Here is a 41,985-nt window from a genome sequence, read left to right on the forward strand (position 1 = left end):
GAATTTGCCGTTGATCACCGCGGTGTGGCACGACGCCAGGCGCGGGGCCACGCCCAGGCGCTGCTTGACTTCGCTCATGTTGCTTTCGACGTGGTCGTTGACCTTGAAGCCGTTGGCTTGCAGGTGCTCGATCCATTTCTTGCAGCAGCCGCAATTGGCGTCGCGGTGCACATCGATCGGGATCAGGTCGGCGGCCTGGGCCAGGGAGCCGACGAGCAGGGCAGACAGGGCTGCCAGGCGCAGAGTGTTGTGCATAGGAAGTCTCTTGATCATCAGGGCGCCTTGGGGCGCGGTGTTGGGCCGACAGGGTGGCGTATTTTGCTACTTTTCTCGAGCGCGGCGCGGCGCTTGTGTTTCAACGTTATACCGAGCGCTGGCCATTCAGGTTGTCTGGTACTGCGCGTTGTCGTTCATCGCGGGCAAGCCTCGCTCCTACAGAAGCGCGCCCGTGATAGGTGTTCATTCGGGAACCGGGCTCAGGATGCCGAGCATGGCCACCAGGCCTAGGATCAACAGGGCTGCCGCCAGTTCCAGGACCATGCTGCGACGCAAGGCGGGCAGGGCTGCCTGGGGCGAGGCCTGGTGCAGCGCCTGTTCCAGCTGCGGAACCAGATGGAAGCGGTTCAATGCGGCGAACACCAGCATGCTGGCGAACACCGCCACCTTCAGGCTGAGGAGCAGGCCATAGGTGCTGGCGCTCAACGTTGCCAGGTCCGGGCCGACGATCAGCAGGTAGTTGAGCACGCCGCTGATGGTCAGGACGACCACGATCAGCATGCCCAGGCTGGCAAACCCCTTCAGGGCATCGAGCAGGTGGCCTGCCTGCGGTTCGTCTTCGCAGGCGCCACGGCGCAGCAGCAGGGCGAAAGCCGCCAATGCCCCCAACCAGGCGCCGGCGCCCAGTAAATGCAGGATGTCGCTGCCCAGGTGCAGGTAATGCCGGCCACCTTCGCTCATCGCCCCGTGGCCGCCCCAGGCCAGGGTGGCCAGGGCTGCCGCCGTGCACAGAATCAGGCCGTAGAGGGTGAACCTCGGCCAGCCACTGCTGAACAGAAGCAGCCCCCCCGCCAGCAGCAACGCCGCCAGGCGCAGCAGCCAGCTTTGGCCGACAGCGGTTTCCAGCATGAGCGCAGACAGCAGCGCCGGGTCCAGTTCGGCCAGGCGGGTTGCGCCACTCATCGACAGCGCCAGCTGCAGCAGCGCGGCGCCCGACAGCAGCGCGCCCAGCACCAGGGCGGTCGCCAGAGGCCGGCGAAAACGCCATTGGCTCTGCGCGCCACGCAGCCCGTAAAGGCTGAACAGCGCCAGGCCAAACAGCAGCGTCAGATCGAGGTACAGGGCAAAACGCAGGGCGAGGTTGATGAGTTCGCCCATGGCTCAGTTGACTTCGAAGGTCAGGTTGCCGGTGATCGGATGGGTGTCGGCGGACACCGCCCGCCATTCGACTTTGTAGCTGCCCTTCGCGAGCGGGGCGGCGGGGCTGATGATCATGCTTTTCGGATCGCTGCCGCCGGCCACGCTGGCCTTGACCGGCATCGGCGCGTGGCTCATCCCGGGCATGCCGGTCATCAGCAGCCGAGCCCCGGAGAACTGGGTGGTGAGGGGTTCCGAGAATTGCAGTTCGATCTTCGCCGGTGCCGCGCCCTTGGCGCCTTGGGCCGGGGTCGAGGCCAGCAGCTTGGGGTGCGCCTGGGCGACGCCGGTGAGTAACAGGCCGGCACCGAAAGTGGCGGCGATGATGAGATGCTTGAGGTGGGACATGCAAGGCTCCAGGCGGCATTGGCCGCGTGATGTTTTTAGTTATCTATTGAAGGGAAGTCAGAACCACAGGCGCACACCGAGCACCAGACGGGCTTCGCTGTTGTCTTCGCCTTCTTCACGGGCGTAGTCCGCGGTCTTGCCGTAGCTGCGGCTCCAGGTCACGCCGACGTAGGGCGCGAACTGGCGGTGCAGCTCGTAGCGCAGGCGCAGGCCGGCCTCCAGCGAGGAGAGCCCCGAGCCGACGCCCCGTTGCGGGTCGTTCTTGCCGTACAGGCTGACCTCTGCGTTGGGTTGCAGGATCAGGCGGTTGGTCAGCAGGATGTCGTATTCGGCCTGGAGCCCCAGGGCACTCTGGCCGCCTTCGCCGAGGTAGGCGGTGGCCTGGCTTTCGAAGTTGTACAGGGCCATGCCTTGCAGCCCGAGGGCGGCCCAGGTCTGCGGCGCGCCGGGCTTGAAGTCCTGGCGCACGCCGCTGACCACATCCCACCAGGGGCCGATGGCATGGCCCCAGAGCGCCTCGACCTGGGCGTTTTCGGCCCGGCCGTTAGTGCGCTCGCCCTCGCTGCGCAGCCACAGCCGGTCGATGTCGCCGCCGATCCAGCCGTTCATTTCCCAGGCCAGGGCACTGCCGTCATCGGCGTCCTGGTACTCCAGGCGATCGACCAGCCACAGCGAGTTGATCGCCTTGTCGTGCACGCCGTGGCCGGACACCGGCGGGAAGGCGGCGCGGCGGTCGGCGTCGGTGAGTGCCGGGATTGGCGTGCGGCTGCGGGTGGGCGCCGCGGGTTCCATGGTCTGCAGCGGTTCGCCGTCCATGCCGGTCATCTGGCTGTGGTCCATGCCGGGCATCGGGTTGCCTTGCATCGCGGAAGCCGGCATGGACGAATGATCCATGCTGGAGTGATCCATGCTTTCGGCGGCCTGCAAGGTGGCGGCGCCGAGGCCGAGCAGGGTGGTGAACAGGGTCAAGACGTTTTTCGGCATCATGCGGCGCTCCCGGCTTCGTCCACTCGTACTTCGCGAAACATGCCCATCTCCATGTGGAACAGCAGGTGGCAGTGATAGGCCCAGCGCCCCAGGGCATCGGCGGTCACCCGGTAGCTGCGTTTGCTGCCCGGTGGCATGTCGATCGTGTGCTTGCGCACCAGGAAGCGCCCCTGTTCGTCTTCCAGGTCGCTCCACATGCCGTGCAGGTGGATGGGGTGGGTCATCATGGTGTCGTTGACCAGGGTGATGCGCACCCGCTCGCCATAGATCAGGCGCAGGGGCTCGGCGTCGCTGAACTTGATGCCGTCGAACGACCAGGCGAATTTTTCCATGTGCCCGGTTAGGTGCAGCTCAAGGGTGCGGCTCGGTTCGCGCCCGTCGGGGTCCTCGAAGGTGCTGCGCAGGTCGGCGTAGGTCAGTACCCGACGGCCGTTGTCGCGCAGGCCGATACCCGGGTCGGCGAGTTTCGGCGTCGGGCTCATGGTCTGCATGTCCACCAGCGGGTTGCCGTCTTCCGAGGCCGGGTGGCTTTGCATGGCGCCGCCCATGGTGCCGTGGTCCATGCCCGACATGCCGGCCATGTTGCTGGAATCCATCCCCTGCATCTGGCTGTGGTCCATGCCCTGCATCTGGCCATGATCCATGCCGGGCATGGCGCCCATGCCAGCCATGCTGCCGTGGTCCATGCCCATGTCGGCCATGCTGATCAGCGGCCGCGGGTCCAGGGGCGGCACGGGCGCGCTCAGCCCCGGACGCTGGCTCAGGGTGCCGCGGGCATAGCCGCTGCGGTCCATGGCCTGGGCGAACAGGGTGTAGGCCTCCTGCGAGCCGGGCTCGACCAGCACGTCGTAGGTTTCCGCCACGGCGATGCGCAGTTCATCGACGCTGACCGGCTGCACATACTGGCCGTCGGCAGCGACCACGGTCATCTTCAGGCCGGGAATGCGCAGGTCGAAGTAGCTCATGGCCGAGCCGTTGATCAGGCGCAGGCGCAGCTTCTCGCCGGGCTTGAACAGCCCGGTCCAGTTACCGCCCGGGCTCTGGCCGTTGATCAGGTAGGTGTAGGTATGGCCGCTGACGTCCGCCAGGTCGGTGGGGGTCATTTTCATCTGCGCCCACATCTTGCGATCGGCGAGGGTGGCCGCCCAGCCGTCGCGGCTGACGTCCTCGATAAAGTCGCCGACCGTGCGTTTGTGGAAGTTGTAGTAGCCGGGCTGCTTTTTCAGGATGTGCATCAGGCGCTCGGGCGCCTCGTCGCTCCAGTCGCTGAGCATCACCACGTAGTCGCGGTCGTACTGGAAGGGTTCCGGCTCGCGGGCCTCGATCACCAGTGGCCCGTAGACCCCGGCCTGCTCCTGCAACCCCGAGTGGCTGTGGTACCAGTAGGTGCCGTTCTGCCGGACCTTGAAGCGGTATTCGTAGAGGCCGCCGGGGGCTATGCCGTGGAAGCTCAGGCCCGGCACGCCGTCCATGTTGGCCGGCAGGATCAGGCCGTGCCAGTGGATCGAGGTGTCCTCCTGGAGGCGGTTGCGCACCCGGATGGTCACGGTGTCGCCCTCGCGCCAGCGCAGCAGCGGGCCGGGCAGGCCGCCGTTGATGGTCATCGCGGTGCGCGACGTGCCGCTGTAGTTGACCTGGGATTCACCGATGAACAGGTCGAACTGCTGGCCGCTGAGGGCGGGCAGCTGGCCGTCTTCGCTGCGTGCCCAGAGCGGCTGTTGCCACAGCCCGGTGCCGGCCAGTACGCCGCCGGCGGCCAGGCCCTTGATAAAACTGCGTCGTGTGGGTTTTACATGCATGCCCCAAGGCTCCCTCGATCCTGCTGGTCAGGTATGGGGCGACCTTAAGTGGCGCGGCCTGTCAGAAAACTGAGGTGAAGATTACAGATTTGTCAGCCAGTGGGGCGCCACCCGTTGCCGGATCAGTGGGCGATCTGTTCCAGGTTGCGCTTGAGGTTGGCCAGCGCCAGTTGGGACAAGTGCTCGATACGCGGGCGCAGGCTGAGCAGGTTGAGGTCGGAGCAGTAGTGCAGGGTGCGCTTGAACAGGGTTCCGTCCCCGTATTTGCACAACTGATAGTGGATCGAGCCGTCTGCCGGCGCAGAACTGAAGACGATCTTGAACTCCTTGGGAAATACCGCGACCAGTACCCGGCAGCTCAGGTGGATCTGCAGGCCGAGCAGGTCGATGGTTTTACCGAAGCGATGCCCCGCTGGCAACGAGCCGGCCAGGCCGGTGTCGGCGCGCAGGGACGCGGGATGCCACTCGGGCCAGCGATCCGGCTGAGTCACGTAGTAGTAGACGGTATCGATCGGCGCGTGGATGTAGAGCTCATGGCGGATGAGCTCGTCCAAAAGGTGCTGCTGACGTTGTTCCATGATGCACCTCCTTGCAGTAGGAGCATCAAATATAGTTGCCCGCGCGCCTGCCATGGAGGAGCGAAAATCGGCCGTTCAGCGGACTTCGAGGTGGCTTATCAAGAGGGCGGTGCGAGCCTTTCCCGTTGTAAAGGGAAGGGCAACATGCACAGTTGGGCCGCCACGCGGCAATCTTGTGGAAGATCCCCGCAAGATGGCGTCATGAATGCTTGGAAGATCAGCTGATCGCAACTAACCATTTGGTACATTAATGGCCGTAAGTTGCCGTTTAGTTGTCACGGGGTCGATTGTTAAATAATTGTTTCAGCTAGCAAAAACGTGGCTTCCAGACATTTGTATCGAGAATGTACGAAAATTGTAAATTCCCGAAATATTTATTGGAGCAACCTTCTGCCGCGCCGATACTTCGAACATCTCTTCCCTTCAATCAGGCTTTCCAGACGGCCCTTAGTTGTACTTGCGCGATCTTCCCGTTGGCCGTGCAAGAGGGGTAAAAGTCGCGGGAAGCCCGCACGCAGGAGTTTTTATGACAATCGGAAATGTCGGCGGCTGGACCAGCAAGGCCGGCCTGCTGGTGCAGGACACCGGCACCCGGGGCAAGCCGGTCAGCCAGAGCACCAAGGTCAAGCAGATGCTCGCCCTGGTCGGCCAGAACCCGCTGGCGCTGAACGTGTTCAAGATGGACGAAATGAAGCTGCACAAGCAGATCAAGGGTTTCGATCCGGAGAATGTCAGCGCCAAGCAGCTGGGCAACATGAGCACCTTCCTCAAGCAGAAGGGCCTGATCAGCGACGTGACGGCGATGACCCTGCTCAACGCCGGCGACAAGTTCGACCGCTTCGGCGTGCAGGCCGACCCGGATGCCAAGTTCAATGCCCTGGAGTACTTCGCGATCCAGCTGGACAACATCCAGACCAACAACCTCAAGGGCAACAAGTACGCCAGCTACCTGATCCCCGAGTACAAGAAAGCCATCTACGTGCTGCAGAACCTGCAAAGCTACGGCAAGGGCAACGGCACCACGGTGACCGACAAGAATCGCTCCACCAAGGCGTGAGGCGACAAACAAAGGCCCTCGACCGATAAACCGGTCGAGGGCCTTTTTTGTGGCTGGCTGTTTACCGGTCGAGCAAGGCCATCACCGCTTGCGGGTAACGCTCGCCGGCAGTGGCGTCGGGGGTGAAGATCCGTTCCAGGGCCTGCAGTTCGTCAGCGCCAAGGCGGACCTGCAGCGCGGCGACATTCTCCTCCAGGTACTTGCGTTGCTTGGTGCCCGGAATCGGGATCAGGTAATCGCCCTGCGCCAGCACCCAGGCCAGGGCCAGTTGCCCGGCGGTGATGCCCTTGGCCGCCGCGAGTTGCTTGACCTGTTCCACCAGCAGCAGGTTCCTGGTGAAGTTCTCACCCTGGAAGCGCGGGCTGAAACGCCGGTAGTCGTCGTCGGCGAAATCCTCCGGGCTCTTCAGGGCGCCAGTGAGAAAACCTCGCCCCAGCGGGCTGTAGGGCACAAAGGCGATGCCCAGGCGCTGGCAGGCCGCCAGGCAGCCGTTGTCTTCCTGGTCGCGGCTCCACAACGAATATTCGCTTTGCAGGGCGCTGATCGGATGCACCTTGTGGGCCCGCTCCAGCGTTGCCGCCGAGGCTTCGCTGAGCCCCAGGTAGCGGACCTTGCCGGCCCGCACCAGCTCGGCCATGGCGCCGACGGTTTCCTCGATGGCCACGTCCGGGTCGATGCGGTGCTGGTAATACAGGTCCAGGGTGTCCACGCCCAGGCGCTGCAGGGTGCCGTCGATCGCCTGGCGAATGTACTCGGGGCGGCCGTTCACTCCGCGCGCCGCCGGGTCGCCGGGGTTGCGGACGATACCGAACTTGCTGGCCAGGAACACCTGGTCGCGTTTGCCGCGGATCGCCTGGCCGATCAGGATTTCGTTGCTGTGGGGGCCGTACATGTCGGCGGTGTCCAGCAGGTTGATCCCCAGTTCCAGGGCGCGATGCAAGGTGGCGGTGGCTTCCCGGGTATCGGTGCCGGTGGTGTAGAAATCGGTCATGCCCATGCAGCCAAGGCCGATGGCTGACACTTGCGGGCCGTTCTTGCCCAGTTGACGGGTTTGCATAGGAGAAGCTCCGGTGGATGGGGTGGCGGCCATTGTTCTCCTCGACAAAAACAAGATAAACCGGCTAAAAGCGCTATCACTATTCGTAATTTCTAAATAATTCGCGACAGGCCAAGCCAATGGACCGTTTTAATGCCATGCGTGTGTTCACCCGCATCGTCGACCTCGGCGGTTTCGCCAAGGCCGCCGACAGCCTGCAGATGCCCCGGGCCTCGGTGACGGTGCTGATCAAACAGTTGGAGGCGCATTTGGGCGTGCAGCTGCTGTTGCGTACCACCCGCCAGGTCACGCCGACCCTGGACGGCACCGCCTATTACCAGCGTTGCGTGCGGCTGCTGGCGGACCTTGAGGAAACCGAAGCGGTGTTTTCCGCCGCGCGCCACAACCCGCGCGGCACCTTGCGCATCGACATGCCAGCGGGGATCGGGCGGTTGGTGGTGATCCCGGCGTTGCCGGCGTTCTCCGAGCGCTACCCGCTGGTCGACCTGGAAATCGGCCTCAACGACCGGCCGGTGGACCTGATCCGCGAAGGGGTGGACTGCGTGTTGCGCGGCGGCCTGTGCCTCGACGACTCGCTGGTGGCCCGGCCGTTGCTGGCGCTGGAGCAGGTGACTTGCGCCAGTCCCGCCTACCTGCGCCAGCGCGGTGTGCCGCAGAGCCTGGACGAGCTGGCCGGGCATCAGATGATCGAGTATTTCTCCAGCGTCAGCGGCAAGCGTTATGGCCTGGAGTTCGAGGTGCAGGGCCAGGTGCTGTTGCCGGAGTTGCCCAAGCAGGTGTCGGTCAACAGCGCCGATGGCTACCTGGCTGCCTGCGAGGCCGGCTATGGGTTGGTGCAGACGCCTTACTATCACGTCGCCCAGCAGCTGGCCGAAGGTCGCCTGAGCGAAGTGCTCCGGCACATCCCGCCACCCAGGATGCCGTTGAGCGCGCTGTACCCGCCGCACCGGCACCTGTCGACGCGGGTCCGGGTGTTCGTCGACTGGCTGGTGGAGCTGTTCGCCCAGCCGGGGATTCACAACACCCGGCTGGCGTAGCTCGACAGTAAAGACAGACGCCCGCGGCGAGGCGGGCGTCGGGCAATTTCGTGGTGGGTTACAAGGGGGAAATACTGGCGCTCTGGATGACTTAGCGGTGGTAGTAGTAGCCGGGGCCGCCGTCGTAATGGCGGTGATGCCAGCCGTCGTGAGGGAAGATGATGCAGCCGGACAGGGCCAGCATCGCCAGCAGGGGAATCAGCCGGGTGATTCGACGGAACATTGCGCAGTCCTCAAAGGGCTCTGGGGTTAAAACCGCCGCGATGCAGCGAAAACTCTTCGGCGGCTGTAACATGAGACCCCGTTCGCCCGCGCCCATCCCCGATTCTCGGTAGGCGTTTGGCATCTGTTTCGATACAGAGTCGATACATTTACATGCGGCATTTTCAGGCCGCACCTTTACAGGTTCAGGAACCCGCAATGACCCAGAAGCAACGCTTGATCTATTCGATTGTGATTTCCCTGGTGGTACTGGGAATCATGCTTGGCCTTTCTTACCTGCAGAACGCTGGAATGATCACCGAGAAAATGTTCCAGTACATCGCCATTGGCGTGGCGGTGACCGTGGTCGTGATCAATGGCGTGATGCGGCGCAAGGTCAAGCCTTGAGAGACACCCCAGGCGGCCTCAGTCGCGGCCGTCGAGTATGGCTTCAGCCTGTTGATGCAGGCTGAAGCTCTTGTCCGCATTGAGGGTAATCACGCCTTCGCTGCACAGCCGCTTCAACACCTCGCGCACGCTGAGGAACGACAGCGGGATATCCAGCTCCAGCAAATGACTGTGAATGCCTCGCACCCCCAGGGCGCGCTGGCTTTCGGCTGCCTGCAGCAAGGCATCGATGACTTTCAGGCGAATCAGGCTGGTGCGCAGGCCGAAGCTCTTGAGCAGGTGCCTGATGCGTTCGTTGCGGTTGCGCTCGGCTTGCTTGCCGAAGACACCGGCGCCGGCGTTCAGGGAGGACGCGGGTTGTGCGGTGTGGCCATCCGTTGGCAGTTGCGGGTCGTACATGCAAAAACTCCTTTTCAGAGCCTGATCAGGAAAATGACGGGTGCTCTCACATAACTAGACGAACGAGCCGCGCAAATCATGAGGAATCAGTTGTAGAAAATTTGTGAGGGCTTTGTCGTCGTCAGGTTGGCGGGCGATCGGCGCCTGACGCGAGGGCGCTAAATTTTCCGTGGCGGTTTCGTCTGTAAGGGCAGGCGGGCTTTGGCTGATGCCGGGTCGCGCCGTCCTTTACCGGGCTGGAATCCGTATCCCCTGTGTGCTCATCGGCATGCCGCGCCAGCCTGGGTTGTGCATCTTCTTTCGATCAGGAGTCGGCGTGATTATTTCCAGCCAGTTGCCCAGGTTTTGCCTTGCGGGTTTGTTTCTCGGGCTGAGCCTTGCGGCTCAGGGACGCGAGGTCCAGAGCGGCGAGGCAAGCGCCGATATTCGCCGCACCGGTTTTGGCGTCCCGCATATTCGCGCCGCCGACGAACGCGGGCTGGGTTACGGCATCGGTTACGCCTACGCCCAGGACAACCTGTGCCTATTGGCCAACGAAGTGCTGACGGTCAATGGCGAGCGTTCGAAGTATTTCGGTCCACAGCAGCAGACCGTCGAGCAACGGGAAAACCTCACCAGCGACCTGTTCTTCAACTGGCTGAACACGCCCCAGGCGGTGTTCGGCTTCTGGCAGGCGCAGACGCCGCAGGTGCGGCAACTGATCGAAGGGTATGTCGCCGGCTATAACCGCTCCCTGGCCGAGCGCCGGGCCCAGGGCCTGCCCGAGCAGTGCCAGGGTGACTGGGTACGGCCGTTGACCGCCCTGGACCTGGTCAAGCTGACTCGCCGGCTGTTGGTGGAGGGCGGTGTCGGCCAGTTCGCCGAAGCCCTGGTGGGCGCGACCCCGCCATCCGTCACGGCGCAGCTGAAGCCATCGGCCCAGGTCTTCGCCCAGGCGGATGCCCGCGGCCAGCGGTTCGCCCTGGACCGTGGCAGCAACGCGGTGGCCGTGGGGCGCGAGCGCTCGTTCAATGGTCGCGGCATGTTGCTGGCCAACCCGCATTTTCCATGGGGCGGCGGCATGCGCTTCTATCAGATGCACCTGACCATTCCCGGCAAGCTGGACGTCATGGGGGCCGCCTTGCCCGGCCTGCCGATGATCAATATCGGTTTCAGCCAGCACCTGGCCTGGACCCACACGGTGGACACCTCCAAGCATTTCACCCTGTACCGCCTGCAACTGGACCCCAAGGACTCGACCCGCTACCTGCTCGACGGCAAGTCCCTGCCGTTGGAGAAACAAACGGTCAGCGTCAAGGTGCAGGGCGAGGACGGCCAGCTCACGACCGTCAGCCACAGTGTCTACAGTTCGCAATTCGGCCCGCTGGTGCAGTGGCCCGGCAAGCTGGACTGGGACAACCGTTTCGCCTACAGCCTGCGCGACGCCAACCTGGAAAACGACCGGGTGCTGCAACAGTGGTACGCGATGAACCAGGCCCGCAGCCTCAAGGAGTTGCAAGCTTCGGTGCATCGACTGCAGGGTATTCCCTGGGTCAATACCCTGGCCGTGGATGACCAGGGTCAGGCGCTGTACATGAACCAGTCGGTGGTGCCCAACGTCAGCGCGGAAAAACTCGCCCACTGCAGCGACCCGCGGATCGGCACCCAGCTGATCATTCTCGACGGTTCCCGCGCGACCTGTGCCTGGGACATCGACCCGGCGGCCGCGCAAAAGGGTATCTACCCGGCCAGCCAGCTGCCGCAACTGCTGCGCAGCGATTATGTACAGAACTCCAACGACTCGGCGTGGATGGTCAACCCGGCCGCGCCGCTGCAAGGCTTCTCGCCGCTGATCAGCCAGCAGGACCTGCCGCTGGGGCAGCGCGCGCGTTTTGCCCTGAATCGCCTGATCGGCACGGGCAAGGGCGAGCCGCTGAGCGCCGCCGACCTCAAGCACATGGTGATGGACGACCAGGTGTACCAGGCCGGGCAGGTGATGCCGGACCTGCTGCAGTTCTGTGCCGCCGACCTGGGCAGCGATGCCCAGGCCCTGGCGCCGCTGTGCGCCAGCCTCAAAGCCTGGGACCGCAGCGCCAACCTGCAAAGCGGGGTGGGCTTGGTGCATTTTCGCAACGTCATGGAACAGCTGGAGGCGGTCGATAATCGCTGGCGCGTGGCCTTCGATGCCCGGGACCCGCAGCACACGCCGCGCGGCCTGGCGATCGACCGGCCGCCGGTGGCCAAGGCGCTGCGCGCGGCGATGCTGGCCTCGGTGCAACAGGTGGCCGAGTCGGGCCTGAAGGCCGACAGCCGTTGGGGCGATATCCAGGTGGTCAGCAGCGGCGGCCGGCAGACGCCGATTCATGGCGGCCCGGCCAGCCTGGGCGTGTACAACGCGATCCAGAGCATCCCGGCGGCCGACGGCAAGCGGGAGGTGGTCAGCGGCACCAGTTACCTGCAAGTGGTGACCTTCGACGAGCAGGGCCCGCATGCCCAGGGCCTGCTGGCGTTTTCCCTGTCCAGCGACCCGGCGTCGCCGCACTCGCGGGACCAGACCGAGGCGTTCTCGAAGAAGCAGTGGAGTGTGTTGCCGTTCACCGAGCAGCAGATCCAGGCGGACCCGCAGTATCGGTTGCAGGTGATTCACGAGGTGGACGATCGGTTGCGCAAGGTCGCGACCCAGTAAGCGCGTTCAATCTGCCGTCAAGCGCAGGCCGCACCCGCGAGGGTAGCGGCCTTCAGCTTTTTGGCGCGGTGCCTGGTAGCGAATTGACGACCGGGTTGCCGTCCTGGTTGCGGGTCAGGTACACCGGCAACACTTTGGGCAGCGTGGTCACCAGGCTCTTGACCGCGGTGACGTCGTAGATGCCGCCGACCCGAATGTTGCCCGTGGCGCTGTCGGCCAGCATCACCGGCTTGCTGAGGTAGCGGTTGATCAGCGGCAGGGCCTCGCCGAGCGCCAGGTTGTCCAGCACCAGCTTGCCCTGGCGCCAGGCCAGCGAGCTGTCGTTGGCAGCGGTCTGGCTGATCAGTGGCTGGTAATCGCCCTGGCGATAACGCGCCTGCATGCCCGGATCGAGAGGCAAGCCAGCGTCGGGGTGGCTGTTGTCGCTGCTCACCAGCACCGAACCTTCGAGCAGGGTGACCCGCACCTGGTCCTCGTACATCCAGACATTGAACTCGGTACCGGTGACCCGGACCTGGCCGCTGGCCGCCTTGACCACGAACGGATGGGCGCTGTTGTGGCTGACCTTGAAGAAGGCTTCGCCTTTTTTCAGGGTGACCCGGCGCTGGTCCTTGTAGTTGCTGTAGGTCAGCTCGGTGCCCAGGTTGAGTTCGACCTGGCTGCCGTCGGCCAGGGTCACCTGGCGCATGCTGCCGTCGGCCTGGAAATGTTCGTAGGAGGAGGGCAGCCAGCCCAGGCTCCAGCCGCTGTAGGCGGCCAGGGGCAGGGCCAGGGCGCTGATCGCCGCGGCCATGCCGTAGGCGCGCCAGGGGTTGCGCGGCGCCGGCAAGGGCAGGACGGTGGTGGCTTGAGGGCGAGGCAGATGGTCGGCGACTTCCCAGATTTCCTGCATCGCTTCGTATTCGAAGGCATGCAGCGGGTGGGCGTCGCGCCATTGCTCGAAGGCCTGGCGTTCGGCGGCCGTACAGTCCGCGGCATGCAGACGCATGCACCACTGCGCGGCGGCATCGGTGATGGCGTCGTATTCGGCTTCTGTGAGGTGCTGTTCGCTCATTGGCTCTTCCTGGTTTCGCGCATTCTACCCTTCGCAGCCAGGCTTGGAGAACCGCCGTCATGGCTAATGCATATCAAAGTTGAGGTTATTTTTGGAGCAAAGCCTCTGAAACACAGGACTTTTGTCAGCAGTATCCACAGCGGGAGTGAAAAAATGATCAAAAACACCCTGGCCGCGGTTATCGCCACTGCCACCTTGCCGAGCTCCGGCGCGCCATCCTCGGCTGACGGCGTGTCGGTGGCGGCTCTGTCTCTTGCTGGCATCGCCGGGTGCCAGGCCATGGCCGAGGTTGACAGGGCGCGCGCAAAGCGTTGTTTAATCGTCGGGCGCACTCACCTGGGTGCCTTCTCATGCGCTGTAGCCCATTCCAATAATTAATCCGGAGCTCCAGATGTCTGTATCGCCCCCGGCTGTTGAAACACCGCAGGAACACCTGTCGCTCGAGGCACTGGTGACGCTGCTGGAAACGATCTTCTTGCGCCATGGCACCAGCGCCGAAGTGGCGCGTTGCCTGGCGCACAACTGTGCCGCTGCCGAGCGCGACGGCGCCCACAGTCATGGCGTGTTCCGTATTCCCGGTTACGTGTCGACCCTTAACAGCGGCTGGGTCAACGGCAAGGCCGTGCCGGTGGTCGAAGACGTGGCCCCGGCCTTTGTCCGGGTCGATGCGTGTAACGGTTTCGCCCAACCGGCGCTGGCGGCGGCGCGGGCGTTGCTGGTGGAGAAAGCGCGCAACGCCGGAATCGCCATTCTGGCTATCCGCAATTCCCATCACTTCGCCGCGCTGTGGCCGGACGTCGAGCCGTTCGCCGAGGAAGGGCTGGTCGCCCTGAGCGTGGTCAACAGCATGACCTGCGTGGTGCCCCACGGTGCCGACCGGCCGTTGTTCGGCACTAACCCGATCGCCTTTGCCGCGCCACAGGCCGGGGGCGACCCCATTGTCTTCGACCTGGCCACCAGCGCCATTGCCCATGGCGACGTGCAGATCGCCGCGCGCAAGGGCGAACGCCTGCCGCCAGGCATGGGCGTGGACGGCCTCGGCCAGCCCACTGACGATCCGAAAGCCATTCTCGAAGGCGGCGCGCTGCTGCCGTTCGGCGGGCACAAGGGGTCGGCGCTGTCGATGATGGTCGAGCTGCTGGCGGCGGCGCTGACCGGTGGCCATTTCTCGTTCGAGTTCGACTGGTCCAACCATCCGGGCGCGAAGACGCCCTGGACCGGCCAGTTGTTGATCGTCATCGATCCGCGCAAGGGCGCCGGGCAGAATTTCGCCGAGCGTAGCCAGGAGCTGATCCGCCAGATGCATGGCGTAGGGCTCAAGCGCCTGCCGGGGGATCGCCGGCATCGCCAGCGGGAAAAGTCCCTGCGCGAGGGGATTGCCCTGGACGCCTCGGAGCTCAAGCAGTTGCGGGAACTGGCGGGGCTTTAAAACGCGCTTTCAACACGCAAGGACCAGGCAAGCATGCGGCAAGCCTGGTCTTTTTTTAGCGGTCGCGGGTGGCGCTGGTCGTTACAGAAAACCGGTTACGAACGACGCCCCAGCAACAGGCCCACCACCAGGCCGACACCGGCGGAGATGGCCACGGTCTGCCACGGATGGCCGCCGATGTATTGCTCGGTAGCGTCCACCATCGGCTTGCTGCGCTCACGCACGCTGGACACCGAGTCCAGTGCCTGCTTGAGTTTCAACCCGACCTGTTGGCGCAGGTTCTCGCCTTCCTCACCCACCAGCGATGCGCTGCTTTTCAGGAGCTTTTCCGATTCTTCGATCAACGCTTGAAGCTCGCTGAATTCCTGGTCCTTGATTTGTTCGTCAGCCGCTTGCGCAGCAGTTTTACGAGCCATTGAGTTACTCCTTGCGGGTCAGTGATGCGATGAACAATGGAGTTGCGGGGCCGGCGAAAAGTTGCAGATATTTTCTCCACCCGCTCCATGCCGGCGGGAAAACCCCAGCCGTCACAGTGTAAGATGTCGGCTATTTTACGCAGCAGGAAATTCCCATGAGCTTCAATCTGGCCAACAAGACTCTCGCCGAGCGTGCAGAGATCGAAGATGAAAAGTCCCGTCTGTTCGAGCTGTGGCAGAGCAACCTGGGCAAGGCCAAAGGCGAAGCCGCACGGTTGTTCGGCGAGCGCGGCAAGCGCAAGGGCAAATGGGCCGAATGGGTGCGTGCCGAGCTCGACGGCATGTCGCCGCCGGAATACGCCAACATGGTGCGCAGTGAAGTCAATCGCCTGATGGCGGCGAACAAGTAAGCTCGAAGCTGGCGACTATCGCCTCGCGCACTTTCAATACCACCGGATCGATCTGCGCGCTAGTGCGCCAGCCCAGCTCGATCGGGTAGCGCGGCAGGTCCAGCGGGCAGGGCAGCAGCGCCAGCCCGGTCAGTTCGGCGATGCTCCGCGCGGCGTGGGCCGGAATGGTCGCCACCGCCTGGCTGCCCTTGAGCAGATGGGGCAGCGCGGCGAAATGCGTGGTAGAGGCGCAGACCTGGCGACTCAGCCCCAGGGCCGCCAGGCCCTCGTCGGTAATCCCGATAAAGCCTTGCGACGACACCAGCACATGCTCGCGGGCGACGAACTCGTCGAGGTCGATGACCTGCTGTCCCGGGCCCAGGCTCGCCGGGTCCGCCAGGCACAGATAACTGCCTTCCCCCAATACCTGACGGCTGAGCATGCGTTCGGCGAAACCGCCGGCGCTGATGGCCAGGTCGATGCTGCGCTGCAACAGCGCTTCGCCGACGATCTGGCTGTGGCTCTGGCGAAAGATCAGCCGCAGCTTCGGCGCCCGCCGGGCGACTTCTTCGATCAGGCGCCGACCGTAGGCAATCTCGAAATCGTCCGACAGCCCGATCGCCACCGAGCGGCCCTGATAATGGCTGGCATGGGGATCGACCATGGCCAGGCTCTGCCGGCATTTGTTCAGGGCCTCGCTGACCACCGGCTTGAGCTGGTTGGCCCGCAGGGTCGGCGCCAGGCCGCGCCCGGTACGCACGAACAACTGATCGCCGTACAGCTCGCGCAGGCGTCGCAGCGCCGCGCTCATGGCCGACTGGGTGACGCCCAGGCGCAAGGCAGCGCGGCTGGCGCTGGATTCGTCATGCAGGGCTTCGAAGGCCTTGAGCAGGTTGAGATCGACCTGGGCGATATTCATCTGGTTCATATCATTCAGTATCAGGAGGGGCTTCCTGCATGATCGGCGAGGGCCGGACAATGGGCAACACTTCATCGCCACAGGAGTTTCCCCGATGTCCAAGTCCGTTGTCGCCGCGTTGCAGATCGGCTCCCTGCCAGGGGGCAAGACCGATACCCTGGAGCAGATCCTGTCCTTTGAAGCCGCCATCATCGAGGCCGGCGCGCAGCTGGTGGTGATGCCCGAAGCCTTGCTCGGCGGCTACCCCAAGGGTGAGGGCTTCGGCACCCAGCTCGGCTATCGCCTGCCGGAAGGCCGTGAGGCCTTCGCCCGTTATTTCGCCAATGCGGTCGATGTGCCGGGCGCGGAGACCGAGGCCCTGGCCGGCCTGGCGGCACGCACCGGGGCCAACCTGGTGCTGGGGGTGATCGAGCGCGCTGGCAGTACCCTGTATTGCACGGCGCTGTATTTCGATCCGCAGCACGGCCTGGTGGGCAAGCACCGCAAGCTGATGCCCACCGGCACCGAGCGGCTGATCTGGGGCAAGGGCGACGGTTCGACCCTGCCGGTATTCGACACCCAGGTCGGCCGGGTCGGCGCGGTGATCTGCTGGGAAAACATGATGCCGCTGCTGCGCACCGCGATGTACGCCAAGGGCGTGCAGGTCTGGTGCGCGCCGACCGTGGACGAGCGCGAGATGTGGCAGGTCAGCATGCGCCACATCGCCCATGAAGGCCGCTGCTTCGTGGTCAGTGCCTGTCAGGTGCAGGCGTCACCCCAGGCGCTGGGGCTGGAGATCGCCAACTGGCCGGCCGAACGCCCGCTGATTGCTGGCGGCAGCGTGATTGTCGGGCCCATGGGCGAGGTCCTGGCCGGGCCGCTGGTGGGAGGCGCCGGCCTGCTGACGGCGCAGATCGATACTGACGAGCTGGTGCGGGCGCGCTATGACTACGACGTGGTCGGCCACTATGCGCGTCCGGATGTGTTCGAGCTGACGGTGGACGAGCGGGCCAAGGCCGGCGTGCGTTTCATCTGAGGCGACGCCACTCTTCGCGGGTGATTTCCCAGATATCACGGGGCAATCGCCCGCAGACGAAGTCGTCTTCGTCACTGCGGATCAGGCGCATGCCGGCGCGTTCGGAAATCCGCCGCGAGGCCAGGTTCGGCGCGGCCTTGGGCACCCGCATGACCTCACGCCCCAGCACCTCGAACCAGTACTCGGTGACCGCCGCGCTGGCCTCGCTCATATAGCCCTGGCCTTGCCACGCCGGAGCCAGCCAGAAACCGCGGTTGTTGTCGGCCTGGTTCATCAGGCTGACATTGCCAATCAATTGTTCCGGCGCGCTTTTCAGGCGAATCGACCAGTGCCATTCCTCGCCGCGCTCGATGGCCGGCAGCGCCAGGTCGCGCAGGTAACTCAGGGCACCATCGGCGGGATAGGGCCAGGGCACCCGCGCGTTGAGGTATTGCACCACTTGCCAGTGCGCAAACTGCTGCTGGACAGCCTCGGCATCGGCCAGCTCCAGCGGACGCAGGATCAGGCGTTCGGTGTACAGGGTGGAGGACAGCGCCATATGAAAACCTTTCTCCTTGCGGGCAATGAGTTCCGGGGTAATCCATCTGTTGTCTAGTCGAGCATCCAGCTACTGTCGCCTTCGGTCTTGACAGTGTTTGGCAAGGTTTTGATGTTTCTGCTTTGTCGGCAAAAGGCTAGGGACCGTTGGTCTTGGCCGTCATTTCCAGGTGCGCTGATGTGACAGATTCTCCTTCGAGCGCTTGTTGCGGTGGGACCGCCGGACGTACGCGCAACAGGCGACAGGTCATCCACCAGCAAAGAGCAACGAAGAAGTTGTAAGGGAAGAACACTAACCAAAGAGGCATCAGCCACCATTTCTTGCCCTGCTTTTCCCCAGGCTCTCCCGTGCGCCAAGGCACATAGTGACGAAATGCCTGACGGGGGGGCAGGCAGATAGAGTTATGAGGCACATACCACCAGTGGGGTTCTTGAGGAACGGGCAGCTTATCCGGGCCATGGGCCATGAATTGGCGGATGTACTCCCAGACTTGCGCAACGAAGATCGGTCGAGGATCACTGGGTTCATTGCTGTCGACACAGATGCTATAGGTCGGCGCCCAGGATTCTGCGATTTGCCTGGCTTGCGGACTGTCTTGGTCAGTACCGAACGCATTGAGGATCAATGAAGTAGTGGTACTGAACGATCGACCGGAAAACTCGGTTCGACCACAGATGCCTGCTTTAACGTTGTTCCAATCACCGACAAGCAGGGTCTTGCCCTTCAGGTAATAGACTTTTTGCGTGTGGCGATTGAAATAGAAGTTCGATTGACTTCTGATCAGGTGGATCCGGTAAAACAGAAACAACGAAACTCCCAGCGGCAAGAGCAGGGGAATGAGCAGAACCCACACTTCATCAGCCGGCGTTTCATTGATCACGGCGCAAAACATCCATAACCACAGAAGCAACGTGACGACTATCGTGGCGGAAAACAGCTTGGCCATGAACGCCGAGTCTGCGGGCATCGGATTGCGCAGGCACAACACGCTTTTTCCCATGGAGATGTATTGGTCGCCGATAGACGGTACAGCTTCTGCCTTGTCTTTTGGGGTCCAGGTCCAGCTGATGGTCATGTGTCTTTCCTTAGTCGATCAGTTCGAACCTCGCAGTCGCGACCGCGGTTTCATCCCAGCCTTGGTTAGGCTTGTAGCTGACTTCGAGAGATATTCGATCGCTATCTGCTGCGCCCATCCTTGTGTGGATCCGCCGTGTTTTTTCAGCGTCCGCCCAGCACCAGGCGTTCGCTGAGAAAGTCGACGAACACTCGCAGTTTCGGCAACAGATGTCGACTGCCGGGCCAGAGCACCGAGAACTTGCCGCTGTCGATCTGATAGTCGTCCAGCACCGACACCAGCGAGCCGTCGGCCAGGGCGTTACGCACCACGAAGTCCGGAACGAAGGCGATGCCCAGGCCCTGGGTGGCGGCGTGAATCAGTGATTCCAGGTTGTTGCTGGTCAGGGCGCTGCGCAGCAGCAGCGGTGGGGCGTCGGCGGGCAGGCGCAGTTTCCATTCCTGCAATTGCACAGTGCCGGGAAACTTGTAGCGCAGGCAGGCATGTCGCTCCAGGTCCCGGGGGCACTCGGGCAGGCCATGGCGGGCGAAGTAGTGGGGGGCGCTGACCAGGACGAAACGGAACGGCCCCAGGGTGCGCGATTTGAGCTGGGAGTCCGCCAGCTCGCCGCTGCGGATCACCGCATCGACGCCTTCGGCGATCACGTCGATCAGCCGGTCGTTGAAGTCCAGGTCCAGTTCGATCTCCGGGTAGCGTTCGGCGAACTCCGGCAGGATCGGCAGCAGCATGCGATAGCCGATGGCGGGCAGGCTGACCCGCAGCTTGCCGCGGGGCTTGTCGCTGATACGCGCCAGCTCGGCTTCGGCGTCTTCCACCTCGCCGACGATGCGCTGGCAGCGCTCGAAGAACAGCGTGCCTTCGTCGGTCAGGCTGATGCGCCGGGTGCTGCGATTGAGCAGGCGCACGCCGAGCCGCTCTTCCAGGCGTGCCAGGCTTTTACCCACCGCCGAAGCGGAGATGCCCAGGCGCTCCGCCGCGCCGACAAAACTGCCGGCCTGCACCGTGCGCACAAAGGCCAGCATGCCACTGAGGTTGTCCATGGGGATCTCGATTAGAGCGTTAATGTCCGTAAAGAACGGACTTTAGCCCTGTTTGTGGGTGATTGCGGCGAATCTACCATTGATCGCACCCTAACGTTCCCCCTGAGGTGCCGATGAGTTCGCCAACCGATGTGCCTGCTGCCTTAAATCACACTGTCGCCGGCGGTTCTTCCTACGCCGTGCTGGCCGCGGTGTGCCTGGCGGCGTTGATCCTGCCGCTGACCTTCGTCGGCGTGGCCGTGGCGACCCCGGCCATCGGCCGCGAGCTGGGCGGCGGCCCCCTGGCCCTGAGCTGGATCACCAATGCCTTCATGCTGAGTTTCGGCAGCGCACTGATGGCCGCCGGCACCCTGGCCGACGAGTACGGACGCAAGCGCGTGTTCAGCCTCGGTGTCGGCCTGTTCGCCCTGACGTCGCTGGCCCTGGCCTTCGCGCCTTCGGTGCTCTGGCTCGACCTGTTGCGGGCGGTGCAGGGGTTGGCCGGTGCGGCGGCGCTGGCGGGCGGCTCGGCTGCTTTGGCCCAGACGTTCGAGGGCCCGGCGCGGACCCGTGCCTTCAGCCTGCTGGGCACCACCTTCGGCGTCGGCCTGGCATTCGGGCCGATCCTCGCCGGGGTGTTGATCGAAGCCTACGGCTGGCGTTCGATCTTCGTCTCCGGGACCTTGATCGGCGGTCTGTCGCTGCTGTTCGGCGTGCCGCGCATGCCTGAGTCCCGCGACCCGGACGCGGCGGGGGTCGACTGGCCCGGCACCTTGAGTTTCACCGCGGCACTGGTGGCGCTGACCTGGGGCATTTTGCAGGCGCCGCAAAGCGGCTGGGGCAGCCCGCTGGTCTGGGGTCTGCTGCTGGTGGCGCTGCTGGCGTTGCTGCTGTTTATCGTGGTGGAGCTGCGGGTCAAGCGGCCGATGCTCGACCTGTCGCTGTTTCGTTACCCGCGCTTTGTCGGCGTGCAGCTGCTGCCGATCGCCACCTGCTATTGCTTCGTGGTGTTGTTGATCCTACTGCCGATCCGCTTTATCGGCGTGGAAGGCTACAGCGAGATCGATGCCGGCTTGATGATGATCGCCCTGTCCGCGCCGATGGTGGTGGTGCCGTTGCTGGCCGCGTGGCTGACCCGTTGGTTCGGCGCCGGGACCCTGTCCAGCGTCGGCCTGGTGATTGCCGCGCTCGGGCTCTATCTGCTCAGCCGGGTCGCCCCGGGGCAGGCACCGGCGGCCAATGTCTTGCCCATGCTGTTGATCGGCTTCGGTGCCGGTTTGCCCTGGGGCTTGATGGACGGGCTGTCGGTCAGTGTGGTGCCCAAGGAACGGGCGGGGATGGCCACCGGCATCTTCAGCACCACCCGGGTGGCGGGCGAGGGCATTGCCCTGGCCCTGGTGGTGGCCCTGCTGGCCGGCTTGCTGCAACTGTCCATGGCCGCGGCGCTGCCGGAGCATTCGCAACTGCCGCTGGCCGCCCAACAGTTGGCCAGCGGCAACCTGCAGGCCAGCGCGGCCTTGTTGCCCGAGCTGGGCCGGGAGCTGCTGCTCGGGCTCTATGCCAAGGCTTTCACCTGGCTGCTGTATGCGCTGATCGCCATCACCCTGGTCGCGGCGCTGGTGGTGCGGCTGATGCTGCATGAGCCGCGCCGGGCTTGAGGGTGTTCAGCGAAACTCGAAGAACTCGTAGTGCAGGTTGCGCTCGGGAATCGCGTATTCGCGCATCAACGCCTTGACCCGCGCTAGCAAGCCCTTGGGCCCGCAGAAACTGATCTGGATCTGTTGCGGATCGGTTTCGCTAGCCAGCCGTTGCAGGGTTTCGCCCAGGCGGTCGGCGCCGTCGGTGTGGCCGATGAAAGCCACCCCGCGTTTCTCGGCCAGGCCCTGCAAGGTTTCGAGGCTGGGGAAGGCCCGTGACGGGTTGCAGCAGTACACCAGGGTCGCCCGGTCGAAGCGCCCGGCGGCGGCATCCTGCAGCCACGAGATAAAGGGTGAGATGCCCACGCCACCGCCGATCCAGATCTCCCGGCCGGCATCGAGCCGGCGCTTGAAGCGGCCATAGGGCGCGTAGAGGTCGGCGAGCATGCCGACCTTGACCTGCTGGCGCAGCTTCTGGGTGTAGTCGCCCAGGGCACGGATCACGAACTCGATGCGCCCGTCGCTGGCGTGGGCGCTGGCTATGGTGAAGGGGTGCGGTTCGCGCAGGCCTTTTTCACGCATGGCGAGAAAGGCGAACTGCCCGGCCTTGAAGGCGAAACCGCGGTGAAGCGGGGTCAGTTCCAGGTGCAGGGAGTTTTTCTCCAGGGTCACCGCGCTGACCCGGTATTCGCCGGCCTTGGCCAGCAACGGATAGAGCAGCAGCTTGTACAGGGCACCGAGCAGGCCCAGGCCGCAGAGCGCGGTGAGCCAGATACCCGAGGGGTTATCCAGGGCAATCGGCGACTTGAAGCTCAGCCAGTGCAGGATGACGATCGCGAACAGCGGCCCGGACAGTTTGTGCCACCAGCGCCACTGGCCGTAGGGAATGTTGCGGTTCAGCGCCAGCAGCACGATCAGGCCGAGGGCGACGTAGCTCAGTTGGCGCACCATGCGCGTCCAGTACTTGGACAGCTCGATGATCGGCACGCTTTGCCAGAGATCCAGGTTGGCCTTGAACACCAGGTGATAGCTGGCGAAGACCAGCGCCCAGATGCCCAGCCACTTGTGGCTTTCATAGACCCGGTCGAGGCCGCCGAACAGCCGCTCGACCCAGCGCCAGCGGCTGGCCAGCAGGCAGGACAGGGCCATGTAGGCCAGCGCCGTGGCGCCGAGGACCAGGCTCAGGGTGGCGGAGGTCAGCCAGGTATCGCTGGGGATTTCCAGCAGCACGGTGAGGGTGGTGATCAGCAGGACGCCGACCACCGAGTACCAGGTTTTCAAGGGGGACACCTCCAGAAAGATGGCGCCAGTGTCGGCGCATAGGATGGGTCGCGGGCTGCGCGCGGGTCAGGGCGCAGCCGGGTGAGGGCGTATTTTACTGGCGAAGCGGCAGTCCTGAGCTGATCTGCATCAGCGCCTGCTCAGTGCGGGTGTGGCAAGGGGTTTTCCACCAGCCAGGCCTGGGCGAAATCCAGGTAGGCGCGGACGATGTTCGAGGGCGGGCGCTGGTTCGGATACAGCAGGTGCAGCTGTTGTTCCGGCATCGGCAGGCGCGGCAGCAGGGCTTGCAGACGACCGTCGCGCACGGCTTCGGCGGCGAGAAAGGCCGGCAGCTCGGTGACCACCTTGGCGGTCAGCGCCAGCTGGCGCAGGTGCAGGTAATCGTTGGCGGCGAACAGCGGATCGGGGCTGTAGGGCTGGTCGCCCAGCTGCCACTGTTCCCGGGCATCGGCCTGGCGCGACCAGACGGCACAGGGAAATCCGCGAAGGTCGGCGGGGGTTTGCGGGGTGCCGAGGCGCTCCAGCAGCAGCGGGCTGGCGACCAGCATATGCCGGTAACTGCCGAGTAGGCGTGCTGGGCGCTCCTCGTCGAACAACGGCCCGGCGCGCAAGGCGACGTCGACCCCGTCCTGCGCCAGGTCGCTTTCCCGCTCGCTGGTATAGACCGCGACCTGGACCTCGGGATGGCGCCGCTGGAACTCGGCCAGCAGCTTCCACCAGCTCTCGAATGCCGCAGGCACCGACACACTCAGGCGGCCCTGCAAGTGCATTCGATCATTTCTGACAGCCTGTTCGCCCTCGGCCAGGGCTTCGATACCGCGACTGGCGTGTTCATAGAGCTGGCTGCCGGCGGCGGTCAGCCGGGTGCCGCGGGTGGAGCGTTCCAGCAGTTGCACGTTGAGGCTGCGTTCCAGTTCACGAATGCCCCGGCGGATGGTGGCCAGCGGTAGTTGCAGCAGGTTGGCGGCGGACGAAATGCTGCCGCATTGGACCACGCTGACAAACATCCTGGCGGCGTTGAGATCCATGAGCGCTCCCTGTCGAATGTAGTGGAAAGCCTATCAGCTGCGGCTCTGCCCGATCAAAAATGCGCGGTCCGCGGGCGATTTTCATCGACGGTTTTTTCTTCCGCGCGGGGGCGGTGCGAGGGGCCGTGCCAGGGATGGCCACGACAACTGTGTTCTCGACGCGGCGGGATGCGTCTAGCAGCGATAGCTTCGCGGCGGTGCGAGGCGGAACGGGCGAGTCTGAACATGCAAGCGTTGTTGAACGAGATCCTCGACGAGGTCCGTCCCCTGATTGGCCAGGGCAAAGTGGCCAGCTACATTCCGGCGCTGGCCGACGTGCCGGCCAACCAGCTGGGGATCGCCGTGTATGGCAACGATGGCCAGGTGTTCAGCGCCGGCGACGCCGATACGCCGTTCTCGGTGCAAAGCATTTCCAAGGTGTTCAGCCTGGTACAGGCCATCGGGCATTCCGGCGAGGCGATCTGGCAGCGCCTGGGGCATGAGCCTTCCGGGCAGCCTTTCAACTCCCTGGTGCAGCTGGAGTTCGAGCGTGGCCGTCCGCGCAACCCGTTCATCAACGCCGGGGCGCTGGTGATCTGCGATATCAACCAGTCGCGCTTCGCCGCGCCGGCGCTGTCCATGCGCGATTTCGTGCGGCGCCTGTCCGGCAATATGCAGGTGCTGGTGGACGGCCGCGTCGCCGATTCGGAATACCAGCACCGCGCGCGCAATGCGGCGATGGCCTACCTGATGCAGTCCTTCGGCAACTTCCACAACGACGTCGAGGCGGTGCTGCGCAGCTACTTCAGCCACTGCGCGCTGCGCATGAGTTGCGTCGACCTGGCGCGGGCCTTCTGCTTCCTGGCCAACGACGGCTTCTGCAAGCACAGCGGCGAGCAGATCCTCACGGCGCGCCAGACCCAGCAGGTCAACTCGATCATGGCCACCAGCGGCCTGTACGACGAAGCCGGCAATTTCGCCTACCGCGTTGGCCTGCCGGGCAAGAGCGGCGTGGGCGGCGGCATCGTCGCGGTGGTGCCGGGGCAGTTCACGGTGTGCGTGTGGTCGCCGGAATTGAACGCGGCGGGTAACTCCCTGGTGGGCATGGCGGCGCTGGAATTGCTGAGCCAGCGCATCGGTTGGTCGGTGTTCTAGGGGGGGCGGGACAAGGGCGGCCGGTTGCGGGTGCTGCGCACCCGATCGCAGGCTGCGCCAGCGGCTACAGGGAACGCGGAGTCTGTGTAGCCGCTGCCGAGTTTGCGAGGCTGCGCTCGGTTTGGGCGGCATTGCGACGTAGCGACTGCAAAGCCTGAGTCCGCGGTCTGTCTGGATAAACACGTTGGCAGGCTTGGCGACGGCTGCGCCGCCGATCGCAGGCTGCGCCAGCGGCTACAGGAACGCGGTGTCTGTGTAGCCGCTGCCGAGTTTGCGAGGCTGCGCTCGGTTTGGGCGGCATTCCGACGTAGCAACCGCAAAGCCTGAGTCCGCGGTCTGTCTGGATAAGCGTATTTGCGAGCGCAGCGCGTCCGCTTACCAGGTGAAATTGGCGGTCTTGGGCAGGCTCAGCTGGCCTTTGTCGACGAAACGCATCGTGCCGAACGGGCCGCCGGCGAGCTTGCCGCGCAGCACGTAGGGCAGGTCGTCGAGGCTTTGCGTCTGGCTCAGGCCCAGGGTCTGGCGCAGCACGGCGAAGGCCGAGACGCTGACCGGCACCACCAGCACCCCCTCGGAGAAACGCCCGATGCTGCCGCTCTGGTCGCTGACCCCGGAGGCCAGCGGCCGGCCGTTGACCTCCAGGTCCAGGGCCACGCCGTTGTAGTTGATCGCGGTTTCGTTGGGGTTTTGCAGGCGCAGCTTGACCGCGAAGCGCATTTCCAGGTCCTGGCTGGGCAGGGGTTCGATACCGACCACATTGATGTGCAACTGATCGCGCTGGGGAAACAGGGCGCAGGCGCTCAAGCTGAGCAACAGGAAGGAAAGGGTGAGGCCGAGGAATCTGCGCATCAGGGGGCGTCTCTGCGGGAAGGGAGGCACTGATGAATCTAGCGCGGACAGGTCTGCACCACAAACCACGATGTCAAGAACGCCCGGTTTCTGTAGGAGCCAGGCTTGCCGGCGATTGGGCCGGCAAGCCTGGTAGTGAGCTTGAGGCCTGCCGTCTGGTGGTGTCGCCACCGCATCGCGAGCAAGCTTCGCTCCTACAGATGCCAGTTTGGCGGTGCGGCCAATAACGCCATCGCGAGCAATCGAGCGTCGACCGGCTGCTCCTACAGATGCTCGGGGGTCAGGCGTTGGCCTTGGCGCTCACATCCGGGTCCTGCATGACTTTGAGGGTGGCCGCTTCCGGGTCGAACTCGTCTTCTTCCAGCTCGATGAATTCTTCCGGCAGGAAGATGTTCAGCAGGATCGCGCACATCGCGCCCACGGTGATCGGCGATTCGAAGATGTTGTGCAGCGCCTTGGGCAGTTCGCGCAGGACTTCCGGCACCGCCGCCACGCCCAGGCCCATGCCCAGGGAGATCGCCACGATCAGCACGTTGCGTCGATGCAGCCCGGCTTCGGCGAGGATCTTGATCCCGGCCACGGCCACGGTGCCGAACATGATCAGGGTCGCGCCGCCCAGCACCGGCTTGGGCATCAGTTGCAGCACCGCGCCGATCACCGGGAACAACCCCAGCAGCACCAGCAGGCCGGCGATGAAGTACGCCACGTAGCGGCTGGCCACGCCGGTCAGCTGAATCACTCCGTTGTTCTGGGCGAAGGTGACCATCGGCAGGCTGTTGAACACCGCCGCCACCATCGAGTTGAAACCGTCGGCCAGCAGCCCGGACTTGATACGCTTGATGTACAGCGGGCCCTTGACCGGCTGCTGGGAAATCATCGAGTTGGCGGTCAGGTCGCCGGCCGCTTCCAGGGGCGAGATCAGGAAGATCACCGCCAGCGGAATGAAGGCGATCAGGTCGAAGGAGAAACCGTACTTGAACGGCACCGGCACGCTGACCATCGGCACGTCCGGCATCGCCGCCATGTCGACCCGGCCCAGCAGCCAGGCGACTACGAAGCCCAGGGTCAGGCCGATGACGATCGAGCCCAGGCGCAGCATTGGGTGACTGAAGCGGTTGAGCACGACAATGGTCAGCAGCACCAGGGCGGCCAGGCCCAGGTTGCTGGCGGCACCCAGGTCCGGTGCGCCGAAGCCGCCGGCCATGTCGGTGACCGCCACCTTGATCAGCGACAAGCCCATCAGGGTGATGATGGTGCCGGTCACCACCGGGGTGATCAGCTTGCGCAGCTTGCCGATGAACTGGCTGAGGAACATCTCGATAAAGGCCGCGCAGAAGCAGATGCCGAAGATGGTCGAGAGGATTTCCTCGTGGCTGCCGCCACGGCCCTTGACCATCAGGCCGGCGCTGAGCAGCACGCTGATAAAGGAAAAGCTGGTGCCCTGCACGCACAGCAGCCCGGAGCCGATCGGCCCCAGGCGCCGGGCCTGGACGAAGGTACCCAGGCCCGAGACGAACAGCGCCATGCTGATCAGGTAGGGCGTTTCGTTCTGCAGGCCCAGCACGCCGCCGAAGATCAGGGTCGGGGAGATAATGCCGACAAAACTCGCCAGCACATGCTGCAGCGCGGCGAAGATCGCCGCGCTGAAATGCGGGCGGTCCTCCAGGCCATAGATCAGGTCGGACTTGTAGCGCGGCGTGGAGCGATCAGGTGCGGTCATGGGAAAAAGCCTGCCAATGACGTGTCGATAGGGCATGGAACACGTGGAGAAAAGGGGCGCGACGCGGGCTGTCGGAGGACGTAAGGCAAAATCTGCGGACCCGGTCAGAAAAATGGAGGCGCAGGATGCCAGAAAGGTGCCCGGGCCAGAAGGGCCAGCCTCACAATCACCTAGACATCGCCGGTCCCTGTAGCCGCAGCCTGCGGCAGCGGCTACGGGGCTCGCTACTGACAGATCCTGACAGGGGGCTCTGCTAAGCTGCGCCGATCTTTCCCTGCCGAGCCTGATGCCGTGTCGCGTACCACGCGTTTGTTGACCCTGTTGCAAGTGCTGCGCGGCAAGCGCTGCCCGGTGACCGCCGCGGCGCTGGCGGCGGAGCTTGCGGTGTCCGAGCGCACCCTGTACCGCGACATCGCCGAGCTGACGGCCCTGGGGGCGCCGATCCATGGCGAGGCCGGGATCGGCTATGTGCTGCGCAGCGGCCTGTTCCTGCCGCCGCTGATGCTCAACGCCGACGAGACCGAAGCCATCGTCCTTGGCCTGCGCTATGTCGACCAGCGTGGCGACGAAGTCCTCGGCAAGGCCGCCGCCGATGCCCTGGCAAAGATCGCCGCGGTGCTGGCGCCGGCGGCCCAGGAAGCCTTGCACAACCCAACCGTGCTGCCCGGCCCGCCAGCGTATCGCTACCCGGAAAACGTGGTGCCGCTGAATGTGTTTCGCCAGGCGATCCGCGAGCAGGCCAAGCTGCACATCGATTACGCCGACGTGAACAAGACGCCGAGCCAGCGCCTGATCTGGCCGCTGGCCCTGGGCTTCATGAACGAGGCGCGGGTGATCGTCGCCTGGTGTGAGCTGCGCGACGATTTCCGCACCTTTCGCACCGACCGCATCGCCGCCGCGAGCGAGCAGGGCCAGCGTTATCCAGGACGGCGCAGCGACCTGTTGCGCACCTGGCGCCAGCGCATGCAACTGGATGATGCCGGACGTTTCACTCCTGACAAGAACTGACGCGACGGCGTTTTAGCATGGCTCCAGCAATGACAAACAAGGAGCCGCAGCACCATGTCCAGCACAGCCATTTCTCTCGCACCGGCCATCGCCGCCTACCTCGCGGCCACCAATGGTCGTGACAGTTCGGCGGTCGCCAGTTTCTTCGCCGAAGACGCCCAGGTGTTCGATGAGGGCCAGCACCAGGCCGGCACCCGGGCCATCGCCCAATGGATGGAAGACCGCGCCCGCCGTTACCAGCCCCGGCTCGAGGTGCTCAAGGTCCAGCAACGCACTGGCAAGGTGCTGGTGGATAACCTGATCTCCGGCAGCTTTCCCGGCAGCCCGCTGGAATTGCGCTACGTGTTCCGGCTCGACGAGCAGGGCAAGATCGCCCGGCTGGATATCTCGCTGTAGCCGTCGCGCCCGCGCTCGCTGTAGCCGCTGGCGAAGCCTGCGATAGGCAACGCAGTTGTCGTAAAACCTGGGCACGCGGTGTATCAGGTAGACCGCGCGGCCCGGATTACGGCAACTGCGTTGCCGATCGCAGCCTCGCGCTGCTCGGCAGCGGCTACACAGGCGCCGTGTTCCCTGTAGCCGCAGCGGTCGCCAGGTGAGGCATGGCATACTGCGGGCCCATTTGCGGATGCGTGGCCCCCATGCCTTTCGATTCCCCCCTCAGCGCCTATCAGTACGCCCTTCAGGAGCGCGGTTTCGTCGCCGACGAGGCCCAGGAACGGGCGATGCTGGCCTTGCAGCAGTGTCATGTCGCCCTGCATGAAGGGCGACGCTCGATCACCGGGGTCTATCTGTGGGGCCCCGTGGGGCGGGGCAAGACCTGGCTGATGGACCAGTTCTATCAGAGCCTTGAGGTGCCGGCGCGGCGTCAGCACTTCCACCATTTCATGGGCTGGGTCCATCAGCGCTCGTTCCAGCTGACCGGCACCGCCGACCCGTTGCAGGCCCTGGCCCGCGAGCTGAGCGAAGAGGTGCGGGTGCTGTGTTTCGACGAACTGTTCGTCAACGACATCGGCGACGCGATCATTCTCGGGCGCTTGTTCCAGGTGATGTTCGAGCAGGGCGTGGTGATGGTCTGCACCTCCAACCAGCCGCCGCAACAGCTGTATGCCGACGGCTTCAACCGCGAACGCTTCCTGCCGGCGATTGCCGCGATCGAGGCGCATATGCAGGTGGTGGCGGTGGACGGCGCCCAGGACCATCGCCTGCACCCGGGGGCGGCTACCCAGCGTTATTGGCTGACCCCGGCCGGCCAACCGAGCGCCCTGGGCCCAGCGTTCGAACAACTGGCGGCGGGGCAGGCGGTGTCCAGCGCGGTATTGTCGGTGGGCTACCGCGAGGTCCGGGTGATCAAGGCCAGCGAGCGGGTGCTCTGGTGCCGTTTCGCCGACCTGTGCGAGCAGCCGTTTGCCGCCATGGATTTCATGGCCCTGTGCGACCGCTTCAGCGCGATCCTGCTCAGCGAAGTGCCCGAGCTCAGCGCGCAACAGCGCCCGGGGCGGATTGCCCGCGGCACCGAGGATGGCGCCGAGCGAGTGGTGGCGGGCGATCGCGAGCTGCCGCAGTTGTCGGTGCACGATGACAGCGTGCGGCGTTTCATCGCCCTGGTGGACGAGTGTTATGACCGCAAGGTGCCGCTCTACCTCGAAGCGCAGGTGCCGATGGAGGCGTTGTACACCGAGGGCTACCTGGAGTTTCCATTCCGCCGTACCCTCAGTCGTCTGAAGGAGATGCAGCTGCAGCGTTTCGGCTGAGCACGCCTGATCATTACAAGGGAGACCTGACCGTGAACCAGCCCCTGTCCCATCATCTGCTGACCATGGCTTACCAGAACGCCTGGGCCAATCACCGCCTGGGCAAGGCCTGGGAAATACTGGACCCGAGCGAGCTGGCGGCGCCGCGGGTGAGTTTCTTTCCCAGCCTGAAAGCCACCCTCAACCACATCCTTACCTGCGACTGGTTCTACGTCGACGCGCTGGAGCGAGAGCTGCGCGGCGAGGCGCCAAGGGCCGACTGCTATGTGTTTTTCGATGACGAAGAACCTTTCGACCAGGCCGCCGACCTGCGCCGCGAGCAGGCGCTGGTGGACCGCCGGCTGATCGCCTATTGCGAGCGGCAACGGGATGTGGACCTGGCGCGCATCGTCACCATCGCCCGGGAAAAGCCGCAGCGCGATACCCGGCTGCGCATGCTTTCGCATCTGTTCGAGCACCAGTTGCATCACCGTGGCCAGGTGCACGCCATGCTCAGCGGCACCCGGGTGGCGCCGCCGCAGCTGGACGAGTTTTTCTGCGCGGGCGAGGCGGCCCTGCGCGCCGAGGACTTTGCCGAGCTGGGCTGGAGCGAAGCGCAGATCTGGGGCGCGGAGGCGGTCGAGGAAAAAGGACGGTAGCGCTTGACGCGCTAGCCGCTCGTTTGGTCATGTGCCGATGTTTACAATCGCTCTCCCGGGGACCCGCCCGGATCAATAACTGTTGAGGACGGACATGGACGTTGCAGACGTATTGGTACTCCAGGCCAGCTACACCAACCCGGTACACGCCGAGGCGATCGCCCTGGTGCTCAACCACTATGCCCAGGACCCGATGGGCGGGGGCCAGCCGTTGGACGCCGATCTGTTGCGGCAATTGCCCGGCGAACTGGCCAAGCGGCCCCACGCGTTCAGCGTGCTGGCCTTTGTCGGTGGCGAACCGGCCGGCCTGGTGAATTGCTTCGAGGGCTTTTCCACCTTTGCCGGCCGGCCGCTGGTCAATGTGCACGATGTGTCGGTGATCGATAAATTCCGCGGCCTGGGCCTGAGCCAGAAGATGCTGCACAAGGTCGAGGAGATCGCCCGCCAGCGCGGCTGCTGCAAGATCACCCTGGAAGTGCTGGAGGGCAACGCGGTGGCCCAGGCGTCCTACCGCAAGTTCGGCTTCGACGACGCCAGGCTCGACCCGAGCCATGGCCGGATGCTGTTCTGGAACAAAACCCTGTAAGGCCCTGGAGCCCGCCGGCCGATGAACTCATCTCCCCTGGATGCCCCCGTGACCCGCCGTGACAGTGCCTGGACGGTGTTCCTGGTGTTCTTGCGGTTGGGCCTGAGTTCCTTCGGCGGGCCGGTGGCGCACCTGGGGTATTTCCGCACCGAATTCGTCCAGCGCCGCGCCTGGCTGAGCGAGGCGGCCTATGCCGAGCTGATCGCCCTGTGCCAGTTCCTCCCGGGGCCGGCCAGTAGCCAGGTGGGCTTTGCCCTGGGCTGGTCGCGGGCGGGGCTGGCCGGCGCGCTGGGCGCCTGGCTGGGTTTCACCTTGCCTTCGGCGCTGATCCTGATTGCCCTGGCCATGGGCCTGAGCGGTAGCGGCACAGGGTTGCCCGGCGGGCTGGTGCATGGCCTGAAGATCGTCGCGGTGGCGGTGGTGGCCCAGGCCCTGTGGGGCATGGCCCGTGTCTTGTGCCGCGGGCCGTTGCGCATGCTGATCACGCTGGTCTCGGCGATCAGTGTACTGCTCTGGCCGACCACCCTCGGTCAGGTCTGCGTGATGTTGCTGGCGGGGATGATCGGCGCAGGCCTGCTCCAGCCGACCTTCGACCAGCGCGAAGACGGGCTGGCGATCGCGGTCGGCAAGCGCACGGGCTACCTGGCCCTGGTGCTCTTTGCCCTGTTGCTGGCGGGCTTGCCGCTGCTGGCCGGGCTCTGGCCCAGCCTGTCGCTGCTGCTGGCCGACGGTTTTTATCGCGCCGGTGCCCTGGTGTTCGGCGGCGGCCATGTGGTGTTGCCGCTGCTGCAGAGCGAGGTGGTCGCACCGGGCCTGTTGAGCAACGATCTGTTTCTCGCCGGTTATGCCGCCGCCCAGGCGGTGCCGGGCCCTTTGTTCTCTTTTTCGGCTTTTCTCGGCGCCGCCATCGACGGCTGGCGCGGCGCGCTGGTGTGCCTGGTGATGATTTTCCTGCCGGCCATGCTGCTGATCGTCGGCGTCCTGCCGTTCTGGCAGCACCTGCGCCACCTGGGCCGGGTCCAGGCCGCGCTGGCCGGCGTCAACGCGGCGGTGGTCGGCCTGCTGGCGGCGGCGCTGTACGACCCGCTGTGGACCAGCAGCATCCTCAAGCCGCTGGACCTGGGGCTGGCCCTGCTGGCCCTGGCCGCGCTGATGTGCTGGAAGCTGCCGCCCTGGCTGGTGGTGCTCGCCGGTGGCGCCGCCGGCCTGCTGCTGGGTGCCTGAGGCCAGCGTCGTCAGGTGCGCGGCGGGTGATTGAGCCGGGCAAACACCAGGCGGAACAGGGTGAAGCTTCCCGGCACGCTGCTGACCTCGGTCCGGCCCTGATGCAGGTTCATGATCGAGCGCACGATCGCCAAGCCCAGTCCCGTACCGCCTTCGGCGCGCGAGCGGCTGCTGTCGACCCGATAGAAGCGCTCGAACAGGTGCGCCAGGTGCTGCTCCGGGATACCGGCGCCGGGGTTGCCCACCGACAGCGACACGCTCGATTCATGCTCCTCCACCAGGATCGAAATACTCGACGCCCGCGGGCTGTGGCGGATGGCGTTGGACAGCAGGTTGGAGATCGCCCGCTGGATCATCAGGCGGTCGCCATACACCAGGCCATCGCCGGACAGGCTGATGCCCAGGTGCTTTTCCTCGGCGCTCAGGGCGAACAGTTCCATGACCCGCCGCGCTTCCTCGCCCAGGGATATTGCTTCGAACGCCACCTGGGAGGCCGGATGGCTGACCTGGGCGAGGAACAGCATGTCGCTGACGATCCGGGTCAGGCGCTCCAGCTCTTCGGTGCTCGACTCCAGCACCGCCTTGTACTCGTGGGGCGGGCGCTCCCGGGACAGGGTGACCTGGGCCTTGCCCATCAGGTTGGTGATGGGCGAGCGCAACTCGTGGGCCAGGTCGTCGGAGAATTGCGAGAGCTGCTGCACGCCGCCGTCGAGCCGGTGCAGCATGAAATTGATGCTGTGGGCCAGCTCGGCCAGCTCCCTTGGCAGGTTGTCCGGCGACAGCCGATGGGTCAGGTCCTGGGTGGTGACCTTGGCGGCCACCCGGCTGAATTGCTGCAACGGCGCCAGGCCACGCTGCACCACCCACCAGGCGCCGATGCCGATCAGCATCAGCAGCAGGGGCAGGGCGATCACCGTGGAGCGCAGGTAGGCGCTGAGCAGCGCCTGGTCGTTGGCCCGGTCCAGGGACAGCACCACCCGCACCTGTTCGCCGTTGCGCAGGCTGACCAGGCTGGAGGTGCTGAGCAGCCGGTTGCCGGCGCTGTCGAGCCAGTCGAGGAATACCGGGCTTTCCGGCCGGGTCAGGGCTTCGGGCAGCGGGCCCAGGTTGCGGTTGCCGATGTTCAGCAGCGGTTCGGCCTGGGGATCGGCGGCGAAAATGCTCAGGTGCAGGTTGTCGTGGCCCATCACCAGGTCCAGCAGCGAATGCGGGCGGGCGGCGATATCGCCGGTCTTCAGGTCGCTGGTCAGGGTGTGGCGGATCTGTTCGAGTTTGCTGTCCAGGCTTTCCCGCGCCAGGCTGCCCAGTTCGTGGCTGAGGGCCAGATAGGCCAGGGTCGCGAGCAGCAGCACCAGGCCGGCACCCATCAGGCTGACGGTCAGGCCCAGGCGCATGGACAGGCTGCTGGCGGTGCGTTGCGCGGCTTTCATTGGCGCACTTCCAGGACATAACCGACACCGCGGATGGTGTGGATCAGCTTGATCTCGCTGGCATCGTCGATCTTCGCCCGCAGGCGGCTGATGGAGACCTCCACCACATTGGTGTCGCAGTCGAAGTTCATGTCCCAGACCAGGGAGATGATCTGGGTGCGGGTCAGCACCTCGCCCGATTGGCGCATCAGCACCTGCAACAGGGTGAACTCCTTGGTGGTCAGGTCGATGCGCCGCGAGCCGCGATAGGCCCGGTGCCGGCGTGGGTCGAGCTCCAGGTCGGCGACCCGCAGGGTGTCGGTCGCCGGCAGGTTCTCGCTGCGCCGCAGCAGGGTGCGCACCCGCGCCAGCAGCTCGGGAAACTCGAACGGCTTGACCAGGTAGTCGTCGGCCCCCAGGTCCAGCCCCTTGACCTTGTCGGCCAGGCGCCCGCGCGCCGAGAGCATCATCACCCGGGCGTTGCTGTCCTTGCGCATGTCCTCCAGCACCTGCCAGCCGTCCTTTTCCGGCAGATTGACGTCCAGAATCACCAGTTCGTAGTTTTGCTGTTCGATCAGGTAAAGCCCGTCGACACCGGTGGCGGCGCGGTCGACTACATAACCGCTTTCGGTCAGGCCCTGATGCAGATAATCGGCAGTTTTACGCTCGTCTTCGACAACCAGAATGCGCATGGAAAAGTGACCTCTTGATCATTAATACGATTTCAATGGCGCTGGATATGAAGTTGTTGTTGGACCAGCCATAAAGCCCGCGAAGTTGCTGCTGATAAATAGCCTCAGCCGTTTGGATCGGGGGAATGCTCAAGCCTGAAGTGGCTTTAGGGTCAAGTTTTAAAGTGCTTGATATCAATGGCTTGTGCGTTTTTTTCGACAGCCGGTAACTAACTGATCCAATAGCAAGTCAAGTGAGGTGATTCATCGTAGGAGCGAAGCTTGCTCGCGATGATCGTTAACGCTACTGCGTATTGACTGGAGACGCGCGGGGCTCTCAAGTTCATCGCGGGCAAGTCGGATCGCCGCCCGCTCGCTCCTACAAACTGATCATGTGTCATTTACTGTTTCAATATATGTCGAAGTTTGGCGGAAACTTATATTAATACAGCCGGCAGTGACGTTTGCTTAGATGGCGTAATTGTCATTTTGACGTCAGAAAGTTGATAGCCCCTGGTCATGTCGCTGATATCGACGGCAATAAAAAAGGCGCCCGTGAAAGGGCGCCGGAAGATCCTCTCTGGCAAGGGAGCATGATCGTCAGAGAGGAGTAGAGCTCGGGGTGTTTCAGGTGTCCGGTTGCGCGTTGGCGCGGGTCGGGTCCTCGGCGGGTGCCTGAGTTTTTTTCCCACTCTCGGAGGACGCCTGTTCGCTATCGGTGCGGGGTATCTGCTGGCTGATGGGGAAGTTGTCCCAGTAGTGCTTCATGCGTTCAGCGCCGCCTTCGGCGAACGCTGCACCCGAGCTGGCAATCATCAGACCGGCGAGCAGGAGTGTGGAGGCTTTCATATGCGGTGTCCCATTGACGGTGATCGGTATCCGTTGCGTCCCTGTAACGAAGTAGTGAGGGAAGTCTGGCGTGATCTTATTAACTAGGGGTTAACAGGGGGCTGAAGGCGGGATGACAATGCTGTCATCCCGGATGAGAGGCGCTGACGGCCCACTGATATGGGCCGTGTAGGAAGAAGGGCGGGTTAAAGCTTCCAGTCCAGGCTCAGGGTCATAGTGCGCGGTTCGCCCCAGTAGACGCCGTTATAGAAGCCGACCCGTTCGTAGTACTTTTTGTCGAACAGGTTGGTGACGTTGAGCGAGGCCGACAGGTGCGGGTCGAACTCGTAGCGCGACATCAGCCCGGCCACGCTGTAGGCCTGCTGATGGATGCGGGTGTTTTCGGTGACGATACGCCCGTTGCCGTCGCGCCCCACCGGCCGCCGGCTGCTGCCGTAGATCTCGCTTTGCCAGTTCAGGCTGCCGCCGACGGTCAGCGCCCGCCACTGGCCCGGCAGGCGATAGGCCGTGGACAGGCGCAGCATGTTCATCGGCTCGCCGCCGTTGGCGCGCTGCTTTTCGCCGTCCAGGGCGTGGGTATAGGTGTAGCCGGCGGTGAGGTTCCAGCCCGCGAGGATTTCGCCCGAGACCTCGGCCTCGAACCCACGCACCTTGCCGCCTTTGCCGCCCGACTTATAGAACTCCTCGCCAGTGACCGGGTCCGGCGGCACCGAGCTGTCCAGTTCGGCGACGTTGTCCTGCTTGCTCCAGAACACCGCGGTGGCCAGGTTCAGGCGCTCCTCCAGCAGGCTGCCCTTGAGCCCCACTTCGTAGTTGCTGCCGACCACCGGTTCCAGGTATTTGCGGCTGGCGTCACGCTGAGTCTGGGGCTTGAAAATGTCGGTGTAGCTGACATACGCCGTGTATTCGGGAGTGAGGTCGTACAGCAGGCCGGCGTAGGGGGTCCACATGTCGTTGTGCTGCTGGCGGGTGTCTTCGAGGCTGGTCAGCTGGTTGTTGGCATCGTAGCGGCGAGAACGACTGTGGGCGCTCCAGCTACCGTAACGGCTGCCGAGCACCGCATGCAGGTCGTCGCTCAGGCTCAGGCGGGTGGCCAGGTAGCCGGCCTTTTGCCGGGTGCTGTCGCCGGAACCGGGCAGGTTGGTCACGGTGTCGGGAAACTTGGCGATGCCGCCCATGTATTTCCAGTCGGCGATGCTGGCGTAACCCGGTGGTGTCGGGCCGCCGACCGTGTACGGCGACGACTCGCGGCGCTCGGCCTCGCCATAGCCCAGCATCAGCTCATGTTCGCGGCCCAGCAGGCTGTAGGGACCGGCCAGGTTGAAGTCGTACACGCGCATTTTCTGCGTGCCGATCATATGGCTGGCCCAGGCGGTCATGCCCGAGCGGTCGGCTTCCGGGAAACCGGCACCGCCGTAATAGACCTTGCCGTCGCTGTCGCTGTCGCGGTGGGTGTAGGCGGCTTTCAGGTGCCAGTCGTGGCCCAGGCGCTGGTCGAGGGTGGCGAAGGCGGTCTTGTCCCTGAGCGGCCAGGAACTCCAGTGCGCCGCCATGTTGGTGGAGCGCGGCAGATTGGCCTTGCCGCCCGCGGCGTTCCAGTAGGGCACGGTGCCCCAGGAGGTGCCCTGGACCTGCTTGTCCTGGTAGTCGTAGCCCACGGCCAGGGTGGTGCTGTCGCTCAGGTCGGCCTCGAGAATGCCGTAGCCGACTTCCCGCTGCAGCTGGTAGTGGTCGCGAAACGACTGGCTGTCGCGATAGGCCAGCACCGTGCGCCCGCGCAGGCGGCCGTCGAACCCCAGGGGGCCGCCGACATCGACGTAGCTGTAGTAGTTGTCATAGCTGCCGCCGCTGACGCCGGCCTTGGCCGCCCACTCGTAGGTCGGTCGCTTGCGCACCATGTTGACGGTGGCCGAAGGGTCGCCGGCGCCGGTGGTCAGGCCGGTGGCGCCGCGGACCACTTCGATGCGGTCGTAGATGATGGTGTCCGAATCGGACTTCATGCGGTTGAAGGTGTTGAGCATGCCATCGATCTGGAAGTTGTTGATGGAGTAGCCGCGGGAGGAATAGCTCACCCGGTCGGAGTCCAGGTGCTGGACCACCACCCCGGTGGTTTGCCCCAGCACCTCGGACAAGGTGTCGAGTTTGAAATCGTCCATCTGCTGGCGGGTCACCACTGACACCGATTGCGGGGTTTCCTTGATCGACAGGTTCAGGCGCGTGGCGGTGCTCATGCTGCCGGTGGTGTAGGACCCGGTATTTTCCGTGGTGGCGCCCAGGCCCTGGGCGGTGACGCTGGTGGCATCGAGCTCCAGGGTCCTGGCGCCGCGGTCGGGGTTCCGGGCGGGTTCGCTTTCGGCCAGCAGCTCGGGGCTCAGAACCGCGCCGCACAGGCCGAATGTCAAAGTCATGGAACGGGTGAATGGCGCGAGCATCGCTGCCGTCTCCTTGTCGTCGAGGGAAAAAATCCGTTTGCACTGAGACGAAAAGGCGGAAGGGTATTTAGGCTAAACGAGAATAATTATTATCTTTGAGATACAAAAATGCCCCATGAAGGGGCATTGAGGGCCGGTATTACGGGGCTGCGTGAGCCCCGTAGGAAACGGCTTATTTTTGCATCGCTTATTTCTGCACGACTTACTTCTGCACGACTTATTTCTGCACCACCGCGGCGGCAGGCGGGGCCTTGGGCTTCATCAGGCTGAAGTCGATCAGGGCTTTCTCGTTGCGTTCATAAGGGTTGCCGATCAGCAGTGGGCGCGGCTTGAAGCTGTCGCTGACCAGGCTCTTGCTGCGGTCCAGTTCGTCGGAACTCAGGCCGGCCATGTCGGCCCAGGTATGGATCAGGTGCGAGCTGCTGTAGGGGCGGCCGAGGTCGCCGGCGAAGTTCCAGTCATGGTTCTGCTTCCACTTCGGCGAGGCCCAGGCGATGAACGGAATGGTGTACATCGGCGCGGTCGGCTTGCCTTCGTTGCGGCCCAGGGTGTTGTGGCCGGCGGAGTCGAACACGTCTTCGCCGTGGTCCGACAGGTACAGCAGGAAGCCGTTGGGGTCGGTCTTGGCGTAGTCCTTGATCAGGCTCGAAACCACGAAGTCGTTGTACAGCACGGCATTGTCGTAGCTGTTGTAGGTCGGCACCTGGTCGTCACGCACACCGGCCGGCACGCCAGCGCGGTCGGTGAACTTGTCGTAGCTCGGCGGGTAGCGGTACTGGTAGCTCATGTGGGTGCCCAGCAGGTGGACCACGATGAACTTGCGCGGCGCGCCGTCGGCCAGGGCCTTGGAGAACGGCTCCAGCACGTCGCCGTCGTACTGGCGGGCGTTCTGGTTGCGGTTGTTGTTCAGGTAGACCTGCTCGTCCGCCTGCTCGGAGAAGGTGGTGAGCATGGTGTTGCGTTTGGTCATGGTCTGCTGGTTGGTGATCCAGTAGGTCTTGTAGCCGGCCTGCTTCATCACGCTGACCAGGGACGGGGTCTTGAGGTACAGGTCGGGGTTTTCTTCGTCGGCGAAGGTCAGCACCTGCTGCAAGGCTTCGATGGTGTAGGGGCGCGGGGTGATGACGTTGTCGAAGATCGCCAGCTGGTCCTTGAGCTTGTCCAGCTCCGGCGTGGTCTGGCGCGGGTAGCCGTAGAGGCTCATGCGCTGGCGGTTGGTCGACTCGCCGATCACCAGGACCAGGGTCGAAGGCTGGTTGGCCATGCTGTCCTTGAGGTTGTGCAGCGGCGGGATCTTGCTCACGTTGTCGAGCATGCCCTGCATGTTTTCCAGCTGCTCGCGGTAGCGCCGGTAGGCCACCACCATCTGCCACGGCACCGCGGGCTCGATGCGCGTTTCGAATTTCTCCAGGCCGCCGGCGAAGCTGCCGGTGCGCGCGGTCTGCTTGATCAGCGGGTAGCCGATGACGGCGATCAGGATGGCCATGGCCGCCACCAGCGCGCGACCGCGCGGCAGGTAGACCGGGCGCAGGCGGGTCCAGAGGAAGAGGGCGAAGGCGGTATGGGCGAGGAACGCCAGCACCATCCACCAGGCGAAGTACTGGGTCAGGTACTCACCGGCTTCGGAGGGGTTCGACTCGAACATGATGAAGATGACGCTCTGGGAGAACTCCTGCTGGTAAATGAAGAAGTAACCCAGGCTGGCCATGGAACAGGCCCAGAGCACGATGCCGATGACGGCGGCCATCGCGCGGGTGCGGGCCGGGAACAGCAGCATCGGCGCCAGCCAGATGGCGCTCATGATGAAGGCCTGGCGGAAACCGGCGAACCCGGAGGTGTCGGTCAGTTGGATCAGTAACTGGGTGATGCCGGAGAAGTACCAGAAGAACAGGAAGAGCCAACCCAGGCCCGCCCAGTCAAACCCTTTCGCGGACGTCTTGTCGCGTTTAAACACTGCCATCGAACGCTCCAGCTGCATTGAACATGACATTCGCCGGAAAGCTTCGACTACCTCGGCGAACGCGCGCCGCGCCCGTGGGGGCGGCAATATTGCGCCGGAGTATCCATAAGAAGGTGTGAAAACTTTGTGAGTTGGTACCTGCGTGTCAGATAATGCCGTCGCCAGGAGGCGGGTAGGGTAAAAAGCGAGGGGCAAAAAGAAGCCGGCGATCCATCAAGGACTCGGCCGGCTTCATTAATAACCTGTTGCAAGGACCGGCCACGGCGGGCGGGTTCCTCGGATTCTCAGGCGTGTAGCTGGGTGACGGCAGCCACCTGACCCTGGTTCTGCAATGCCAGGCGCAGTTGCGCCAGCTCTTGCTTCAACTGGTCGCGCTCGTTCTTCAGTTCGCGCAACTCGTCACGACGGATAGTGACGTAGAGGGTTTGTGCAGGTCGTGCCGGTAGTACTGTGCCCATTGCTCACCTCGCAAATGGCGTGCATCAACTGTGGTCCGGCCGCTCGAATTCCGGGGCCTGAAACACTATCGGCGGCAATTTTGATTTCTTTTGCCGGCAAAGGGAACTTTTTTATTTTCAGTGGTCGTTGTGCCTTCGAAGCGATTCGCGTCGTTATCCACTCACTGCTTGGGAAACACTGCTTTGGAAACTTAGTCCAGATGCTCTGGACTAACCTTCACGAGCCTCGTTGGGCTATAACCTTTTGACACAATTTAGTAGTAAGGAGCATCAGCACATGCAACTGGGGATTATCGGACTGGGCCGCATGGGCGGAAACATTGCGCGGCGCCTGATGCTCAATGGGCATGAAACCGTGGTCTATGACCGTAACAGCGCTTTTGTCAGCACCCTGAGTGGCGAAGGCGCCAAGGGCGTCGCCGACCTGCCGGCCCTGGTCGCCGGCCTGGAGAAGCCGCGCGCGGTCTGGGTCATGCTGCCGGCTGGCGCGCCCACCGAAGACACCATCGAAACCCTCAGCCAGTTGCTCGAACCGGGCGACGTGATCATCGATGGCGGCAACACCTACTATAAGGACGACATCCGTCGCGCCCAGGCGCTGGCGGAAAAAGGCCTGAACTACATCGACGTCGGCACCTCCGGCGGCGTCTGGGGCCTGGAGCGCGGCTACTGCATGATGATCGGCGGTGACGCCGAGGTCGTCCGCCGCCTGGACCCGCTGTTCGATGCGCTGGCACCGGGCATGGGCGACATCCCGCGGACCAAGGACCGGGTGGCCGAAGACGATCGCGCCGAGCGCGGTTACATCCACGCCGGCCCCGCCGGTGCCGGGCACTTCGTCAAGATGATCCACAACGGCATCGAGTACGGCATGATGCAGGCCTTCGCCGAAGGCTTCGACATCCTCAAGACCAAAGCCTCGCCAAGCCTGCCGCAAGACCAGCGCTTCGACCTCAACGTCGCCGATATCGCCGAAGTCTGGCGCCGTGGCAGCGTGGTCTCGTCCTGGTTGCTGGACCTGACCGCCGACGCCCTGGCCACAGATCCGCAGCTCGACGGTTTCTCCGGCGAAGTGGCCGACAGCGGCGAAGGTCGCTGGACCATCGAAGCCGCCATCGAGCAGGCGGTGCCGGTTCCAGTGCTGTCGAGTTCGTTGTTCGCCCGTTTCCGCTCCCGCCAGCAGAGCACCTATGGTGACAAGATGCTGTCGGCCATGCGTTTCGGCTTCGGCGGCCACGTGGAGACTCCGAAAAAATGACCTCCTCGCGAAAGAAGTCCAAGGCTCAACCCGCTCCACCCACCACACTGTTTCTGTTCGGCGCCCATGGCGACCTGGTCAAGCGCCTGCTGATGCCGGCGCTGTACAACCTCAACCGTGACGGTTTGCTGGATGAGGGGTTGAAGATTGTCGGCGTCGATCACAACGCGATCAGCGATGTGGATTTCGCCAAGAAGCTCGAGGACTTCATTCGCACCGAGGCTGCCGGCAAGGTCGGCAGCGGCGCGCAAGCGCTGGACCCGGCGCTCTGGGCCAAGCTGGCCAATGG

41 protein-coding genes and 1 pseudogene (1 of these 42 cut by a window edge) are annotated in these 41,985 nt (G+C 64.3%); 17 read left to right on the forward strand and 25 right to left on the reverse strand.

The window, feature by feature from the left end; all coding sequences use genetic code 11:
* From J4E58_RS21640 to J4E58_RS21665, 6 genes are all read right to left on the reverse strand, one after another.
* Positions 1 to 255 carry the 5' portion of a DUF411 domain-containing protein gene (locus J4E58_RS21640; protein ID WP_016704754.1) on the reverse strand. It extends 195 nt beyond the left edge of the window, so the window shows 255 of its 450 coding nt (coding positions 1–255); its start codon is at positions 253 to 255; its stop codon lies beyond the left edge, outside the window.
* A gap of 204 nt (positions 256 to 459) precedes the next feature.
* Positions 460 to 1,374 carry a copper homeostasis membrane protein CopD gene (copD, locus tag J4E58_RS21645; RefSeq protein WP_087091091.1) on the reverse strand — a complete coding sequence of 305 codons (915 nt, stop codon included), beginning with the start codon at positions 1,372 to 1,374 and terminating at the stop codon, positions 460 to 462.
* 3 nt (positions 1,375 to 1,377) lie between these two features.
* Entirely contained in the window at positions 1,378 to 1,761 is a 384-nt protein-coding gene (copC, locus tag J4E58_RS21650) for a copper homeostasis periplasmic binding protein CopC (RefSeq protein WP_087091090.1), read from the reverse strand.
* Between the two features lie 57 nt (positions 1,762 to 1,818).
* On the reverse strand, positions 1,819 to 2,748 hold the full coding sequence (locus J4E58_RS21655; RefSeq protein ID WP_087091089.1) for a copper resistance protein B: 930 nt from the start codon (positions 2,746 to 2,748) through the stop codon (positions 1,819 to 1,821).
* Positions 2,745 to 4,547: a copper resistance system multicopper oxidase gene (locus tag J4E58_RS21660; RefSeq protein WP_087091088.1), complete on the reverse strand. Its 1,803-nt coding sequence runs from the start codon at positions 4,545 to 4,547 to the stop codon at positions 2,745 to 2,747. Before J4E58_RS21660 ends, J4E58_RS21655 begins: the two co-directional genes overlap by 4 nt.
* 122 nt (positions 4,548 to 4,669) lie before the next feature.
* Entirely contained in the window at positions 4,670 to 5,125 is a 456-nt protein-coding gene (locus tag J4E58_RS21665; RefSeq protein WP_087091087.1) for an SRPBCC family protein, read from the reverse strand.
* Positions 5,126 to 5,651: 526 nt separating this feature from the next.
* Here J4E58_RS21665 and J4E58_RS21670 point away from each other — a divergent pair.
* Positions 5,652 to 6,182 (forward strand): hypothetical protein, encoded by a 531-nt coding sequence (locus tag J4E58_RS21670; RefSeq protein WP_087091086.1) that lies wholly within the window; start codon positions 5,652 to 5,654, stop codon positions 6,180 to 6,182.
* Between the two features lie 61 nt (positions 6,183 to 6,243).
* On the opposite strand, the gene J4E58_RS21675 is transcribed toward J4E58_RS21670, so the two are convergent.
* A complete protein-coding gene (locus J4E58_RS21675) occupies positions 6,244 to 7,239 on the reverse strand; it encodes an aldo/keto reductase (protein WP_087091085.1) in 996 nt (331 codons plus the stop codon).
* A gap of 119 nt (positions 7,240 to 7,358) precedes the next feature.
* Here J4E58_RS21675 and J4E58_RS21680 point away from each other — a divergent pair, with 119 nt between their 5' ends.
* Entirely contained in the window at positions 7,359 to 8,276 is a 918-nt protein-coding gene (locus tag J4E58_RS21680; RefSeq protein WP_087091084.1) for a LysR family transcriptional regulator, read from the forward strand.
* A 91-nt stretch (positions 8,277 to 8,367) separates the two neighbouring features.
* On the opposite strand, the gene J4E58_RS32025 is transcribed toward J4E58_RS21680, so the two are convergent.
* Entirely contained in the window at positions 8,368 to 8,499 is a 132-nt protein-coding gene (locus J4E58_RS32025) for a hypothetical protein (protein ID WP_007928589.1), read from the reverse strand.
* Positions 8,500 to 8,696: 197 nt separating this feature from the next.
* Here J4E58_RS32025 and J4E58_RS21685 point away from each other — a divergent pair, with 197 nt between their 5' ends.
* Entirely contained in the window at positions 8,697 to 8,885 is a 189-nt protein-coding gene (locus J4E58_RS21685; protein WP_007928588.1) for a hypothetical protein, read from the forward strand.
* An 18-nt stretch (positions 8,886 to 8,903) separates the two neighbouring features.
* Here the strand turns inward: J4E58_RS21685 and J4E58_RS21690 are convergent, their stop codons facing one another.
* Complete coding sequence (locus J4E58_RS21690) at positions 8,904 to 9,284, reverse strand: hypothetical protein (RefSeq protein WP_007928587.1); 381 nt, start codon at positions 9,282 to 9,284, stop codon at positions 8,904 to 8,906.
* Positions 9,285 to 9,600: 316 nt separating this feature from the next.
* Between J4E58_RS21690 and J4E58_RS21695 the strand changes: the two genes are divergently transcribed.
* Positions 9,601 to 11,949 (forward strand): acylase, encoded by a 2,349-nt coding sequence (locus J4E58_RS21695; protein WP_087091083.1) that lies wholly within the window; start codon positions 9,601 to 9,603, stop codon positions 11,947 to 11,949.
* A gap of 52 nt (positions 11,950 to 12,001) precedes the next feature.
* On the opposite strand, the gene J4E58_RS21700 is transcribed toward J4E58_RS21695, so the two are convergent.
* A complete protein-coding gene (locus tag J4E58_RS21700; RefSeq protein ID WP_087091082.1) occupies positions 12,002 to 13,003 on the reverse strand; it encodes a FecR family protein in 1,002 nt (333 codons plus the stop codon).
* Between the two features lie 391 nt (positions 13,004 to 13,394).
* On the opposite strand from J4E58_RS21700, the gene J4E58_RS21705 reads away from it, so the two are divergent.
* Entirely contained in the window at positions 13,395 to 14,432 is a 1,038-nt protein-coding gene (locus J4E58_RS21705; RefSeq protein WP_087091080.1) for an Ldh family oxidoreductase, read from the forward strand.
* A 95-nt stretch (positions 14,433 to 14,527) separates the two neighbouring features.
* On the opposite strand, the gene J4E58_RS21710 is transcribed toward J4E58_RS21705, so the two are convergent.
* Entirely contained in the window at positions 14,528 to 14,848 is a 321-nt protein-coding gene (locus J4E58_RS21710; protein WP_087091079.1) for a YqjD family protein, read from the reverse strand.
* 155 nt (positions 14,849 to 15,003) lie between these two features.
* On the opposite strand from J4E58_RS21710, the gene J4E58_RS21715 reads away from it, so the two are divergent.
* The gene (locus J4E58_RS21715) at positions 15,004 to 15,258 is read left to right on the forward strand and encodes a hypothetical protein (protein WP_007928582.1); all 255 of its coding nucleotides are present in this window, start codon (positions 15,004 to 15,006) and stop codon (positions 15,256 to 15,258) included.
* Here J4E58_RS21715 and J4E58_RS21720 read toward each other — a convergent pair.
* Positions 15,230 to 16,165: a LysR family transcriptional regulator gene (locus tag J4E58_RS21720; RefSeq protein ID WP_087091078.1), complete on the reverse strand. Its 936-nt coding sequence runs from the start codon at positions 16,163 to 16,165 to the stop codon at positions 15,230 to 15,232. The two genes, J4E58_RS21715 and J4E58_RS21720, sit on opposite strands and share 29 nt — an antisense overlap.
* Before the next feature lie 85 nt (positions 16,166 to 16,250).
* Between J4E58_RS21720 and J4E58_RS21725 the strand changes: the two genes are divergently transcribed.
* On the forward strand, positions 16,251 to 17,171 hold the full coding sequence (locus J4E58_RS21725; RefSeq protein ID WP_087091077.1) for a carbon-nitrogen hydrolase family protein: 921 nt from the start codon (positions 16,251 to 16,253) through the stop codon (positions 17,169 to 17,171).
* Here J4E58_RS21725 and J4E58_RS21730 read toward each other — a convergent pair.
* From J4E58_RS21730 to J4E58_RS21740, 3 genes are all read right to left on the reverse strand, one after another.
* Positions 17,164 to 17,709: a GNAT family N-acetyltransferase gene (locus J4E58_RS21730; protein WP_087091076.1), complete on the reverse strand. Its 546-nt coding sequence runs from the start codon at positions 17,707 to 17,709 to the stop codon at positions 17,164 to 17,166. The genes J4E58_RS21725 and J4E58_RS21730 overlap by 8 nt on opposite strands.
* Before the next feature lie 136 nt (positions 17,710 to 17,845).
* Positions 17,846 to 18,784, reverse strand: a complete 939-nt coding sequence (locus tag J4E58_RS21735; protein WP_087091075.1) for a DUF6708 domain-containing protein — start codon at positions 18,782 to 18,784, stop codon at positions 17,846 to 17,848.
* Positions 18,785 to 18,927: 143 nt separating this feature from the next.
* Positions 18,928 to 19,824: a LysR family transcriptional regulator gene (locus tag J4E58_RS21740; RefSeq protein WP_087091074.1), complete on the reverse strand. Its 897-nt coding sequence runs from the start codon at positions 19,822 to 19,824 to the stop codon at positions 18,928 to 18,930.
* A gap of 113 nt (positions 19,825 to 19,937) precedes the next feature.
* On the opposite strand from J4E58_RS21740, the gene J4E58_RS21745 reads away from it, so the two are divergent.
* Positions 19,938 to 21,461, forward strand: coding sequence for an MFS transporter (locus J4E58_RS21745; RefSeq protein WP_087091073.1), 1,524 nt, complete (start codon positions 19,938 to 19,940; stop codon positions 21,459 to 21,461).
* A gap of 6 nt (positions 21,462 to 21,467) precedes the next feature.
* On the opposite strand, the gene J4E58_RS21750 is transcribed toward J4E58_RS21745, so the two are convergent.
* Together J4E58_RS21750 and J4E58_RS21755 are read right to left on the reverse strand one after the other, a co-directional pair.
* Complete coding sequence (locus tag J4E58_RS21750) at positions 21,468 to 22,721, reverse strand: ferric reductase-like transmembrane domain-containing protein (protein ID WP_087091072.1); 1,254 nt, start codon at positions 22,719 to 22,721, stop codon at positions 21,468 to 21,470.
* A 140-nt stretch (positions 22,722 to 22,861) separates the two neighbouring features.
* Positions 22,862 to 23,749, reverse strand: a complete 888-nt coding sequence (locus J4E58_RS21755; protein WP_087091071.1) for a LysR family transcriptional regulator — start codon at positions 23,747 to 23,749, stop codon at positions 22,862 to 22,864.
* 225 nt (positions 23,750 to 23,974) lie between these two features.
* Between J4E58_RS21755 and glsB the strand changes: the two genes are divergently transcribed.
* Positions 23,975 to 24,883 (forward strand): glutaminase B, encoded by a 909-nt coding sequence (glsB, locus tag J4E58_RS21760; protein WP_007928538.1) that lies wholly within the window; start codon positions 23,975 to 23,977, stop codon positions 24,881 to 24,883.
* Positions 24,884 to 25,258: 375 nt separating this feature from the next.
* Here glsB and J4E58_RS21765 read toward each other — a convergent pair whose 3' ends face one another.
* A complete protein-coding gene (locus J4E58_RS21765; RefSeq protein ID WP_087091070.1) occupies positions 25,259 to 25,732 on the reverse strand; it encodes an LEA type 2 family protein in 474 nt (157 codons plus the stop codon).
* A 280-nt stretch (positions 25,733 to 26,012) separates the two neighbouring features.
* Entirely contained in the window at positions 26,013 to 27,452 is a 1,440-nt protein-coding gene (locus J4E58_RS21770) for a nucleobase:cation symporter-2 family protein (RefSeq protein WP_087091069.1), read from the reverse strand.
* A 291-nt stretch (positions 27,453 to 27,743) separates the two neighbouring features.
* Between J4E58_RS21770 and J4E58_RS21775 the strand changes: the two genes are divergently transcribed.
* From J4E58_RS21775 to chrA, 6 genes are all read left to right on the forward strand, one after another.
* Complete coding sequence (locus tag J4E58_RS21775) at positions 27,744 to 28,460, forward strand: YafY family protein (protein WP_062825795.1); 717 nt, start codon at positions 27,744 to 27,746, stop codon at positions 28,458 to 28,460.
* Positions 28,461 to 28,514: 54 nt separating this feature from the next.
* Entirely contained in the window at positions 28,515 to 28,856 is a 342-nt protein-coding gene (locus J4E58_RS21780) for a nuclear transport factor 2 family protein (RefSeq protein ID WP_007920497.1), read from the forward strand.
* A 242-nt stretch (positions 28,857 to 29,098) separates the two neighbouring features.
* Positions 29,099 to 30,211 carry a cell division protein ZapE gene (gene zapE / locus J4E58_RS21785; protein WP_087091068.1) on the forward strand — a complete coding sequence of 371 codons (1,113 nt, stop codon included), beginning with the start codon at positions 29,099 to 29,101 and terminating at the stop codon, positions 30,209 to 30,211.
* A 32-nt stretch (positions 30,212 to 30,243) separates the two neighbouring features.
* A complete protein-coding gene (locus J4E58_RS21790) occupies positions 30,244 to 30,849 on the forward strand; it encodes a DinB family protein (RefSeq protein WP_087091067.1) in 606 nt (201 codons plus the stop codon).
* A 94-nt stretch (positions 30,850 to 30,943) separates the two neighbouring features.
* The gene (locus J4E58_RS21795) at positions 30,944 to 31,435 is read left to right on the forward strand and encodes a GNAT family N-acetyltransferase (RefSeq protein WP_009043737.1); all 492 of its coding nucleotides are present in this window, start codon (positions 30,944 to 30,946) and stop codon (positions 31,433 to 31,435) included.
* A 21-nt stretch (positions 31,436 to 31,456) separates the two neighbouring features.
* Entirely contained in the window at positions 31,457 to 32,659 is a 1,203-nt protein-coding gene (gene chrA / locus J4E58_RS21800) for a chromate efflux transporter (protein WP_087091066.1), read from the forward strand.
* An 11-nt stretch (positions 32,660 to 32,670) separates the two neighbouring features.
* Here the strand turns inward: chrA and J4E58_RS21805 are convergent, their stop codons facing one another.
* From J4E58_RS21805 to J4E58_RS21830, 6 genes are all read right to left on the reverse strand, one after another.
* A complete protein-coding gene (locus tag J4E58_RS21805; RefSeq protein WP_087091065.1) occupies positions 32,671 to 34,089 on the reverse strand; it encodes a heavy metal sensor histidine kinase in 1,419 nt (472 codons plus the stop codon).
* Positions 34,086 to 34,760, reverse strand: a complete 675-nt coding sequence (locus J4E58_RS21810) for a heavy metal response regulator transcription factor (RefSeq protein WP_007922715.1) — start codon at positions 34,758 to 34,760, stop codon at positions 34,086 to 34,088. The genes J4E58_RS21805 and J4E58_RS21810 overlap by 4 nt, the downstream gene beginning before the upstream one ends.
* A 606-nt stretch (positions 34,761 to 35,366) precedes the next feature.
* Positions 35,367 to 35,588, reverse strand: coding sequence for a hypothetical protein (locus J4E58_RS21815; protein WP_087091064.1), 222 nt, complete (start codon positions 35,586 to 35,588; stop codon positions 35,367 to 35,369).
* Positions 35,589 to 35,773: 185 nt separating this feature from the next.
* On the reverse strand, positions 35,774 to 38,020 hold the full coding sequence (locus J4E58_RS21820) for a TonB-dependent siderophore receptor (protein ID WP_087091063.1): 2,247 nt from the start codon (positions 38,018 to 38,020) through the stop codon (positions 35,774 to 35,776).
* Between the two features lie 217 nt (positions 38,021 to 38,237).
* Positions 38,238 to 39,980: a phosphoethanolamine transferase CptA gene (locus J4E58_RS21825; RefSeq protein WP_053261058.1), complete on the reverse strand. Its 1,743-nt coding sequence runs from the start codon at positions 39,978 to 39,980 to the stop codon at positions 38,238 to 38,240.
* 284 nt (positions 39,981 to 40,264) lie between these two features.
* Positions 40,265 to 40,438 carry a DUF6026 family protein gene (locus tag J4E58_RS21830; protein WP_007922719.1) on the reverse strand — a complete coding sequence of 58 codons (174 nt, stop codon included), beginning with the start codon at positions 40,436 to 40,438 and terminating at the stop codon, positions 40,265 to 40,267.
* 244 nt (positions 40,439 to 40,682) lie between these two features.
* Here J4E58_RS21830 and gnd point away from each other — a divergent pair, with 244 nt between their 5' ends.
* Together gnd and J4E58_RS21840 are read left to right on the forward strand one after the other, a co-directional pair.
* Positions 40,683 to 41,696, forward strand: a complete 1,014-nt coding sequence (gene gnd / locus J4E58_RS21835; protein WP_225970778.1) for a phosphogluconate dehydrogenase (NAD(+)-dependent, decarboxylating) — start codon at positions 40,683 to 40,685, stop codon at positions 41,694 to 41,696.
* Positions 41,693 to 41,985: pseudogene (locus J4E58_RS21840) on the forward strand (glucose-6-phosphate dehydrogenase); the annotation flags it as partial. The gene gnd and the pseudogene J4E58_RS21840, both read left to right, overlap by 4 nt.

Origin of the sequence: Pseudomonas sp. FW305-25 (assembly GCF_017351415.1) — a bacterium.
Classification (GTDB): domain Bacteria; phylum Pseudomonadota; class Gammaproteobacteria; order Pseudomonadales; family Pseudomonadaceae; genus Aquipseudomonas; species Aquipseudomonas chlororaphis.

Bases quoted from the DNA above. Each gene is read 5' to 3' on its own strand.
- copD (WP_087091091.1), bottom strand. From the start codon at position 1,374: ATGGGCGAACTCATCAACCTCGCCCTGCGTTTTGCCCTGTACCTCGAT.
- copC (WP_087091090.1), bottom strand. From the start codon at position 1,761: ATGTCCCACCTCAAGCATCTCATCATCGCCGCCACTTTCGGTGCCGGC.
- J4E58_RS21655 (WP_087091089.1), bottom strand. From the start codon at position 2,748: ATGATGCCGAAAAACGTCTTGACCCTGTTCACCACCCTGCTCGGCCTC.
- J4E58_RS21660 (WP_087091088.1), bottom strand. From the start codon at position 4,547: ATGCATGTAAAACCCACACGACGCAGTTTTATCAAGGGCCTGGCCGCC.
- J4E58_RS21665 (WP_087091087.1), bottom strand. From the start codon at position 5,125: ATGGAACAACGTCAGCAGCACCTTTTGGACGAGCTCATCCGCCATGAG.
- J4E58_RS21670 (WP_087091086.1), top strand. From the start codon at position 5,652: ATGACAATCGGAAATGTCGGCGGCTGGACCAGCAAGGCCGGCCTGCTG.
- J4E58_RS21675 (WP_087091085.1), bottom strand. From the start codon at position 7,239: ATGCAAACCCGTCAACTGGGCAAGAACGGCCCGCAAGTGTCAGCCATC.
- J4E58_RS21680 (WP_087091084.1), top strand. From the start codon at position 7,359: ATGGACCGTTTTAATGCCATGCGTGTGTTCACCCGCATCGTCGACCTC.
- J4E58_RS32025 (WP_007928589.1), bottom strand. From the start codon at position 8,499: ATGTTCCGTCGAATCACCCGGCTGATTCCCCTGCTGGCGATGCTGGCC.
- J4E58_RS21685 (WP_007928588.1), top strand. From the start codon at position 8,697: ATGACCCAGAAGCAACGCTTGATCTATTCGATTGTGATTTCCCTGGTG.
- J4E58_RS21690 (WP_007928587.1), bottom strand. From the start codon at position 9,284: ATGTACGACCCGCAACTGCCAACGGATGGCCACACCGCACAACCCGCG.
- J4E58_RS21700 (WP_087091082.1), bottom strand. From the start codon at position 13,003: ATGAGCGAACAGCACCTCACAGAAGCCGAATACGACGCCATCACCGAT.
- J4E58_RS21705 (WP_087091080.1), top strand. From the start codon at position 13,395: ATGTCTGTATCGCCCCCGGCTGTTGAAACACCGCAGGAACACCTGTCG.
- J4E58_RS21710 (WP_087091079.1), bottom strand. From the start codon at position 14,848: ATGGCTCGTAAAACTGCTGCGCAAGCGGCTGACGAACAAATCAAGGAC.
- J4E58_RS21715 (WP_007928582.1), top strand. From the start codon at position 15,004: ATGAGCTTCAATCTGGCCAACAAGACTCTCGCCGAGCGTGCAGAGATC.
- J4E58_RS21720 (WP_087091078.1), bottom strand. From the start codon at position 16,165: ATGAACCAGATGAATATCGCCCAGGTCGATCTCAACCTGCTCAAGGCC.
- J4E58_RS21725 (WP_087091077.1), top strand. From the start codon at position 16,251: ATGTCCAAGTCCGTTGTCGCCGCGTTGCAGATCGGCTCCCTGCCAGGG.
- J4E58_RS21730 (WP_087091076.1), bottom strand. From the start codon at position 17,709: ATGGCGCTGTCCTCCACCCTGTACACCGAACGCCTGATCCTGCGTCCG.
- J4E58_RS21735 (WP_087091075.1), bottom strand. From the start codon at position 18,784: ATGACCATCAGCTGGACCTGGACCCCAAAAGACAAGGCAGAAGCTGTA.
- J4E58_RS21740 (WP_087091074.1), bottom strand. From the start codon at position 19,824: ATGGACAACCTCAGTGGCATGCTGGCCTTTGTGCGCACGGTGCAGGCC.
- J4E58_RS21745 (WP_087091073.1), top strand. From the start codon at position 19,938: ATGAGTTCGCCAACCGATGTGCCTGCTGCCTTAAATCACACTGTCGCC.
- J4E58_RS21755 (WP_087091071.1), bottom strand. From the start codon at position 23,749: ATGGATCTCAACGCCGCCAGGATGTTTGTCAGCGTGGTCCAATGCGGC.
- glsB (WP_007928538.1), top strand. From the start codon at position 23,975: ATGCAAGCGTTGTTGAACGAGATCCTCGACGAGGTCCGTCCCCTGATT.
- J4E58_RS21765 (WP_087091070.1), bottom strand. From the start codon at position 25,732: ATGCGCAGATTCCTCGGCCTCACCCTTTCCTTCCTGTTGCTCAGCTTG.
- J4E58_RS21770 (WP_087091069.1), bottom strand. From the start codon at position 27,452: ATGACCGCACCTGATCGCTCCACGCCGCGCTACAAGTCCGACCTGATC.
- J4E58_RS21780 (WP_007920497.1), top strand. From the start codon at position 28,515: ATGTCCAGCACAGCCATTTCTCTCGCACCGGCCATCGCCGCCTACCTC.
- zapE (WP_087091068.1), top strand. From the start codon at position 29,099: ATGCCTTTCGATTCCCCCCTCAGCGCCTATCAGTACGCCCTTCAGGAG.
- J4E58_RS21795 (WP_009043737.1), top strand. From the start codon at position 30,944: ATGGACGTTGCAGACGTATTGGTACTCCAGGCCAGCTACACCAACCCG.
- chrA (WP_087091066.1), top strand. From the start codon at position 31,457: ATGAACTCATCTCCCCTGGATGCCCCCGTGACCCGCCGTGACAGTGCC.
- J4E58_RS21805 (WP_087091065.1), bottom strand. From the start codon at position 34,089: ATGAAAGCCGCGCAACGCACCGCCAGCAGCCTGTCCATGCGCCTGGGC.
- J4E58_RS21810 (WP_007922715.1), bottom strand. From the start codon at position 34,760: ATGCGCATTCTGGTTGTCGAAGACGAGCGTAAAACTGCCGATTATCTG.
- J4E58_RS21815 (WP_087091064.1), bottom strand. From the start codon at position 35,588: ATGAAAGCCTCCACACTCCTGCTCGCCGGTCTGATGATTGCCAGCTCG.
- J4E58_RS21820 (WP_087091063.1), bottom strand. From the start codon at position 38,020: ATGCTCGCGCCATTCACCCGTTCCATGACTTTGACATTCGGCCTGTGC.
- J4E58_RS21825 (WP_053261058.1), bottom strand. From the start codon at position 39,980: ATGGCAGTGTTTAAACGCGACAAGACGTCCGCGAAAGGGTTTGACTGG.
- J4E58_RS21830 (WP_007922719.1), bottom strand. From the start codon at position 40,438: ATGGGCACAGTACTACCGGCACGACCTGCACAAACCCTCTACGTCACT.